Source organism: Haloarcula quadrata (genome assembly GCF_003634715.1).
Lineage (GTDB): Archaea > Halobacteriota > Halobacteria > Halobacteriales > Haloarculaceae > Haloarcula > Haloarcula marismortui.
Genome location: NZ_RBWW01000001.1, coordinates 1 through 52,594, shown reverse-complemented (window position 1 = coordinate 52,594; position 52,594 = coordinate 1). Strand labels below are relative to the sequence as shown.

General features: G+C 62.7%; 65 protein-coding genes (1 of these 65 cut by a window edge). 34 read left to right on the top strand and 31 right to left on the bottom strand.

The genetic code is table 11. The features are described 5' to 3' along the window. A protein-coding gene (locus tag BDK61_RS00320; RefSeq protein ID WP_121301994.1) for a PspA/IM30 family protein crosses the window boundary here: on the bottom strand, positions 1–447 show its 5' portion. 279 nt of this gene lie to the left of the window's left edge; only the first 447 of its 726 coding nucleotides appear in the window; its start codon is at positions 445–447; its stop codon lies beyond the left edge, outside the window. A 216-nt stretch (positions 448–663) separates the two neighbouring features. Here BDK61_RS00320 and BDK61_RS00315 point away from each other — a divergent pair, with 216 nt between their 5' ends. The 5 genes from BDK61_RS00315 (at position 664) to BDK61_RS00295 (ending at position 3,758) form a co-directional block, all read left to right on the top strand. Further along, positions 664–918, top strand: coding sequence for a hypothetical protein (locus BDK61_RS00315; RefSeq protein WP_011224615.1), 255 nt, complete (start codon positions 664–666; stop codon positions 916–918). A 1-nt stretch (position 919) separates the two neighbouring features. Continuing rightward, positions 920–1,477 carry a hypothetical protein gene (locus tag BDK61_RS00310; RefSeq protein WP_167467348.1) on the top strand — a complete coding sequence of 186 codons (558 nt, stop codon included), beginning with the start codon at positions 920–922 and terminating at the stop codon, positions 1,475–1,477. A gap of 75 nt (positions 1,478–1,552) precedes the next feature. Then, positions 1,553–3,073, top strand: a complete 1,521-nt coding sequence (locus tag BDK61_RS00305) for a single-stranded-DNA-specific exonuclease RecJ (protein WP_121301993.1) — start codon at positions 1,553–1,555, stop codon at positions 3,071–3,073. A 91-nt stretch (positions 3,074–3,164) separates the two neighbouring features. After that, positions 3,165–3,398, top strand: coding sequence for a hypothetical protein (locus BDK61_RS00300; protein ID WP_004964704.1), 234 nt, complete (start codon positions 3,165–3,167; stop codon positions 3,396–3,398). A 42-nt stretch (positions 3,399–3,440) separates the two neighbouring features. Further along, positions 3,441–3,758 carry a DUF5783 family protein gene (locus BDK61_RS00295; RefSeq protein WP_004964702.1) on the top strand — a complete coding sequence of 106 codons (318 nt, stop codon included), beginning with the start codon at positions 3,441–3,443 and terminating at the stop codon, positions 3,756–3,758. A gap of 78 nt (positions 3,759–3,836) precedes the next feature. Here the strand turns inward: BDK61_RS00295 and BDK61_RS00290 are convergent, their stop codons facing one another. Both BDK61_RS00290 and BDK61_RS00285 read right to left on the bottom strand, forming a co-directional pair. Further along, a complete protein-coding gene (locus BDK61_RS00290; RefSeq protein WP_121301992.1) occupies positions 3,837–4,910 on the bottom strand; it encodes a DUF4350 domain-containing protein in 1,074 nt (357 codons plus the stop codon). Between the two features lies 1 nt (position 4,911). After that, positions 4,912–5,838: a S49 family peptidase gene (locus BDK61_RS00285; protein WP_121301991.1), complete on the bottom strand. Its 927-nt coding sequence runs from the start codon at positions 5,836–5,838 to the stop codon at positions 4,912–4,914. 123 nt (positions 5,839–5,961) lie between these two features. On the opposite strand from BDK61_RS00285, the gene BDK61_RS00280 reads away from it, so the two are divergent. Beyond that, entirely contained in the window at positions 5,962–7,971 is a 2,010-nt protein-coding gene (locus tag BDK61_RS00280; RefSeq protein WP_121301990.1) for a heme-binding protein, read from the top strand. A gap of 30 nt (positions 7,972–8,001) precedes the next feature. Here the strand turns inward: BDK61_RS00280 and BDK61_RS00275 are convergent, their stop codons facing one another. After that, positions 8,002–8,760, bottom strand: coding sequence for a class I SAM-dependent methyltransferase (locus BDK61_RS00275; protein ID WP_121301989.1), 759 nt, complete (start codon positions 8,758–8,760; stop codon positions 8,002–8,004). Positions 8,761–8,816: 56 nt separating this feature from the next. Next, positions 8,817–9,245, bottom strand: coding sequence for a Fe-S cluster assembly sulfur transfer protein SufU (gene sufU / locus BDK61_RS00270; protein WP_004964685.1), 429 nt, complete (start codon positions 9,243–9,245; stop codon positions 8,817–8,819). A 162-nt stretch (positions 9,246–9,407) separates the two neighbouring features. On the opposite strand from sufU, the gene BDK61_RS00265 reads away from it, so the two are divergent. Further along, the gene (locus BDK61_RS00265; protein ID WP_049939084.1) at positions 9,408–9,887 is read left to right on the top strand and encodes a protein-tyrosine phosphatase family protein; all 480 of its coding nucleotides are present in this window, start codon (positions 9,408–9,410) and stop codon (positions 9,885–9,887) included. Positions 9,888–9,903: 16 nt separating this feature from the next. Here the strand turns inward: BDK61_RS00265 and BDK61_RS00260 are convergent, their stop codons facing one another. The 5 genes from BDK61_RS00260 to BDK61_RS00240 form a co-directional block, all read right to left on the bottom strand. Next, a complete protein-coding gene (locus BDK61_RS00260; protein WP_121301988.1) occupies positions 9,904–10,443 on the bottom strand; it encodes a cupin domain-containing protein in 540 nt (179 codons plus the stop codon). A 111-nt stretch (positions 10,444–10,554) separates the two neighbouring features. After that, entirely contained in the window at positions 10,555–11,802 is a 1,248-nt protein-coding gene (locus BDK61_RS00255) for an aminotransferase class V-fold PLP-dependent enzyme (RefSeq protein WP_121301987.1), read from the bottom strand. Between the two features lie 83 nt (positions 11,803–11,885). Beyond that, on the bottom strand, positions 11,886–12,350 hold the full coding sequence (locus BDK61_RS00250; protein ID WP_004964673.1) for a hypothetical protein: 465 nt from the start codon (positions 12,348–12,350) through the stop codon (positions 11,886–11,888). 62 nt (positions 12,351–12,412) lie between these two features. Further along, positions 12,413–12,703: a DUF424 domain-containing protein gene (locus BDK61_RS00245; RefSeq protein WP_004594041.1), complete on the bottom strand. Its 291-nt coding sequence runs from the start codon at positions 12,701–12,703 to the stop codon at positions 12,413–12,415. After that, the gene (locus BDK61_RS00240) at positions 12,700–13,428 is read right to left on the bottom strand and encodes a tetratricopeptide repeat protein (RefSeq protein WP_004964669.1); all 729 of its coding nucleotides are present in this window, start codon (positions 13,426–13,428) and stop codon (positions 12,700–12,702) included. The genes BDK61_RS00245 and BDK61_RS00240 overlap by 4 nt, the downstream gene beginning before the upstream one ends. A 206-nt stretch (positions 13,429–13,634) precedes the next feature. On the opposite strand from BDK61_RS00240, the gene thpR reads away from it, so the two are divergent. Together thpR and BDK61_RS00230 are read left to right on the top strand one after the other, a co-directional pair. Further along, the gene (thpR, locus tag BDK61_RS00235) at positions 13,635–14,198 is read left to right on the top strand and encodes an RNA 2',3'-cyclic phosphodiesterase (RefSeq protein WP_121301986.1); all 564 of its coding nucleotides are present in this window, start codon (positions 13,635–13,637) and stop codon (positions 14,196–14,198) included. A gap of 244 nt (positions 14,199–14,442) precedes the next feature. After that, positions 14,443–15,255, top strand: coding sequence for a ZIP family metal transporter (locus tag BDK61_RS00230; protein ID WP_121301985.1), 813 nt, complete (start codon positions 14,443–14,445; stop codon positions 15,253–15,255). Here BDK61_RS00230 and BDK61_RS00225 read toward each other — a convergent pair. Continuing rightward, entirely contained in the window at positions 15,252–15,704 is a 453-nt protein-coding gene (locus BDK61_RS00225; RefSeq protein WP_121303869.1) for a hypothetical protein, read from the bottom strand. The genes BDK61_RS00230 and BDK61_RS00225 overlap by 4 nt on opposite strands. 186 nt (positions 15,705–15,890) lie before the next feature. Here BDK61_RS00225 and BDK61_RS00220 point away from each other — a divergent pair, with 186 nt between their 5' ends. From BDK61_RS00220 to BDK61_RS00210, 3 genes are read left to right on the top strand one after another with little or no spacing between them, the layout of a single operon-like run. Further along, on the top strand, positions 15,891–16,043 hold the full coding sequence (locus BDK61_RS00220; protein ID WP_004518346.1) for a 50S ribosomal protein L39e: 153 nt from the start codon (positions 15,891–15,893) through the stop codon (positions 16,041–16,043). Then, positions 16,043–16,321 carry a 50S ribosomal protein L31e gene (locus BDK61_RS00215; protein WP_004964660.1) on the top strand — a complete coding sequence of 93 codons (279 nt, stop codon included), beginning with the start codon at positions 16,043–16,045 and terminating at the stop codon, positions 16,319–16,321. The genes BDK61_RS00220 and BDK61_RS00215 overlap by 1 nt, the downstream gene beginning before the upstream one ends. A 2-nt stretch (positions 16,322–16,323) precedes the next feature. Further along, positions 16,324–16,989, top strand: a complete 666-nt coding sequence (locus BDK61_RS00210) for a translation initiation factor IF-6 (RefSeq protein WP_121301984.1) — start codon at positions 16,324–16,326, stop codon at positions 16,987–16,989. A 20-nt stretch (positions 16,990–17,009) separates the two neighbouring features. On the opposite strand, the gene BDK61_RS23175 is transcribed toward BDK61_RS00210, so the two are convergent. Beyond that, positions 17,010–17,174 (bottom strand): hypothetical protein, encoded by a 165-nt coding sequence (locus BDK61_RS23175; RefSeq protein ID WP_004964653.1) that lies wholly within the window; start codon positions 17,172–17,174, stop codon positions 17,010–17,012. Between the two features lie 96 nt (positions 17,175–17,270). Between BDK61_RS23175 and BDK61_RS23170 the strand changes: the two genes are divergently transcribed. From BDK61_RS23170 to BDK61_RS00185, 5 genes are all read left to right on the top strand, one after another. Beyond that, entirely contained in the window at positions 17,271–17,408 is a 138-nt protein-coding gene (locus BDK61_RS23170; RefSeq protein WP_167467347.1) for a hypothetical protein, read from the top strand. Between the two features lie 149 nt (positions 17,409–17,557). Then, on the top strand, positions 17,558–17,731 hold the full coding sequence (gene rpl18a / locus BDK61_RS00205) for a 50S ribosomal protein L18Ae (protein WP_004964648.1): 174 nt from the start codon (positions 17,558–17,560) through the stop codon (positions 17,729–17,731). Next, on the top strand, positions 17,731–18,192 hold the full coding sequence (pfdA, locus tag BDK61_RS00200; RefSeq protein WP_007189625.1) for a prefoldin subunit alpha: 462 nt from the start codon (positions 17,731–17,733) through the stop codon (positions 18,190–18,192). The genes rpl18a and pfdA overlap by 1 nt, the downstream gene beginning before the upstream one ends. A gap of 6 nt (positions 18,193–18,198) precedes the next feature. Next, entirely contained in the window at positions 18,199–19,488 is a 1,290-nt protein-coding gene (ftsY, locus tag BDK61_RS00195) for a signal recognition particle-docking protein FtsY (protein ID WP_121301983.1), read from the top strand. Positions 19,489–20,368: 880 nt separating this feature from the next. Further along, positions 20,369–20,908 carry a cell wall anchor protein gene (locus BDK61_RS00185; RefSeq protein WP_121301982.1) on the top strand — a complete coding sequence of 180 codons (540 nt, stop codon included), beginning with the start codon at positions 20,369–20,371 and terminating at the stop codon, positions 20,906–20,908. A gap of 51 nt (positions 20,909–20,959) precedes the next feature. Here the strand turns inward: BDK61_RS00185 and BDK61_RS00180 are convergent, their stop codons facing one another. From BDK61_RS00180 to BDK61_RS00170, 3 genes are read right to left on the bottom strand one after another with little or no spacing between them, the layout of a single operon-like run. Continuing rightward, entirely contained in the window at positions 20,960–21,610 is a 651-nt protein-coding gene (locus BDK61_RS00180; RefSeq protein WP_004964639.1) for a bifunctional 4-hydroxy-2-oxoglutarate aldolase/2-dehydro-3-deoxy-phosphogluconate aldolase, read from the bottom strand. Between the two features lie 55 nt (positions 21,611–21,665). Then, positions 21,666–22,040 (bottom strand): cupin domain-containing protein, encoded by a 375-nt coding sequence (locus tag BDK61_RS00175; RefSeq protein ID WP_121301981.1) that lies wholly within the window; start codon positions 22,038–22,040, stop codon positions 21,666–21,668. Positions 22,041–22,088: 48 nt separating this feature from the next. After that, positions 22,089–22,997, bottom strand: a complete 909-nt coding sequence (locus BDK61_RS00170) for an AEC family transporter (RefSeq protein WP_004964633.1) — start codon at positions 22,995–22,997, stop codon at positions 22,089–22,091. Positions 22,998–23,175: 178 nt separating this feature from the next. Between BDK61_RS00170 and BDK61_RS00165 the strand changes: the two genes are divergently transcribed. The 3 genes from BDK61_RS00165 to BDK61_RS00155 all read left to right on the top strand — a co-directional run bounded on the left by BDK61_RS00165 (position 23,176) and on the right by BDK61_RS00155 (position 25,714). Next, positions 23,176–23,688 carry a hypothetical protein gene (locus tag BDK61_RS00165; protein WP_121301980.1) on the top strand — a complete coding sequence of 171 codons (513 nt, stop codon included), beginning with the start codon at positions 23,176–23,178 and terminating at the stop codon, positions 23,686–23,688. Between the two features lie 108 nt (positions 23,689–23,796). Beyond that, a complete protein-coding gene (locus BDK61_RS00160) occupies positions 23,797–25,206 on the top strand; it encodes a signal recognition particle protein Srp54 (RefSeq protein WP_004964625.1) in 1,410 nt (469 codons plus the stop codon). A gap of 109 nt (positions 25,207–25,315) precedes the next feature. Further along, a complete protein-coding gene (locus BDK61_RS00155) occupies positions 25,316–25,714 on the top strand; it encodes a universal stress protein (RefSeq protein ID WP_004964622.1) in 399 nt (132 codons plus the stop codon). An 8-nt stretch (positions 25,715–25,722) separates the two neighbouring features. On the opposite strand, the gene BDK61_RS00150 is transcribed toward BDK61_RS00155, so the two are convergent. The 6 genes from BDK61_RS00150 to BDK61_RS00125 all read right to left on the bottom strand — a co-directional run bounded on the left by BDK61_RS00150 (position 25,723) and on the right by BDK61_RS00125 (position 31,452). After that, positions 25,723–26,406 carry a thioredoxin family protein gene (locus BDK61_RS00150; RefSeq protein WP_121301979.1) on the bottom strand — a complete coding sequence of 228 codons (684 nt, stop codon included), beginning with the start codon at positions 26,404–26,406 and terminating at the stop codon, positions 25,723–25,725. Next, complete coding sequence (locus tag BDK61_RS00145) at positions 26,407–27,150, bottom strand: ABC transporter ATP-binding protein (protein ID WP_004964617.1); 744 nt, start codon at positions 27,148–27,150, stop codon at positions 26,407–26,409. It lies immediately after the preceding gene. After that, positions 27,147–27,905 carry an ABC transporter ATP-binding protein gene (locus tag BDK61_RS00140; protein WP_004964614.1) on the bottom strand — a complete coding sequence of 253 codons (759 nt, stop codon included), beginning with the start codon at positions 27,903–27,905 and terminating at the stop codon, positions 27,147–27,149. Before BDK61_RS00140 ends, BDK61_RS00145 begins: the two co-directional genes overlap by 4 nt. Then, a complete protein-coding gene (locus tag BDK61_RS00135; protein WP_121301978.1) occupies positions 27,902–28,993 on the bottom strand; it encodes a branched-chain amino acid ABC transporter permease in 1,092 nt (363 codons plus the stop codon). The genes BDK61_RS00140 and BDK61_RS00135 overlap by 4 nt, the downstream gene beginning before the upstream one ends. Then, a complete protein-coding gene (locus BDK61_RS00130; protein WP_007189237.1) occupies positions 28,990–29,928 on the bottom strand; it encodes a branched-chain amino acid ABC transporter permease in 939 nt (312 codons plus the stop codon). Before BDK61_RS00130 ends, BDK61_RS00135 begins: the two co-directional genes overlap by 4 nt. A gap of 132 nt (positions 29,929–30,060) precedes the next feature. Then, positions 30,061–31,452 (bottom strand): substrate-binding protein, encoded by a 1,392-nt coding sequence (locus BDK61_RS00125; RefSeq protein WP_079891000.1) that lies wholly within the window; start codon positions 31,450–31,452, stop codon positions 30,061–30,063. Positions 31,453–31,583: 131 nt separating this feature from the next. Here BDK61_RS00125 and BDK61_RS00120 point away from each other — a divergent pair, with 131 nt between their 5' ends. The 4 genes from BDK61_RS00120 (at position 31,584) to BDK61_RS00105 (ending at position 34,797) form a co-directional block, all read left to right on the top strand. Beyond that, on the top strand, positions 31,584–32,426 hold the full coding sequence (locus BDK61_RS00120; protein ID WP_121301977.1) for a hypothetical protein: 843 nt from the start codon (positions 31,584–31,586) through the stop codon (positions 32,424–32,426). 55 nt (positions 32,427–32,481) lie between these two features. Next, a complete protein-coding gene (locus tag BDK61_RS00115) occupies positions 32,482–33,060 on the top strand; it encodes a magnesium transporter (RefSeq protein ID WP_121301976.1) in 579 nt (192 codons plus the stop codon). After that, entirely contained in the window at positions 33,061–33,627 is a 567-nt protein-coding gene (locus BDK61_RS00110) for a magnesium transporter (RefSeq protein WP_004964594.1), read from the top strand. Between the two features lie 123 nt (positions 33,628–33,750). Beyond that, positions 33,751–34,797: a nucleoside recognition protein gene (locus BDK61_RS00105; RefSeq protein WP_121301975.1), complete on the top strand. Its 1,047-nt coding sequence runs from the start codon at positions 33,751–33,753 to the stop codon at positions 34,795–34,797. A 19-nt stretch (positions 34,798–34,816) separates the two neighbouring features. Here the strand turns inward: BDK61_RS00105 and BDK61_RS00100 are convergent, their stop codons facing one another. Then, positions 34,817–35,551, bottom strand: coding sequence for a GNAT family N-acetyltransferase (locus BDK61_RS00100; protein WP_004964588.1), 735 nt, complete (start codon positions 35,549–35,551; stop codon positions 34,817–34,819). 123 nt (positions 35,552–35,674) lie between these two features. After that, the gene (locus tag BDK61_RS00095) at positions 35,675–36,568 is read right to left on the bottom strand and encodes a CBS domain-containing protein (protein ID WP_121301974.1); all 894 of its coding nucleotides are present in this window, start codon (positions 36,566–36,568) and stop codon (positions 35,675–35,677) included. Between the two features lie 87 nt (positions 36,569–36,655). Here BDK61_RS00095 and BDK61_RS00090 point away from each other — a divergent pair, with 87 nt between their 5' ends. From BDK61_RS00090 to BDK61_RS00080, 3 genes are all read left to right on the top strand, one after another. Next, complete coding sequence (locus BDK61_RS00090) at positions 36,656–37,612, top strand: lamin tail domain-containing protein (protein WP_121301973.1); 957 nt, start codon at positions 36,656–36,658, stop codon at positions 37,610–37,612. Positions 37,613–37,663: 51 nt separating this feature from the next. Next, complete coding sequence (locus BDK61_RS00085; protein ID WP_121301972.1) at positions 37,664–38,719, top strand: molybdopterin-dependent oxidoreductase; 1,056 nt, start codon at positions 37,664–37,666, stop codon at positions 38,717–38,719. Positions 38,720–38,961: 242 nt separating this feature from the next. Next, positions 38,962–39,306 carry a hypothetical protein gene (locus BDK61_RS00080; RefSeq protein WP_121301971.1) on the top strand — a complete coding sequence of 115 codons (345 nt, stop codon included), beginning with the start codon at positions 38,962–38,964 and terminating at the stop codon, positions 39,304–39,306. 58 nt (positions 39,307–39,364) lie between these two features. Here BDK61_RS00080 and BDK61_RS00075 read toward each other — a convergent pair whose 3' ends face one another. The 6 genes from BDK61_RS00075 to BDK61_RS00050 form a co-directional block, all read right to left on the bottom strand. Continuing rightward, entirely contained in the window at positions 39,365–39,988 is a 624-nt protein-coding gene (locus BDK61_RS00075; RefSeq protein ID WP_004964572.1) for an HAD family hydrolase, read from the bottom strand. Then, positions 39,985–40,407: an RNA-binding domain-containing protein gene (locus BDK61_RS00070; protein ID WP_007189229.1), complete on the bottom strand. Its 423-nt coding sequence runs from the start codon at positions 40,405–40,407 to the stop codon at positions 39,985–39,987. Before BDK61_RS00070 ends, BDK61_RS00075 begins: the two co-directional genes overlap by 4 nt. After that, entirely contained in the window at positions 40,404–40,967 is a 564-nt protein-coding gene (locus tag BDK61_RS00065; RefSeq protein ID WP_121301970.1) for an AAA family ATPase, read from the bottom strand. The genes BDK61_RS00070 and BDK61_RS00065 overlap by 4 nt, the downstream gene beginning before the upstream one ends. 51 nt (positions 40,968–41,018) lie before the next feature. After that, entirely contained in the window at positions 41,019–41,861 is an 843-nt protein-coding gene (locus BDK61_RS00060) for a polyprenyl synthetase family protein (RefSeq protein WP_004964564.1), read from the bottom strand. A 61-nt stretch (positions 41,862–41,922) separates the two neighbouring features. Next, complete coding sequence (locus BDK61_RS00055; RefSeq protein ID WP_121301969.1) at positions 41,923–42,873, bottom strand: electron transfer flavoprotein subunit alpha/FixB family protein; 951 nt, start codon at positions 42,871–42,873, stop codon at positions 41,923–41,925. Further along, entirely contained in the window at positions 42,873–43,664 is a 792-nt protein-coding gene (locus tag BDK61_RS00050; RefSeq protein ID WP_011224639.1) for an electron transfer flavoprotein subunit beta/FixA family protein, read from the bottom strand. The genes BDK61_RS00055 and BDK61_RS00050 overlap by 1 nt, the downstream gene beginning before the upstream one ends. A 119-nt stretch (positions 43,665–43,783) precedes the next feature. On the opposite strand from BDK61_RS00050, the gene BDK61_RS00045 reads away from it, so the two are divergent. Beyond that, positions 43,784–44,635, top strand: a complete 852-nt coding sequence (locus tag BDK61_RS00045) for an IS5-like element ISHma10 family transposase (protein ID WP_121301968.1) — start codon at positions 43,784–43,786, stop codon at positions 44,633–44,635. Positions 44,636–44,688: 53 nt separating this feature from the next. Here the strand turns inward: BDK61_RS00045 and BDK61_RS00040 are convergent, their stop codons facing one another. Beyond that, on the bottom strand, positions 44,689–45,783 hold the full coding sequence (locus BDK61_RS00040; RefSeq protein ID WP_121301967.1) for a helix-turn-helix transcriptional regulator: 1,095 nt from the start codon (positions 45,781–45,783) through the stop codon (positions 44,689–44,691). A 154-nt stretch (positions 45,784–45,937) separates the two neighbouring features. Between BDK61_RS00040 and BDK61_RS00035 the strand changes: the two genes are divergently transcribed. Continuing rightward, complete coding sequence (locus BDK61_RS00035; RefSeq protein WP_121301966.1) at positions 45,938–47,170, top strand: DUF7096 domain-containing protein; 1,233 nt, start codon at positions 45,938–45,940, stop codon at positions 47,168–47,170. Positions 47,171–47,352: 182 nt separating this feature from the next. Here BDK61_RS00035 and BDK61_RS00030 read toward each other — a convergent pair whose 3' ends face one another. Next, positions 47,353–47,973, bottom strand: a complete 621-nt coding sequence (locus BDK61_RS00030; RefSeq protein ID WP_121301965.1) for a methyltransferase domain-containing protein — start codon at positions 47,971–47,973, stop codon at positions 47,353–47,355. Between the two features lie 115 nt (positions 47,974–48,088). Here BDK61_RS00030 and ahaH point away from each other — a divergent pair, with 115 nt between their 5' ends. The 5 genes from ahaH to ahaC form a co-directional block, all read left to right on the top strand. Beyond that, complete coding sequence (gene ahaH, locus BDK61_RS00025) at positions 48,089–48,421, top strand: ATP synthase archaeal subunit H (RefSeq protein WP_004964552.1); 333 nt, start codon at positions 48,089–48,091, stop codon at positions 48,419–48,421. Next, positions 48,408–50,636, top strand: coding sequence for a V-type ATP synthase subunit I (locus BDK61_RS00020; protein ID WP_121301964.1), 2,229 nt, complete (start codon positions 48,408–48,410; stop codon positions 50,634–50,636). Before ahaH ends, BDK61_RS00020 begins: the two co-directional genes overlap by 14 nt. A gap of 218 nt (positions 50,637–50,854) precedes the next feature. Beyond that, on the top strand, positions 50,855–51,115 hold the full coding sequence (locus BDK61_RS00015) for a F0F1 ATP synthase subunit C (protein WP_004518385.1): 261 nt from the start codon (positions 50,855–50,857) through the stop codon (positions 51,113–51,115). A gap of 22 nt (positions 51,116–51,137) precedes the next feature. After that, positions 51,138–51,722: a V-type ATP synthase subunit E gene (locus tag BDK61_RS00010; protein WP_121301963.1), complete on the top strand. Its 585-nt coding sequence runs from the start codon at positions 51,138–51,140 to the stop codon at positions 51,720–51,722. Continuing rightward, on the top strand, positions 51,719–52,594 hold an 876-nt coding region (gene ahaC / locus BDK61_RS00005; RefSeq protein ID WP_121301962.1), incomplete at its 3' end, for an ATP synthase A1 subunit C. The genes BDK61_RS00010 and ahaC, both read left to right, overlap by 4 nt.

Below are 52,594 nucleotides of genomic sequence, written 5' to 3'. Positions count from 1 at the left end.
CGACGCTTCGGCGGCCTGATAGCGGGCTTTCATCGTCTCTTTTTTCGTCCGGAACTGCTCTATCTGGCTGCTCAGTTCGGCCCGCTTGCCGACCAGTCGGTCCTGTGTCTCCTGTAAATCGTCTATCTGACCCGTCAGCTCCGTTATCTGGCTGACGTTCACCTGCTTTTTTTCCAGTGCCCGGCGCGCGAGGTCGTCACGACCCTCCTGCAGGGCGGCCCGGGCCTGTGTGTCGTGTTTCTCGACGTTCGACCGCAACCGGGTTCGGTGTATCTCCAGCCGTTTCTTCTGAGTCGTCACGTCGGCGATACCGCGAGTCACGTCCTGCAGTTCGTCCCGCATCTGTTCGTAGGAGTAATCTAGCTCCGCCGCCGGGTCCGATGTCCGATTGAGCAGCGCGTTGAGTTTGGCGCGGATCGCGAACGCGAACCGCCGGAGGAGGCTCATCGGGACCGCTCCGTTAGGCAGATAACTCGATTCGGCTCCGACTGTGGCTTGGTCGTAACAGCATTCATGTCACAGAGTAGGACTGATGCGGTTATAATAACAGGGTTTCACTCGGTTTAGGACGAGTTTAATCGGCTAAAACGACTGAAATCAGTGACTATTCGACCTTACTGTCTGGCTACTTGATGGGGTGCCGGGAGCAACGAACACGTGACGATGACACGAACCCTACTGCGCACGGTCGGGACGCTGGCGCTCGCACTGACACTCCTCACTGGTGCGGCCGCGGCCGTACCGGCTGCCGACGGGGACGACACGACGAACGCCGTCGGCCCGCCCGGCGGCCTTCCGGATCAGGTCCCTGACTTCGTGACGGCGATCGTCGAAGCGGTTCAGGAGTTCCTCGCCAGCGGGAGCGACGCCAGCCCCGGACCGGCCATGAGTGACGTGGCAGGCGAGGTCGGTGGCTAACATGAACGGGAAGCTACTTGCTATGGGTGGCGTCATCGCGCTCTTGCTAGCGGGTGTCGGCGGGGCGTTCGTCGCCGGTATCGGCCCGTTTCAGGCGGAAAGCAGCGGCGAGGACATCTCGGAGTTCCCGACGGAAACAGCTGAAGCCACCGAGAGCGACACTACAACCACCGATACTGGCGATACCAGGGATTCTGACGGCGGCGCGGCAAGCACCCCGCCGTTCGCGTTCACCGTCGATTCCATCGAAGAGTGCGGGCAGACCTGTCGTGACGTGACCTCCACGCTGACTAATCAGCAGAACAGTACGGCGGATGACATCACCGTCTACACACGGATTTACGCCGGGAATTCCACTGGTGGCGACGTGGTCTGGGAGGGCTCCGAGGACGTCGGGACACTCGAAGCAGACGGATCCTACACCACGACCCGGCGCGTCGACCTGTCGTTCGGTGACGCCTACGCTATCGAACAGGCGGACGGCTGGATAACCATCCGGACAACTGTTGAGACAGCCGACCAGACTGTCACACTCAGCGACCAGCGGAAGGTCGCCTGACCGGGCAGGCCGCTCTACTACAAATGCCCGCGCGTCTGAACGTTTTTATGCCGGAGCGCACCTATCCCCGGTACGATGACTACGACCGGCCCCGTTCCAGCGCTCGCCGACCGCGCGGCCGCCTGCGCTGACCGACTCCGAGCGGCCGACCGCGTGTTGCTGGCCTCCCACATTGACGCCGACGGGCTGACCAGCGCCGCCATCGCCACCGCGGCGCTGTCACGGGCCGGCATCCCTGTCGAGACCGTCTTCAAGAAGCAACTCGACGCCGCCGAAATCGAGAGCATCGCAGCCCGCGAGTACGACACTGTCTTGTTCACCGACTTCGGCTCGGGCCAGCTAGACGTGATCTCCGAGCACGTCGCCGCGGGCGATTTCGAGGCAATCATCGCCGACCATCACCAGCCGTCAGACCCGGATGATTGCCACCCCGACGCGGTCGTCGCCACCGACGGCTACGCCGACTTCGAGACGCATCTCAATCCGCTGCTGGAAGGCATCAATGGCGCGTCGGAGCTTTCGGGTGCAGGCGCGGCGTACGTCCTCGCCCGCGCACTCTCGACTGGAGAAACGGACAACCGCGACCTCGCCGCGCTGGCGGTTGTCGGCGCAGTCGGGGACATGCAGGCCGTCGGCGGCGAACTCGTTGGAGCCAACGCTGGTCTCGTCGAAGAGGGGATTGCTGCCGATGTGCTGGAGAAGGGCACCGACCTCTCGCTGTACGGCAAACAGACCCGACCGCTGCCGAAACTGCTCGAATACGCCACTGAAGTCCCGATTCCGGGCATCTCGAACGACCAGGCCGGTGCGACGCGGTTCCTTGAAGGCCTCGGGCTGGAGTTGAAAGCCGACGGCGGCCGGTCGAGCGATGAGGGACCGGCTTCGGGAGGCGCGCGGAGCGCGTCTGCCGGCAACTGGCGCACTTGGGCGGACCTCTCCGATGACGAGCGCCAGACCGTCGCCAGTGGGCTGGTCCAGCGTGCTGTCGAGCGGGGCGTCCCGGCGGACAAGATAGAGACGCTCATCGGCACGACTTACACGCTGACTGCGGAACCGCGCGGGACGGAACTCCGGGACGCAAGCGAGTTCTCGACGCTTTTGAACGCCACCGCCCGCTACGAGCGAGCGGACGTGGGGCTGGCAGTGTGTCTCGGCGAGCGTGACGCGCCGCTTGAGCGGGCGCGGACGCTACTGTCGAACCACCGCCGGAACCTCTCGGAGGGCCTCACGCTGGTCAAGGAGCGCGGCGTCACGCCGGCGGGGACCGTCCAGTGGTTCGACGCCGGTGACGCCATCCGCGAGACTATCGTCGGCATCGTCGCCGGGATGGCGCTGGGGACCGATGGTGTCGATTCGGACAAGCCCATCATCGCGTTCGCTAGCACCGACGAAGACGAGACGAAGGTGTCCTCTCGGGCGACCGGCCCGCTGGTCGGCCGGGGCGTCGACCTGTCGGTCGTGATGCGCGACGCCGCTCAGTCCGTCGGCGGCGACGGCGGCGGGCACGACATCGCGGCGGGTGCGACTATCCCTGCCGGGGAGGAGTCGGCGTTCATCGAGGCGGCCGACGAGATTATCAGCGACCAACTGTCGTAGCGGAGACATCCCGCGCGACGGCGCAACGTCCGACTCCCACCGCCAGTATCAGCAATAAAAGCTATACGTCCGCTTCTCCGAACACCCCACGATGGACTCTCGGGGCCTGTTCGATATCGCACTTGTCGTCGTTGCTGGCCTGCTAGCCTACACTGAGACGTTCGGCTTTGCGAACCCGCGGACGACGCTACAGGAGATTCTCACAGCTATCGCCGGGCTGGATATCCGTGTCTTTCTCGTTCTGGGTGGCATCTTCGGCATCTGTTTCGTCGCGTACCTCACGATGTATCTCCCGCAGAAGGACGCACGCACGATACAACGCTGAACATCGGGCCATCTTTATCCCCAGCCCTGTACCGTTCTGGCAATGACAACGTTCGATCCCGAGAAGTTCGAGGACAAGTACGCGAACTACTTCCCAGAACTGCAGAAGGCCTACAAGAACGCCTTCGAGCGGATGAACGACACGTACGACTCCGAACTCGTCCACGCGATCGACCAGCAGATCCTCAACGAGTCAGAGCCGTTCTACGATGACGGCGAATTCAGTGTCGAACTCCCCGAGAACCCGACAGAGCGGCTCTCGGCGGTCATCGTCGACGACGAGAAACTCGACGCCGTGCTCTCGGAATACGTCGACGAGATCGAGCGCGAACTGCGCCGCGTGTTCGACATCGACGACTGACTGCACTCGCCGCGGTTCGGCAATTGCTTCGTTATTCCTGTTCTGCCGGTGTCCCCGACGAAAGCGGGCGGTGATGCCCTACTCGTCGGGCATCATCGTCTCATTCGGTTCGGGAGCCGGAGTCGAATCCGGTTCCGACGGCACCGTGCCGCCACCCATTCCCGTTCCGGGGAGCGACCCGCCAGGTCCGGACTCGCCGGACTCTGCGGTCTGTGGTGCGTCTGCGGGTGATTTCTCGCCTGTGACGAGGAAATCAAGCAGATTCCCGACCAGTTGCTCGTTGTCGGCTCGGTAGAGGAACTCCTGCGTGAACACGTTCGTGTCACCGACAGTGACGACGTTCCCCGAGCGGGCAACGACGCCGTACGTGTCCTGTCGCCGGGTCTTCGAGAGCGTTGTCTGTTCCGTCGTCGTGAGCGCGGTGTCACCGCCCTGAACGGGGATCGCGGCGTAGAAGACCGCTCGGTCGACGCCCGATGTGAGTTCCGTATCGCCCGTCGGCGTCGCGTAGACGTTCTGGTAGTTCGTGTCGTACTCGTGCATGTTGTACAGGTAGCCGTTCCCGTACGAGAGGCCGTACTGGCTCGCCAGTGGGGCCATCGGCTTGGTTACGCTATCCGACCGAATCGGGCCGAACAGTCCCAAGCCGGCGGGACTCGCCTGTGACGGCTCGTTCAGCAAGAGTACGCGACCGCCTGCGTCGCTAAACGCGGAGAGGCCGTTCAGTTCGCTCTCGGTGTAGCGCTGTTCTGCGCCGAGAACGACGAGGGCGTCAGCCGAACGGAGTGACTCGTTGAACGGGCTCCCGCTCTGTCGCTCACCGACGTGGTAGCGGACTGTCGCCCCGTTCTCGGTCAGGGTCGAGACAAGCGGCGTGAGCGCTTCGCGGTCGATATCGCCGGCGTGAGCAACGTCGATAACGACGACTTTCTCGGACGCGTCGGCCGACATCGAGAGGTCACCGCTCTCGTCCGCCGGAGTCGCAACGGATTCGCCGCTGTTGAACGACGGGGCATTCACCTGACTTACATCGGGGGCCGATTGCGCACCGCCACCAATCGCGACGGTGCCGACAATCACCGAGAGGACGAGTATCCCGATGAAAAATCCTGCTCGAATGACCGGACTCGAACGTGAGCTATCGGCTGCCATTTCAGGCACCTCCCTGTGCGGTGCTGTTGTAGACGACCTGTTGATTCTCCGGCGTGCCGTATATCATGAGGAAGTGGACTGTGTCGACGCCCTGGAACGTGTACGGTGCGCCTTTGGCGGCGACGGTAGCGTTCCCGCCGGCCTCACTCCCGCCAGTGAGGAAGAGCAGCCCTCGCGGGTCCGCGGGGTTGTGGTACACGACTTGATACTCCGAGATATCAGCGGCTCCGGCCGCGCCGGCTATCGCGGCTTCGAGTCCACCGACCTCATCCGCATAGCCGGTCTGGACCGCGCGACCGCCCTGATAGGCCGACGCTTCAGCGACCGTCTCGCGGGAGACATTGAGCCTGTCACCGCGTTCGGTCATGACTGCTCCGACGAAGGCTCGCTTCATCGATTCGAGGCTCGCGTAGTACTGGTCGCGCGTCATCCCTCGATGGGCCTTGTCGGGGCCAGTGGTGGCGGCGGGGCTCAGACCGTCGCTCGGCGCGGTTCCGATGACACCCACGTGGCCAACGAGACTGGCCGGCGTCACGTAGATGCGGTCGCTCGGGACCGCGGTGTAGTACGCGCCGGAGGCGGCGTACTGGTCGACGCTTGTGTACACCGGTTTCTCCGCCGAAAGCCGCTTGACGGCTAGATACATCGACTCACTGGAGGCGGCGCTTCCCCCGGGACTCGATATCCGGAGGACGACCGCTTCGACTGACTCGTTGCTGCGGAGTTCGCGGAGCTTCTGTACCGTGTCCTGCGAGCTAGAACTGGAAATCGTTTCGTCGATATTCACTACAGCGACGTACTGTTCGTCACCCTCGGCGACCGACGCCGCATACGGTACGACGGCGGCACCAATGAGAATGGCAATAACCGCAAGCACCGTATACGACTGGAGGGCAGTTGCGACCCGTCTATCGATTGGGTTGTTCATGCGACAACATTGATTCGCTGTCACGTTGGGCTAATAAAAGGATAGCCTGAATTGCTGGCTCAGAAGTCGCCGTCCCGGAACGACATGGGAAGTTTCCTTACTGTCGACCTGCAATCGACACCTATGGACCAACGCAAGCCGCCAGCCACGGAGGAAGGCTGGTATGCGCTGCACGATTGCCGGAGTATCGACTGGGATGCTTGGCGCGAGGCTCCCCAGCGAGTCCGCGACCGTGCGCTCTCTGAGGGGATCGGCTTCCTCGACGCGTACGAAGCTGTCGAAGACGCCGACGAGGGCCAGACGGCGGTGTACACCGTCATGGGCCACAAGGCCGACATCATGATTCTCCACCTGCGGCCGACGATGGGCGACCTCGATGCGGCCGAGCGCCATTTCGAGCAGACAGAGTTCGCCGCCTTCACCGAACAGGAGTTCTCCTACGTCTCTGTGACGGAGGCGTCGGGCTACACCGAGAAGTCCCGCGAGTACTTCGAGGGCGAAGTGGACGACGACTCCGGGCTGGCCCAGTACATTCAGGCCCGGCTCCACCCCGACGTGCCGGACGAGGAGTTTGTCTGCTTCTACCCGATGAGCAAGCGCCGCCAGCCCGACCAGAACTGGTACGACACGTCCTTCGAGGAGCGGGCGGCCCACATCAAACGGCACGGCGATATCGGCCGTGGCTACGGGAGCGAGGTGAGCCAGATGATTGCCGGCTCCATCGGCTTCGACGACTGGGAGTGGGGCATCACGCTCTGGAGCGACGATATGCGCCACATCAAGGAACTACTGACCGAGATGCGCTTTGACCCTTCGACCTCGCAGTTTGCCGAGTTCGGCCCCTTCTATGTCGGCCGAAAGTTCGACCCGTCCGAGTTACCGGCTGTGCTGGCCGGCCAGCGGGTGCCCACCGACGACGAGTCGGTTCCGGAGACGCCGGCGGACGTTGCGGAACACGAGCACGCGCCGGCCGATGCCGGTGCGAGTCACAGCCACGCCGAAGAGCCAACGGCGAGCGGTGCACAGACAGGAGCACACGCCGGCGGAGACACCGACAGCCACGGCGGCACCCACCCCGGGAGCGCCAGCGAGGGCGACCATCCACATCCCGAGGAGTCGTCCGACGAGGACGACTCGGGGTCGTCGAGTAGCTCAGGCGGCCGGCCGGACGTTTCAGCTGACTTCGAGGAGATAGACGACGCCGCACAGCGACTCGGTCGGCTGGGGCTGCACGAGGGCGACGCGTACGACGCCGGTGACTACGCGCTGGTGTTCCACTCCTCGGCCGACGCGGAGGACATCGTCGACGACGTGTCCGACCTCGAGAGCAACTTCGACCACTACGACCGCCACGTCCAGACGGCCGTGCGCGCCGACAGTGGCCAGACGTACGTCGTCAGCATCTGGACGGCGAAAGACGCCGCCGAGACGGCAGCCGGATTCCTGAAGGATATCGACGGTGTCGACGAACAGCTCGGCGGCTCCCTCGGCGAGGGTGTCGAGGGCAGCGAGACTGCGGATGACAGCGACGCTCAGGCCGCTGAATCGTCCCAGTCCATCCGCGAGACGCTCGAATCGGCGGGCGTCTACGCCGGGCAACCGCACGGCGAGGACGTGTACGCACTGGTCGTGTACTCCGAGGCTGACGCGGAAACGCTTGACGAAGAAGTCACAGACCTCCGGAGCGCGTTCGAGCGCTACGACACGCACGTCCAGACCACGGTGTACGGCGACACCGACGGCGATGTCGCGGCCGTCGCGTCGCTGTGGGACACCGAGGACGCCGCCCAGACCGCCAGCGACTATCTCACTGACCTCCCCGGCGTCGTCGGCCGTCACGGCGAGGGCGACGGGTTCGGGACGATGGGGATGTTCTATACGGTCAAGCCAGAATACCACGAGGACTTCGTCGAGAAGTTCGACACTGTCGGTGGTCTGCTCAAAGAGATGGACGGCCACCGCGAGACCTCGCTGCTGTTCAACCACGACGACGAGAACGACATGTTCATCGCGAGCCAGTGGGACTCACAGGAGGATGCGATGGCCTTCTTCCGCTCCGACGACTTCTCGGAGACGGTTGACTGGGGCCGGGACGTGCTGGCCGACCGACCGCGGCACGTGTTCCTGGCCTGACGAACGGCCACCAGCCAGCCTATTTCTCCGCTATCGACCAGCGATGAGCCGTAGCCGTCGGTAGTCTGCGACCCAGGTGTCACCGTCGAAAAGCGTCGGGCGGAGCCGGTCCTCGACAGCCGACAGCACTGCCGCTTGCTCGCTGTCGTCGACACCGGCGAAGAATTCGTCGCCGAACATCTCAATCCAGTTCCGGAGCCCCTCTTCACCACCGTCGAGCGGCGTCGGTCGGTCGAATAGCCGTGAGAACTGCAGTTCGAGCCCATGCGCTTCGACTCGCGGCGCGTACTCGCCGATACTCGGGAAGTACCACGGATGACTGGCGTCGTAGCCCCGCACATCCAGTTCGGCGATGAGTGCGTCGGTTATGGCCGCCACGTTGCCCTGCCCGCCGAACTCCGCGACGAACCGCCCGCTCTCGGTCAGCGCGTCGGCAACCGTCGACAGGACCGCGTGGTGGTCTTCACCGGGAATCCAGTGTAGCGCTGCGTTCGAAAATACCGCGTCGAACGGCCTGTCGGCGGTGTAGGACCGCACGTCCGCCTGCTCGAACGTGAGGGTCGGATAAGCGTCTCTGGCCTGTGCGACCATCTCCGCCGACGCGTCGATGCCGACCACCTCGGCACCGGTGTCTGCGATTTCTGCCGTCAGGTGGCCGGTGCCACAGCCAACATCCAGTACCTGCTCGCCGGGGTGAGGGTCCAGCAGGTCGACAACCGACTGACCGTGTTCGTGGACGAACCCGTGGCGGTCGTCGTAGTCGTCGGGGTCCCAGTCGTTGCCTGGCATGGCCTGTGCTATCCCGAGATGGAGTCAAAAGAATACCGACGGTGGTTCCGCCCGCGTTAGTCGTCGTCTTCGGTCACCGTTCGGTCGATGTCTTTCTCACCGAAGAAAATGTCTGCCCCGTCTTGGGCCACCTTCTCGGCAAGAACGGCACACTTGACGCGCATCGGCGAGATGTCAACGCCGAGCATCTCTGTGATATCGTCGCGGTCCATCGCTTTCAGGTCTTCGACCGCCATCCCAGCTAGCTCCTGTGAGAGCATCGACGCGGAGGCCTGTGAGATGGCACAGCCGTCGCCTTGGAAGGCGACCTGCTCGATGGTTTCCTCGTCTTCGTCGAGGACGACATCCATCCGTATTTCATCGCCGCACATCGGGTTCTCACCGATGTGGGTAAACGTTGGGTCCTCGATCTCCCCGTAGTTCCGGGGGTTCTTGTAGTGATCGAGGATCTGCTGCCGGTACATATCCGAGCCACCGATACCCATAATTGAACTATGATACGGCTGTCAGTCGGAAAAACGTTCCGAGGTATCGATTCGCATGTCCGATGTCCTGTGATAGGAGCCGCGTTGACGGCCTGTGAGAACCGACAGGCTCCCTTCTGCCAGTAGGTAGTATTTACTAATCTAGCTCCGTTCTGTGAGCCCGTGGGAGAGAACACTGCTCCGTCTCCGACTGACCATGCCGTTCGCCCCGTGGGGTTCGTCAGCGATGAGCCGGTAATTCGCCAGATCGGCGACCGGACGCTGTATCTCGGCAACAAACACGCGGCACGCGGGGTGCACGACCAGTCCTTCGAACACGTGCTTTCGGCGACGAGTGAGTCTTATCCGCTCACGACCGCCCACCACCCGCTTATCGATGGCTCGGGCAACGAATGGGCGGCGTTCGAAGCGGCCGTCGATACTGCCCGGCGCTTCGTCCGAGCGGACGGCCCGGCGCTGATTCACTGCAAAGCCGGCGTCTCCCGGAGTGCGACGCTGATCGCGACAGCTATCGCTGCCGAAGAGACCCGGCCGCTTTCTGACGCACTTGCGGCCGTCCGGGCAGCCCGACCGATTGCGACTCCGAACCCGGCGCTGTATAAGCTAGCCGTCATTTATCTCGCTGCAGATGAGTCCCACTGATCGATGCCCAGTGGATCTACTCCGTGACGGCGTTCTCGTCCTTCTTGACGACCTCGTCACGGATCCGGTCGACCCACAGTGCAATCGGCCAGTCGTCTGTCTGGTACGGTGCAGCCCCGTCGAGCAATTCGAGGCGTCCGACAGAGTCCGGCGGCATTGTGACCAGTCCCTCGTGACCGGTTTCACCCACTGCCTCGATCTTGTGTCGGGCCCCACCGGGTAGATAGACGAACTCGCGTGGTTCAGCCCGGAGCACCTGCTCGCTTCCGTCTTCGCGTTTCAGCGTGTATCTGGCGGCACCATCGAGACACAGACACACCTCGTCGAAACTGGGCGCGTGCGTGTGCCAGTCGATGACCGCGCCAGGGTCCATCTCGAAGTACAGCAGCTTGAATTCGTTCGTGGTACACACCGGGTATGTCCGGATAGCATCCCCGCCCTGCTCGAAGTGGCTGGCGTCGTCGAGCGACACCTTGTACATTTTCTGCTCGGGGAGGTGCGTGTAATCGAGTGATTCCGGCGTCAGTGACGACTCCATCTCATCGGTATCAGTCATCGTCCTGTCAAAAATTATCGGCGGAGTGTCATATAGCTGCCGTGCACACCGGCACTATATTACAACTGAAAATACCACCAGTTACATCCCATATAGGGACTGAGCGCCCGATTACGCGAACAACTGCCGGGCGTCGTCGATAGCCGACACGAGCTTGTCCACTTCCTCACGCGTGTTGTAGATGTAGAACGAGGCTCGCGCAGAGGCGGGGACGCCCATCTTGTCGTGGAGCGGCTGCGTGCAGTGGTCGCCAGCGCGGATGGCGACGGCGGAGTCGTTGAGGATCGAGGAGAGGTCGTGGGCGTGGACCGAATCGAGGTTGAACGAGACGAGGCCACCGCGCTCTGTTCCCACAGACGGACCGTACGTTTCCACGTCACCCTCTTCACGGAGCTGTTCCAGTGTGTACTGGGCGAGTTGTTCCTCGTGGCGCTGGATCCGTTCCATGCCGATGTCGTCGAGGTAGTCACAGGCCTCTGCCAGCGCGATGCCCTGCGCGATGACTGGGGTGCCGGCCTCGAACTTCCACGGAAGGTCGTTCCACGAGGCATCCTCGAAGGTGACTTTCTTGATCATCTCGCCGCCGTAGAGGTACGGCTCCATCTCCTCAAGAATGTGTTTCTTGCCGTAGAGGACGCCGATGCCGGTCGGACCGGCCATCTTGTGCCCGGAAAAGGCCAGGAAGTCGGCGTCGATGGCTTCCACGTCGACTGGGCGGTTCGGGACCGACTGTGCGCCGTCGACGAAGATGTACGAATCGTGGTCGTGGGCGATGTCCGCCAGTTCCGAGACGGGATTGACCGTGCCGAGCGTGTTCGAGACGTGGACGACACTGACCATCGCGGTGTCGTCGGTGATGATCTCGCGGGCGTGGTCCATGTCGAGCGTCCCGTCCTCGTCGACGCGGATATAGCGGCAGGTCGCACCGGTCTTCTTGGCGATTTGCTGCCAGGTGACCAGCGAGGCGTGGTGTTCCATCTCCGTGAGGACGACCTCGTCTTCGGGCCCGAGTTCGTTCAGGCCCCAGGCATATGCGACGAGGTTCTCGCTCTCAGTGGTGTTCTTGGTAAACACGATCTCCTCGCGCTCGCCAGAGGCACCGATGAACTCGGCGACGCGGTCGTGGGCGTCCTCGTAGGCGACGCTAGCCTCCTGACTGAGTTGGTGGAGGCCGCGGTGGACGTTGGCGTTGGTCGTCCGGTAGTAGTCGGCGATGGTCTCGACGACCGGTTCGGGCGTCTGCGTGGTGGCCGCGTTGTCGAGATACACCACTTGCTCGCCGCCGAACTCGCGCTGGAGGATGGGGAAGTCCTCGCGGATACGCTCCACGTCAAGTACTTCAGATTCAGCGTGTCCCATTAGTTCTGTTGAGGGGCTCAACAGGCAACATTCCTTCGGTTCACCTAGAACTCTTCCCGGCCGGTAGCGGCCGTTTCTTTGCCCTATCCGGAGTCAGAGTCGGACTCAGACACGGATTTGGCGGCCATCGCGTGCTGTTCCCGATAGGTCTCAAGCAGGTAGTTGTCCCAGACGAGATCGCCGAGGATGTGGGCGTACAGCACGACGGCAGTAAACAGCGCTAGCGGCTCGGAGACGAGCCAGATACCGAACACGACCACGCCGCCGATGAGGTGATGGCTGAGGAGTCGCTGGAGCGGCCAGAGGTCCTGCGGGCCGAAGATTTCATTTTGGTCGAACATCACGATCTTCGGGTTCCGGAGACAGCGGCGGAGTGCGGCCCAGTCGCCGGTTTCTACTCGGGCAACGGCGAAATGATCGAAGTCGATGGCGACGCCGACAACCACTGCGTAGCCGACAGCGGCCCACCAGGGGAGCGGGATCGGCAAAACGACAACGCCGGCAGCCCCGACGGCTGCAGAGACGATAGCGTGGTCCCGAGAATACATACGCTCCTCTCGGTAGGCGTGCGCAAAGACTGTCGGGGTCGGGCTGCCAGTCGCGACCGAAGTTACATCCAGAGCAGTTGTGCGTGGCGCGTCTCGCCCAGATCGAGGACGTTCTCTTCGTCGACGAAGCCGTGCTCGACGGCAACGTTGACAGCGTCGTCACCGACAATGTTGGCGACCGAACAGCGGGCGAGACTATCGACGATTTCGTCTTCGGTAGCCGTTTCGCCGCCGTAGAACTCCTCGTTGACGGTGAGCGATACGGGGCCGTTTTCGAACGTTTCGCCCATGATGTCGGGGTCACAGACGGAGACGAGCAACCCCTCGTCGGTGTCGCGTTCGTTGAGTATCATTCAAGCAACTGCTGTTCGGCCTCCTCGCGCATCTCGTCGACCTCCTCGGCCAGTTCCTCGGCGCGGTCGAACTCGCCGACCTCTTCGAGGGCGCGGGCCTTTTCTTCGAGCACGTCGGCGTTGCGGAAGCCGAGGCGGACCGCGTTGTCGAACGCGTCGATAGCTTCGTCGGCCAGCCCGCGTTCGAGCAGGAAGAAGCCGCGGTTGTACCAGCCCTCGCCGAACCGGGGGTCGATTTCGACGGCGCGCTCGGCGTGTTCGAGCGCCTGTTCGGAGCGGCCAGATTTCCACAGCGCGTACGCGAGGTTCGTCTCGGCCGTAGCGGCGTGGTCGGACTCCTCGTCGAAGTTGAGGGCTTCCTTGTACGCGCCGATGGCGGCGTCCCACTCTTCAAGTTCCGCGTGGGCCGCGCCCTTGTTCGTCCAGGCTTCCTGCTTGAGTCGGTCGTCGTCCGTGTACTGGGCGACCCGTTCGAAGGTTTCGGCGGCCTGTTCGTGGCGGTTGATGTGCATATACTCCAGACCGACATCGAGCAGTTGCCCGGGGTCAACGGCGTCAGAGGAGATGTTCCGCTGGTCCAGTAGGTCAGTGACAACACGGGAGTCGACGGGGTCGACCTTGTCCGGGTCCACCTCGAACTCTGGCGGTTCGAGATCGAACCCCTCGTAAGGGTCGTCGAATCCCTGCCCTTCGGAGAAGGCGTGATCGTCGTCGTTGTCTGTCATACCTCCTGATTGACGGCCAATCCGGTTAAGGGCTACGTCCACGACTCGTCAGGATTCAGGCGGCAAGCGTCCGGATTCCCGGCCATTCGGGACTCGCTGATTCCGGATGCGCTCATCGTCTTCACAGGGACATCCTTGCGGTCGTTTTCGGGGCCCTGACCGCGGTATCCATTGCTTTCTTGCGGACCGGTCCGCAATCCTCGCATATGTCAAAGCGCCTGTTCGTCAGCGTTGACCTCGACGGGCTGGGCGACGCTGTGGCGGCCGTTCAGGACCGGTTCGACGGCGTGTCGGGCCTTCGACTGACCGACCCCGGGCAGGCCCACGTCACGCTGAAGTTCCTCGGCGACACCGCGCCGGACCGGGTTGCTGATGTTGTCGCCGCCCTCGAAGCCGCGGTCGAAGACAGCGGTGTCGAGCCGTTCGAAGCCGAGATCGGCGGTCTCGGCGTCTTTCCGTCGCTGTCCTACATCAGCGTCGTCTGGGTCGGCGTTCGCGACGGTCAGGGCGGCCCAGAACTGACTGCGCTGCACGAAGCTATCGAAGACAGGACCGTCGCGATGGGGTTCGACTCGGAGGATCACGAGTTCACGCCGCATGCAACCATCGCCAGAATGGACCACGCTGGGGGCAAAGAGACAGTACAGAACATCGTCGAGAACGACGACCCTGACGTGGGATGCCTGCAGGTCACGGAAATCCGACTGAAAGAGAGTGAGCTTGGGCCTGGCGGCCCGACGTACCGGACCGTCGAGTCGGTGTCGCTGTGAGCGTGTGCCTCACAGCTCCCGGTTCGAGTGCGATGTGGACGGTGCCCACGGATAGATAATATCACAGCTCTGTCAACAACTGGGCCGCGGCGTCGACCGTGTCGTATCATTGTCGGTATCCACGTTGAATCGGTCAATTAGGCACCTGAGTCGCTATCCACGGCGTACTGGCTGCCCGTTTAGGTCAGCCAAAACAAATCAGGTTAGTGACAATTTTTATCGGTCCGAGCGGCGTAGGGCCGATATGGTCGCCGTCGAGAACGTTGTCTTCGTGTTCGTCGCGGGGTTGCTTACGGCGCTCGCCACCGGCCTCGGTGCGATCCCGTTTTTCCTGGTGGATGAGTTCTCCGACCGCTGGAACGTCCTGCTGTGGGGGCTGGCGTCGGGGATCATGGTCGCCGCCTCGCTGTTCGGCCTCGTGCGAGAAGGGCTCGCCTACGGATCGCCGGTGCTGCTGGTCCCCGGTGTTCTGGCCGGGGTTGGGCTTGTCGCTGTAGCACACGAACTGCTAGACGATTTCGACCAGTCCCCCAAGCAGTTCGAACAGGCGGATTTCACCAAGCTGCTGCTGATTCTGGGCATTTTGACTGTCCATAGCTTTCCGGAGGGCGTGGCTGTCGGCGTCTCCTTCGCGGAACTCGGGCTGGAGGCGGCTACGCCCGAATCCGCCGTTGGCATCGTCAGCGTCTCCGTCCCGCTGTTGGCGGTGTTTATGACGGTCGCCATTTCTATCCACAATATTCCGGAAGGGACTGCCATCGCCATCCCGCTTCGCTCGCTCGGTGTCAGTGAGTGGAAGATGGTCTGGTGGGCGGTGTTCTCCTCACTCCCACAGCCGGTCGGGGCCGTTATCGCGTATTACTTCGTCACGCTGGCGAAGGCGTTCCTCCCGTTCGGCTTCGGCTTCGCCGCCGGGGCGATGGTGTACCTCGTACTCACAGAGTTCGTCCCCGAGGCGCTGGAGTACGGGGACGGCTTGCCGGGTGGGGGCAAACGCGAGCTACTCACTGGCATCGCTGTCGGTGTGTTGGCGATGGTGCCGCTGGCGTTCGTCTAGAAGGGGAGCTTGTTCCGGATGACCGTGAGATCGACGAAGGCCTTCAGCGGGTCGTCGTAGTCATCAACGCGGGTTTCCATCCGGTAGTTCGAATGGTCGACAGCGAAGAAGTACGGTCCGGGTTCGTCCAGTGACTCCCGCGCGCCGCCGTCGTCTGTTGATGCCTCATAGATATCTGACCCCTCGGGTTGGACCGCTGTCTGGCTAAACTCGGGGTTCCCCGGCGGTGTCTGGTTGGGCTCCCGACCCTTGATATATGTGTCGTACTCCTCAAACTGCTCGCGGTCGGTGAAAAAGTACACGTTGAACGGGATATCAGCCTTGACAATATACTGTAGCTCACCGCCCGGGTCGGACACGTCCGGGATTTCCTCCTTTATCCACGCCTCATGTGGATTGATTCTGACATCCTGTTGCACGCTGACGACGACCTCCCCGCCACCACCCAAGCAACCAGAGCCGACGGCTGTTGCACCGACACCCATTGTCTGGAGGAATTTTCGGCGCTCCATCCTTTGATAATCAGGGCTATGGGTTACTTAGTTCTACGTCCGCAGTTATAGCCGCTGATAACGGGCCATGACCGGCTCGAAAAGGAAGGAATTTAAACCACGGCACGGAACAAGCACCATACCATGGGTAAGAAATCGAAGGCTACGAAGAAGCGACTGGCCAAACTCGACAACCAGAACAGTCGAGTCCCGGCCTGGGTCATGCTCAAGACGGACCGCGAGGTCCAGCGCAACCACAAACGACGCCACTGGCGGCGCAACGACACTGACGAATAATGAGCGCCAGTGACTTCGAGGAGCGTGTCGTCACCATCCCGCTCCGAGACGCGCGAGCTGAACCGAACCACAAGCGCGCAGACAAGGCGATGATCCTCATCCGCGAGCACCTCGCCAAACACTTCTCTGTCGACGAGGACGCCGTCCGCCTCGACCCCTCGATCAACGAGGCGGCCTGGGCCCGCGGTCGCGCCAACACGCCGAGCAAGATCCGTGTTCGCGCCGCCCGCTTCGAGGAAGAGGGCGAAGCCATCGTCGAAGCAGAGACCGCAGAGTAACGTTGCTCCGCGCGGCTTTCTCCGGGTCGTCGTACGTGGGTGTGTTCGCCCGTGCGACCGACGACTGCGTGCTGGTTCGCCCAGACTTAGACGAATCGCTACTCGACGACCTGAGCGACGAACTCGACGTTCCGGCTGTGCCGACCACCGTCGGCCGGTCCGGGACCGTCGGCGCGCTCGCGACCGGCAACGAGAACGGGCTCGTCGTCTCCGAACGCGTCCGCGAGTCCGAAATTGAGCGGATTCAGGACGTCGTCGACGTGCCTGTGACACGACTGCCCGGCCGGATCAACGCCGCCGGCAACGTCGTCTGCTGTAACGACTACGGCGCGTACGTCCACCCCGACCTCTCCAGGGACGCCGTGCAGGCAGTCAAAGACGGGCTTGACGTCCCGGTCGAACGCGGCGTCATCGCCGGTGTCACGACCGTCGGGACCGCCGCTGTCGCCACCAACAAGGGCGTTCTCTGCCACCCGAAGGCCACGGACGGCGAACTTGACGCACTTGAGGACATCCTTGACGTGCCGGCCGACATCGGGACTATCAACTACGGTGGCCCGCTCGTCGGTTCCGGGCTGCTCGCCAACGACCACGGCTACATCTGCGGTTCGGACACCTCCGGACCGGAACTGGGCCGTATCGACCAGGCGCTCGGCTACATCGACTGACGCGACTTCTATTTTACCGCTCAGGACGGATGCTGGTGGCTGAGTTTTTCTGCCACCACGCCCGGAACAGGGACGCCGCAGTCACCACACGTCCATGACCGGTCGGTCCCGCCCCGCTCCAGCGTCAGGTCCTGCTTGAACCGCAGCGTCGCACCGCACTCACACTGGTAGGTCGTTTCGCTCATATCTCGACATACGTGGTGTCCCGGCAAATTCGCCGGGGTCAGTGACCATGACAGGTCGTGTCAAAGAGTAATATAGTATGCTCACGAACACTACATATGGTCCAGCGAACACCGCCCACGGAAGACCAGAACAGCCTCATCTGCCGGAAGTGTGACTACTCGACAGGTGTACTCCGCCCGTCCTGTCCGGAGTGTGGCGGCGATATGGTGTATGCGCCAGAACCCAGCGAATAGGTTCTGAAACATCTGGTTCTGGATAGTCCGGCCCCTGTCGGTCTGGGCCGGACAGCGGTGAGTATGCCTCAGATATGTCGCGGACAGTTGCGTTACTCGAAAAAGGCGGAAGGGGAAGATACTTCCCTACCCTGCCCGCATCTGCGTGTATGAGCACGTACACTGTTCGCGGTAGTTTCCCGGCCCGAGACGGCCCACAACAGTTCGAGAAGGAGGTTGAGGCGCCAAACGAAAACGTCGCTGAAGAGCGCGTTTACAGCGACTTCGGCTCCCAGCACAACCTCAAGCGCACGCAGATCACGATCGAGGAGGTGGCAGCATGATGGGCGGTGGCGGCGGTGGCGGCGGTGGCGGTCAGATGCAGCAGGTCGCACAGGAGATCGAGCAGATGGAGCAGGAAGTCGAGGCTATCGACGAGGAAATCGAGCGCCTCCGCGAGAAGCAGACTGACATCGACGAGGCCATCGAGGCCATCGAGACGCTCGACTCAGGGTCCACGGTGCAGGTCCCGCTCGGCGGCGACGCCTACATCCGCGCAACGATCGAGGACATCGACGAGGTCGTCGTCTCCCTCGGTGGCGGCTACTCCGCAGAGCGCGAGCAGGACGGCGCTGTCAGCACGCTGGAAACCAAGAAGGAGACGCTGGACGACCACATCAGCGACCTGCAGGACGAGAAGGCCGAAGTCGAGACCGAGATGGAGGAACTCGAACAGCAGGCCCAGCAGATGCAACAGCAGCAGATGCAGCAGATGATGCAACAGCAAGAGCAGGAAGACGAGTAAGGCCGCATGTTCGACGGACTGAAGGACAAACTCAGCGGGTTCACGAGTGACGTCGAGGAGGACGTCGACGACGACGCACTCGAAGCGGAGGACGAACCGGACGCCGACGAGGCGGATGGGGAAGCGCCCCCCGATCAGGCGACTGAATCCGATCCCGTGGCGGACGCGCAGGCGTCCGAAGGCGACACGGCGGAACCAACAGCCGAAACCGACCAGCCACAGGCTGATTCTGAACCGCCAGCCGCAGATTCCGAGGCGACAGCTGAGTCAGCCACAGCGTCGGCCACGGCAGTCGAAAACGCGGATGCGGTCCCCGACGAAGAGTCACACCCGGATGACGCCGCGGAGACCGAAGAGGACGCGGCGACCGAAGCCGAGTCGGAGTCTGACGAAGACGACGATGACGGCGGCCGCGGCCTCGCCGCGAAGGCGAAGCTTATGGCGACCGGGAAGACGGTCATCGAGGAGGAAGACCTGCAGAGCCACCTCGACGACCTCGAACTGGCGCTGCTGTCGAGCGACGTGGAGATGAGCGTCGCCAACGAGATTCTCGACGGCGTCAAGGAGAACCTCACGGGCCAGACCCGCCGTCGGCTCTCCAGCACCGGGAACCTCGTTCGAGACGCGCTCCGGGAGTCGCTGTACGATGTCATCAACGTCGGCCAGTTCGACTTCGACGAACGTGTCCAGCAGGCAGACAAGCCTGTCACCATCGTGTTCACCGGCGTCAACGGCGTCGGGAAGACGACCTCGATTGCGAAACTCGCCCAGTACTTCGAGGACCGTGAACTCTCGACGGTGCTCGCCAACGGCGACACCTACCGCGCTGGCGCAAACGAGCAACTGGAGAAACACGCCGAGAACCTCGATAAGAAGATCATCACTCACGAGCAGGGGTCGGACCCGACGGCGGTCGTCTACGACGCCGTCGAGTACGCCAAGGCCAACGACATCGACGTGGTGCTGGGTGATACGGCCGGCCGACTCCACACTTCCGACGACCTGATGGCCCAACTGGAGAAGATCGACCGCAACATCGACCCGGACATGACGCTGTTCGTGGACGAGGCGGTCGCAGGTCAGGACGCCGTCAACCGGGCGCGCGAGTTCAACGATGCGGCCGAAATCGATGGGGCGATTCTGACGAAAGCCGACGCTGATCCGCAGGGTGGCGCGGCTATCTCTGTCGCGCACGTCACCGGGAAGCCGATCCTCTTCCTGGGGACCGGGCAGGACTACGACGACCTCGACCCGTTCGATCCCGAGGAAATCGTCGACAGTCTCATCGGCGAGTAGGCCTCAGACTTCGCGGTTATTGTTGCTGCAATATCTGGGCTATGAGCAGCTATTGTCGACCCTGATTGTGGAGAACTTGGAGCGGCCGCGCGCTCTCGCCGGGAATGCACTGCGTACGATGCAGCAAATATCACCACATCAACGGAGGTGTGGTCGTTTTCGCCGACAGGAGCGCGTTGAAGTCGACCGCTGCTCATCATTAACTCACGCAGTATTGGAGCGTGACACTATGCATACAATCGAACGACGCGACGGGTCTGGCGATGTCGTGAATGGGGAAGACAGCGATGCCTGACGGACGCAACTGTCGGCAAGTCGCGCCGGCTGATGTCGCACCTGAACTCATTGAGCCGTTCCCGGGTGACTGTCGTCCCCCTGTTGACGAGCCACGGCTCGTAACTGACGGGGGTGAGCCGATGCCCGGTGTGCCAGGCGACGGTGACGACACCTGCGGCTGCGGGAGGTCCCGCAGGTATGGGGACTGCTGCAGGTACTGACCCGTTATGTTCACGGGTTATCGTGTCGCTAAACGGCGACCAACCGGGTTTTGACCGCGGAACGGGTGTCTCACTCACAGTGTAGGGCAGGGTAGCACGACCTGAGGACGCAGATACTATGCACTCGATAATCGCTCGGAAACAGTGTGCATAATTATACCCCGAGTATCGAACCACACCGTAGCACGTCGAAGATCGGGTGATCGAAGCGTATAACGGCCCGTGAACCGGTCGAAATACCGGAGTCGGGCTAATCAGGGTCTGAAACAGATTGTTTTGCCAACCGGCACACCTTCGGGTGTGGCTAATTCGTTCTGTCGCTGCTCCGTCAGACGCTTAGCAGGTCATTCATAAACTGCCCGGGTTCTCTCCGGGCAAACGCTATGGGACGACCCACATCTCGACGGAATGTTATCAAAATCGCAGGCGGCGCACTTGTGGCGCTTGCTGGCTGTAGTGACACTGGCGGTAGTACGGAGTCCGACGGCGGCGGTGCCGAAGCGCCGGGTACATCTACGGCAGCAGGGCCTGACGCGATGACGGAAGCCGGTACAGAGTCCGAGACAGACACTGCGGACCAGACCGAGGAAGAAACCGGACTGGATACCGAGACGGAACTGGGCGAGAACGAAACCGATGCTCTCGGAAACGAGACCGAGATGTCGGATACTGAAACAGATCTGCCCGGCAATGAGACCGGAGTACCGGGGAACGAAACTGAAATGCCTGGCAACGGGACCGAGGCTCCAGGCAACCAAACAGGCGTGCCCGGTAACGAAACGGAAATATCAGAGAACGAAACTGGGACGGCCGGAAACGAGACTGCGGTTCCGGGCAACGAAACTGACCTGCCCGGCAATGAGACTGGAACGGCTGGGAACGAGACAGGCAACGAGACGACCGAGAACGACACCGGAACGTAAGCCGCTGCCGCCGTGCCGGGCCTCGTTCTGCTCGGCCGGGTGAGATTGTTGCTACTCTCGGGCGGCCTCTACGGCGTCGACGAACGCCGCGGCCTGTTCGCGGACGCCGTCCATGTCGTCGTTTTCGATGGCCTCGTAATTGACCAGCGCCGAGCCTGCGCCAACGGCGACCGCGCCGGCATCGAAGAACTCGTCGACGTTATCGGTCGAGACACCACCGGTCGGCATAATCGGCACGTCACCGAGTGGGCCCTGCAGCGCGCCGATGTGGGCCGGGCCGACCGTTTTCGCTGGGAACATCTTCAGGATATCCGCGCCCGCTTCCATCGCGTCGGCGGCCTCCGTCGGCGTCATGACGCCCGGGATAGCGAGGACGCCCTCGCGGTTGCACACGTCGATGACGTCCTCGTTGAGGTTTGGCGCGAGGACGAACTCCGCGCCGGCTTCGATGACGTTGCGGGCGGCGGCGGCGTCCATGACCGTGCCGGCCCCGATGATGGCGTCGGTGTCGTCGAGTGCCTTGTCGACGGCGGCGATCATGTCCGAGCAGCGCTTCGCATCCGCCGTCAGCTCCAGTGCTGTGACGCCGCCCTCGTGGACGGCTGTCGCCACGTCGACCATCTTTTCCTCGGGAATCCCGCGCAGGACTGCCGTGACACCACTGTCGACCAGTTCCTGTTGTACCGCCTGTTTGCTCGTCATGGGCGCAACTGTGACGGGGTGGCTGAAAAGCGTGTCTGAACCGCCGGACCGCTCGTTACGCGTCAGGGTCGTACGGGCGCGCGATGTCGGTCGGCGGTGCGCCGACGCCAAGCACAGTAACTGATTCGTCGGCATCGGCGGGGTTGTGCGCGCGGTGCGGGCTGTCCGGTTCGGCGACAAACACCTCGTCGGCCGAGACGACGTACTCCCCGTCGGGCGTTTCGACGTGGAGCGTGCCTTCGAGCACGTAGAACAGTTCCTCGCGCGTCTCGTGGTAGTGGTAGGTCCGCGAGAGGTCTTCGCCGGGTGCCATCTCGTAGGTAGCCGCGTGGAGTGCGTGGAGTTCGGCGGCGTCGGAGATGCCGCGCCGGTCACAGGGGTAGTCCGCAGTTTCCGACAGCGACTCGGGGTCGATCTGGTGATAGCCCATATCGTCGGTGGGGGCGTCGGCGGGCAAAAGCGTGACCACGCTGGGGCATCAGGTGAACAGCCAGACGAGGAGCGAAAGCGTTCCGATGGAGACCACTGTTGATGTGAAGACATTCAGCGAAGCGAACGCCGCGTCGCCGCCGAGTTCCGTCGTATAGACGTACGTCGACACTGCCGTTGGGGTGCCGAGCATCACGACCGCTGCGCCCAGCGCCGTCGTGTCCATCGACAGCGAGGAGTACACCAGCCACGCCAGCGCCGGCATCCACAGCACCTTCAGCCCGACGACGCTGACGGTCTTCTGCAGGTCCGACACCGGGAGGTCCGTGTCGAGCGTCGCACCGATGCACAGCAGGGCGACTGGCAGCGCCAGTTCGGCCGGCGGGCCGAGCGCACTGATGAGTGCCTCCGGAACGGATAGCGACAGGACCGAGGCTGTGATGCCCGCCGCCAGCGCGATGAGTACCGGGTTCGTCACGAGTTTCCTGCACTCGCTCAGCAGCGAGGCGTCGCTCCCGTTGATGCGGACCAGCAGGAATACCGTCACCGGGACGTGGGTCACCGCACCGATCCCGAGGATGACGCTGGCGACGGCCGTCGCTTCGCTGCCCATCGTTGCCGCCACGAGTGGCAGACCGAGAAACCCCATGTTGCTGTGATACGACTGGACGACGGAGACGCTGCGGCGGTCGGCGGACTCCAGCCGACGGTGGACGAGCCAGCCCAGTGTTATCGTCAGCGCGATGATAACCCAGAACCCCCCCAGCAACGCCGGCGAAATGATTTCCTGTAATGGGCGGTCATAGGTGGACCGGAATATGAGTGCCGGCAGCGCGACGGTAAAGACGAGTGTGGTGAGGATATCCGTCCGTCGCTCGGTCAACAGCCCGAAATGGCCGGCGGCGACGCCGCCCGAAAGAAACGCGATCATGAATCCGAGCTGTCCGAGAACGGCCATGTTGTTCCCCAACCGGTTCGTCTTTTTGACCCTTTCGTCACGGGCAGAAACAGTATCAGCGGAGAAGCTGGAGAGAGTTCACAGAGAATTGGAACTGATTCTGAAGGATTTTTGAAAAATCTTCTCAATATTCCTCTCCCTGGTGAACTGTGGAGGCGGAGACAGCCTCCAGAGCACCATGACTGGAAGCGAACAATCGACACGGCGACAGGTTCTCCGGACAACAGCAGCCCTCGGCGTCGCAGGTGTTGGGCTGTCTGTGACTGGAGCAACTGCAGCGAACCCAGGAAAGGGAGATGAGCGCGGTGCGGGGAAAGAGTTTGGTCGTGTCTATGCGAACGACGTACTCTGGCGGACAAACGTTGTGAACGTCCTTGACGAGCGTCCCAACCCGGAAGACAAAATCTACTTCCTGCATGATGGAAGCAGACCGATCGTGGCTAACGAGAAGGTGAGCGCCGACCAACGCTCACCGTTCGTCTCCGAGTCAGCACCCGGTGACCGGGACTGGAACGGTGGGCAATGGACGCACTTCTCGGCAGAGGTGACTGACATTGCGGCGTTCAATGACGACGCACCGCTGGCAACCGATAGCGATATCCTAGACAAAGACTACATCAGCGTCACTCTCGGCCGCCCTGGTTTCGGCCCACCCGACTTCTTTGTCTGCCCACTGAACGGTCGCGCATAGCGACATCCCTACAACCACTTTTCTGATTGCTGTCGGCTCACGGCTCCAGGGGAGTCGGGCGCATGACAACAAGCCTTTACCCGCACCGTCGCGTATCTCGCGCCAACAATGGTACTCGACGATCTTGGGAGTTCACTCCGGGGGACGCTTGACGACCTCCGGGGGAAATCCCGGCTCTCTGAAGAAGACATTGAGGACATCGTCAAGGAGATTCAGCGGTCGCTGTTGCAGGCCGACGTGGATGTCGGGCTCGTACAGGACCTCTCCAACAGTATCGAAACACGCGCGCTGGATGAGGAACCGCCGGCGGGGACGACCCCGCGGGACTGGGTCCTGCGAATCGTCTACGAAGAACTGGTCGACCTCGTCGGCGAGTCGACCGAACTCCCGCTGGAAGAGCAGACGATTATGCTCGCCGGCCTGTACGGGTCGGGGAAGACGACGACGGCCGCGAAGATGGCGTGGTGGTTCTCGACGAAAGGGCTCCGGCCGGCCATTATCCAGACTGACACGGACCGGCCCGGCGCATACGACCAGTCCAAGGAGATGGCCGAGCGCGCTGAGGTGGACTTCTACGGCGACCCCGACGAGGACGACCCGGTGAAGATCGCCCGTGACGGGCTGGAAGCGACGGAAAACGCGGACGTTCGCATCGTGGACACGGCGGGCCGTGACGGCCTGAACGAGGAACTTATCGAACAGATCGAGCGCATCGAGCAGGAGGTCCAGCCCGACCGGGACCTGCTCGTACTGGACGCGGCGATGGGCCAGAGCGCCAAGAGCCAGGCCGCCGACTTCGAGGCGGCCATCGGCATCGACGGCGTCGTCATCACGAAACTCGATGGGACGGCGAAAGGTGGGGGCGCGCTCGCAGCGGTCAACGAGACCGACTCCACCATCGCTTTCCTCGGCTCCGGGGAGACGGTCAAGGACATCGAGCGGTTCGAGCCCTCCGGGTTCATCTCCCGACTGCTCGGGATGGGCGACCTCAAGCAGCTCACCGAGCGCGTCGAGCGCGCGATGGAGGAAACTCAGGAAGGCGACGAGGAGGACTGGGACCCCGAGGACATGCTGGAGGGGCAGTTCACCCTCAAGGACATGCGCAAGCAGATGCAGACGATGAACAACATGGGGCCGCTGGACCAGGTGATGGACATGATCCCCGGTCTGGGCGGCGGGCTGATGGACCAGCTCCCTGACGACGCGATGGACGTGACCCAGGAGCGGATGCAGGACTTCGATGTCATCATGGACTCGATGACGGAGGAGGAACTGGAGAACCCCCGTGTCGTCGGCCAGTCCCGGACCAAGCGCATCTGCCGTGGGTCCGGCAAGCCCGAGGAGCGGGTGCGTGAACTCCTCCAGCAACACAAGCAGATGGAGCAGATGCTCAAGCAGTTCCAGGGTATGGGCGACGGCGACATGGAGCGGATGATGAAACAGATGCAGCAGGGCGGTGGCGGCGGTGGCGGCATGGGCGGTATGGGTGGCGGCGGTATGGGGCCGTTCGGCGACTGACGCCGCTGCGTCGATTCGCGGAACGCGATGCGCGACGTTATTTTTGATGATCTATGTTCGAAATCCGGGCCAGAACTAAGGGTTGGCCCGTTCTACAGATGAAGCGAGCATGTACGAAATTGTCGCTGGGATAGACAAAAGTGAGGCTCGTGGGACCGCCATCGCTGAATCGATAACCGAGATTCCGATGGACGCCAGCCAGGTCCGTGTCACGCTGTTACACGACTTCGAGGAGAACCCTGAAGGCGCGTCCGTCGACCAGGTGGCCTCCGTGCGCCGGGCACGGGAAGTCCTCGAGGATGCTGGCGTCGAGGTGGCTCTGGAAGAGTCAAGCGGCGAACCGGCCGACGCGATCCTCCGGTTGGCCGACGAGCAGGACGTCGACATGATTGTCGTCGCCGGACGCAAGCGGACGCCGACAGGCAAGGTGCTGTTCGGCAGTGTCACACAGAGCGTGATTCTGGGCACGGACCGATCCGTGCTGGTCTGCAGCGGCGAAGAGGAGTAACGCCGCAGTCAGACGCCGTACACTTCTTCGACTCGCTCAACGAGCGGCGACGGGTCTGTCCGGCCAGTGATCCGTTCGACAGGCTCGCCGTCCTCGAACAGCACGACAGCGGGGGCCGCGTTGACCCCGACCGACTGACAGAACTCCGGGGAGCGCTCGCCGGCGATGCCGCCGACCGGGACGCCGTCCGGGAATGCGGCCAAAACGTCGTCTAACTCCGCTTTCATTGCTTCGCAGGGGTCACAGAACAGCTTCCACACAGTCACGACACACCGGTCGTGGGCGTCGACGAACGCCTCGTAGCTGTCGTCGTCGAGGTGTTTGACTCCCTCGGGGACCGGTGTTTCCGGCCCCAGTTCGGTCGCCATCTGTGCCATCGTCGTCAGTTCCACGGTGGTGTAGGAGTCGTCGACGTTCGACCGCAGGGTCAGGAACGTGGCAAACTCCTCGCGTGACACGTCGAGTTCGTCGACCCGCTGGGCCGCTTCAGTGGCCGAATCGAGGCCGAACACGTCGGCGACGGACTCGTGGAACTCCGCGTCGCCCATCGTCACGTAGGTGTCGTAGTACACCTCGCGGTCGGCCTCGAACGCTTCTGTCGTGCTGACCTCGTCTGTTTCCTCGTCGATGACGACGACACCTTCAGATTGCAGTGCGTCGAGCAGCGATTCGGGGGATTGTGTGTCCGACATTCAGACACCTAGGTACTTATCGCGGGTCTCTTGGTCGTTTTGCAGTTCCTCAGCGGGCCCTTCGAAGACCACCTGCCCACGGTCAAGCACGTAACATCGGTCGGCGATTTTCATTGCTGCGACGGCGTTCTGTTCGACCAGCAGTATCGTCGTCCCGTCCTCGCTGATACGTTCGATGGCGTTTTCGACAGACTCGATGATCTGTGGTGCCAGCCCCTCGTATGGCTCGTCGAGCATCAACAGGTCGGTGCTCTGGTGGAGCGCGCGAGCGATGGCGAGCATCTGCTGTTCGCCTCCGGAGAGCGTGCCGGCCTTCTGGGAGCGCCGTTCGTCGAGTCTCGGGAAGTACTCGTAGATCTCCGCCGCCGACATCCCTTCGTCGCGGAAATCGAGCTTCCGCCGCCAGGTGTTGGATTTGTTGCGGACGGTGTCCGCGAGGTGGAGGTTCTCGGCGACGGTCAGGTCAGTGAACACGCGCCGTTCCTCCGGGACCAGCGAGATACCGCGGACGGCGATGTCCTCCGGCGGAGCGTTGGTGATGTCCGTTCCGTCGAACTGGATCGCACCGCTCCGAACGTCAGGCGGCGTCGCCCCGGAGATACACCGGAGCGTCGAGGTCTTTCCCGCGCCGTTACGGCCCAGAAGGGCCGTGATTTCGCCGTCGTCGACGCTCATCGACACATCCTGGATGATGTGGCTCTCGCCGTAGTAGCCGTTGATGTTGTCCACGTCGAGTAGCGTCATTCCTCGACACCTCCCAGATACGCTTCCTGTACTGCAGGGTCGTTCTGTACCTCCGTCGGCGTCCCCTCCGCGATGACCGACCCACGGTTGAGGACGACGATGCGGTCGGAGATGTCGAAGACGATCTCCATGTCGTGCTCGACCAGCAGGAACGTCAGATCGAGTTCATCCTTGACGCGTTTGATGAGGTCGACGGTCGATTTCGTCTCGTCGGGCGACATTCCCGCCGTTGGCTCGTCCATCAGCAGCATATCCGGCTCAGCGGCCAGCGCGATGCCGAGTTCGAGCCGGCGCTTGTTCCCGTAGTCGAGGCTGTCGGCTTGATCCTCCCGCTCGTCGTACAGACCGACTGATTCGAGGACCTCGTTCGCCAGTTCATCGACCGCCGGGTAGCTGTTCTGATTCCGGAAGAAATTGAACCGGAACGAGCCGTGCTCGGCCGCCAGCGCCGCGATGGTTGCGTTCTCCTTGACGGTTAGTTCGGGGAAGATAGAGGCTGTCTGGAAGGACTTGCTCATCCCTCGCTGGACGACCTCGTGCGGGTCCATTCCGATGATGGAATCTCCCTGGAACGCGATCTCGCCGTAGCTCGGTTCGAGCCGTCTGGTGACGAGGTTGATGAACGTCGATTTCCCCGCACCGTTGGGGCCGATGAGGCTCACGCCCTCGCCCTGTTCTATCTCCAGATCTACCTCATCAACGGCCGTGAGGCCGCCGAACTGCTTGGTGAGCTGTTCCGTTTTGAGGACCGTCATTCGTCCTCACCTCCGACGACCATGTCACGAACGTAGTCGATACCGCCCCAGATCCCGTTGGGGAAGAGGATGACAGCGACGACGAACACAACGCCGAGGATGAGGTGCCAGAACGGGCCGAGTGTCTCGAACCCGCTGACGATGTTCTCGATGTACAGGTACAGCCCGGCACCGAACAGCGGCCCGAACAGCGAGCCGACGCCGCCGAGCACAGTCATGATGACGATACGACCGGATTCGGTCCAGTACAGCGACTGCAGGGGCACGTAGTTCCCCTCGATGGTGAACAGGCTCCCGGCGATGCCAGCGAAGGCCGCCGAGATGATAAACGCCATTAGCTTGTACCGCCAGACGTCCAGCCCGACGAACTCTGCCCGCCGCTCGTTCTCGCGAATCGCGCGGAACACGGTCCCGTACGGCGAATGGAGGATGCGGTTCGCCATCGCGACCGACAGCACCGTCATGACGGCCACGAACACGTACAGCATGTTGTCAACCAGCATCGACAGCGGGAACGGCACCCCGCCGTGGATGTCGATGACGCCCAGCAGGCTGCCGATGTCCACGGAGGTGAAGCCGTTCTCACCGTTCGTCAGGAAGGCCAGCGGCGAGGCCGCCAGGTAGAACGACATCTGGCCGAACGTCAGCGTCAGGATGGCGAAGTAAATCCCACCGCGGCGCAGCGACAGGAAGCCGACAATCCACGCCAGCAACACGGCAAACGCCGTGCCGGCGAGCAACACCAGTAGCGGCGAGCTGCTGACGCTCGCGCTGAAGATGCCGGCGGCGTAGGCCGCGCCGCCGAAGAAGACGGCGTGACCGAACGACAGCAGACCGGTGTACCCCAGCAGGATGTCGAACCCGACGGCGAAGATGCCGTAGATGAGCATCAGCGTCGCTAGCTGCGTGTAGCCGTCGAGGAAGTTGTTGAACAGGAACGGGAAGACGGCAACGCCCACGATGGTCAACAAGACCGTCGATATCTCTCGGTCGCGGAAGTCAGCCCATCGGTCCGCGAGGCCACCGGTGACCTCTGCATCCGTGTCGGCCGCCGCCGTGGCAGTCGCGTCGCGCGGTTCGTCACTCATGAGACATCCACCTCCGAGCCCAGCAGCCCCTGCGGACGCACCAGCAGGACCAGTGCTGCGAGCGCGTAGATACCGACCTGGCTCCAGGCGGCGTAGCCGGTCTGGATGAGGAGCACCTGCAGCGTGCCCAGCATCAGCCCAGCGACCACGGCCCCCTCTATTTTCCCGACGCCGCCGATGACGACCGTCAGGAACGCCGGAACTAACTGTTCAGTCCCGATGTTGGGGTTGACGTTAGCGAGCGGGCCGCCGACGACGCCAGCCACGCCGGCGAGTGCGGCACCAATGCCGAAGACGACGAGGTACGGTCGGCTCAGTTTGATCCCAAGCAGGCGGACCATCTCGCCGTCGAGGGTACCGGCCTGAACGATGAGGCCGAAGTCAGTGTACTCAACGAGTGCGTACACGCCAAGGACAAGCACTGCCGTAATCGCGATGACGCCGAGTCGCCAGCGCGGGAAGTTTCCCACCACGGGCAGCGCGATGGGACCGGATGCCCACGAGGGCTGTGGGAACGGCTGGCTGCTCCCGCCAAGCAGCGCCCGAAGCAGTTCCTGGACGATTATCGCGAGCCCGAATGTCACGAGAATCTGGTCAGTGTCGGGTCGGTCGTAAAACGCCTGTGCGATGAACCGCTCCATCAGTAGTCCGATAATGAACACGACAATCGGCACGATGACCAGTGCGGCGACGAATCCCAGTCCGATACCGTATGACTGGATTCCCCATTCCGCTAACTGACCGTTGTTCAACGGAACCTGTCCAGTTATGAACAGCCCCAGATACGCGCCAACGAGGTACAGCGCCCCGTGGGCGAAGTTGACGAATTTCAGCGTCCCGAGGATAATCGACAGTCCAACCGCGAGCAGGACGTAAATCGCACCCTGTTGTAACCCATTCAGCAAGATGGTGAGGATATCCGCGAGTAGCGTCACGTCGGATTCCCCCCACTGCACTCTGCTCGTACTATCTGCGTATTCCTAATCATGCTAGTTTTTGTGTATCAAGTAAGGCAACCTCATGCACTATAAATCATGAGGGGAACGGTCCCCTGTCCGGATTATGACCTATTCGTCGCCGTACTCGCCGAGTTCGCACTCCGCGGCCGGCCCGGAATCGCACGCGTATCCGACATCGTCTCGGGACGTGATCTCGACGATGTCGATGAAGTTCCCGTCAGACTGTTCGCTCGCTGGCAGCCCCTGAGCAACCGGAATGTCCCGCTGGGCCTGGTGGTCGCAGGCACGCATCGTCTCCTGGCCCATGCCGATGTTGCTGTACTCGTAGTCCTCCAGCTGGCGGATGACCTCCGGCGGGTAGAACGTGCCTGCCCGCTCGGCGGCGGCCGCGTACTGGAGCGTCTGCGAGTAGGCGAGCTGGGCCGGCCCGGACGGGACGCGGTCGTACTCGTCCTGGAATGCCTGCGTGAACGCGTTCGACGCCTCGTTGTCGATCTGGGAGTCCCAAGCGATCGTCCCGTAAATGCCTTCGATGGAGCCACCGGCAGCCTGTGCCATCGGGCGGTTGTACAGCGGGACGACCAGTTCCATGTCCTCGTCGATACCGGCATCGACGGCCTGCGAGACGGAGTTCGCGCCGTCCAGCCCGTAGTGGTTCAGGACGAGCACGTCCGCGCCGCTGTTTGCGGCCTCCGAGAGATACGAGGAGAAGTCGCTGGTTCCGAGCGGCGTCGGGACGCTATCGACTTCTTCCCAGCCGATTTCTGAGAGGAACTGGTTCATCGAGTCCTGCTGGGTCTGGCCCCAAGAGTAGTCGGCGTACAGTTGGTAGAAGGAGTTGTCTGAGCCGTACTCGCTTTCAAGCACCGGTGCGAGCGCCTGGCCGGTCATGTACGCGTTGAACATCTCCCGGAACCCGTACCGGGCGCAGTCTTTCCCAGTCGTGTCGTTCGAGTGGGTCAGACAGGCCATGAACATGACGTTCTCCGTCTGACAGAGGCCCTGCACGGCGATGGCCACTGCACTTGAAGAGCCGCCTGAGATCATCACCACGTCGTCTCGGTTAATCATCCGCGAAGCGGCCTGCCGGGCGGTGTCGGCGTCGGTTGCGGTGTCCCCGTTTACTGAGTCGACCGTGTACCCGAGGACGCCGTCGCCGCTGAGAGCCTCGAAGCTGTCCACCCAGCCACCCCCGTTATTGAGGTGTTTCTGGGCGAGTTCGTACGCCCGGAGTTCGTCCTGTCCCTCAGAGGAGTAGGGACCGGACTGTGGAACGTTGAATCCGAACGTGACCGTGTCGCCCTCGACCGGGAAGTTCCCGAGCGACGGGTAGTCGTCGCCGCCGTCGCCACCACCATCGCCACCATCGCCGCCGTCGCCACCACCATCGCCACCGTCGCCACCGGAACAACCGGCCAGTCCCGTCAGCCCTGCCACACCTGCGACGCCCGTACTCTTCAGCAACTGTCGTCGGTTGACCGAACTGCCATTAGTTGGCATGTTCCATACGGTGTCTGTATCTATCATAATAGTTTCGGTAGGTTAATCAACGATTTCACGTCTGTAGACCGACACATCCCGGATAAATGGCGATCCGTAGCGTTATTCCGATCTGAATGGTTTGTTATAGCATGGCGAGGACTATGGGATGGCGGCTACTCGTCCTCATCGTCGTCGTTACCGCCGGCTGTGGCGGGTTCGGGTTCAGCGACGGCGACGACCCGGTGACACCTGCTCCGGTGCCGACCAGTTCTGCGACCACCTACCCGACTGGCGTCGGCCCAACGGGCGTCACCAGCCCATCCCTCCTCGGCTCCGCACACGGGGACCGCCTCAACGGAAGCGGGTACACGGTGACGATGAACCGGACCGTCAGATATGCAAACGGGTCATTGCGGTCCCACCTTCGAGTCCACGTCGCGCTGGACGCGAACCGGACACACCTCGCTAACATATCTGTCCGTGGCCACGCGGCCCCGGTGCTCCTTGGTCGACCGCCGGCGACTGCGTCGTTCTGGTCCGATGGCGATAGGTATCTCCGCCGACTCGCGCGCGACAATCAAACGATCTACAACGAGTACGACCCGCCGGATAGCTACGCCGGAACGTGGCGGTACTGGGTTCATACCGCCGCGCTGAACGGCCGTCCTGCCGCCGACGTGACCCGGACCGTTGCCCCGTTCCACACTCGGACCCGACAGTCCCAGCAGCCAGATGGGACTGTCTATGTCATCAGGGGCGACCGGCTGCGGGAAAACACGACATCGACAGCGTGGACGAGCCGGGAGAACGCAACACTTGTCGCCCACGTCACTCGGTCAGGGCTCGTCCGCGACTACCGGACCGAGTCCACGACGGTCACGGACGGCGGCGACCCGGTCACTGTCACCAGAACTGTTCGGTTTACAGGGGTTGGGAACACGACGGTCGGGCCGCCACCGTGGCGCGACAGGGCCCAGTCGACTCCCGGCTGAGGGGTCGCCAGCGCTATCAGGGGGCTTTTTTTCGCTCGCCGTCCTTCGCCCTGCAATGACTGTCCGCGAGGTGGCACTCGAGGCCTACCGGGAAGCGCTACCGGTGCTGGCGCTCAGTGCGGTCGGCGGCCTCTTCGCGGGCGTTGTCCTTGGCGGCATGGACGCGGAGTTACAGGACGTTGCGGGACTGCTCGTACTCGTGCCGGCGCTGCTTGCCACTCGGGGGAACGTCTACGGCTCGCTCGGCGCACGTCTGGGGTCGGCGCTTCATCAGGGACTTATCAACCCGAGGTTCTCTTTTGACGACGACCGTATCAACGCCGCCGTCGCGGCGGCACTGGCAAACGGTGTCCTCATCAGCGGCGTCGCCGCGGTGATGGCTGTCGCCCTGCTCGCGCTGGTCGAGCGACCGTCGGCCCCCCTCACAACCCTCGTCGCCATTGCGCTCATTGCGGGCTTTGTCTCCGGGCTGTTGTTGACTATTGCCGTCGTCTCGGTCGTGTTCGTCGGCTACCGCCGTGGACTTAATCCGGACACACTGGCCGGCCCGGTCGTGACGACGACGGGCGACGTGGTCGGCATCGCCACGCTGTTGGGCGCGACCCGCCTCGTCCTCGCGCTGGGGGGTGGCTGAATGGCGGAGTTCGCCTCCCAGTGGTCGGTTTCGGGTATCGTCCGGACGATGTTTCCCATTCTGGTGGTGCTCACGGCAATCGAACTCGGGAGCGGTCTCGTCCTCGATACCTTCGAGGGAACACTGCTGCAGTATCCGTCGCTACTCGTGCTCGTTCCGGTGACAATCGGGATGGCGGGCAACCTCGGCAGCATCCTCGCGGCGCGGTTCTCGACGGCGTTTCACCTCGGCCTCCTGTCGTTTGCGGTGACTGACGACCGATTGGCCGGCAATGCGATCGCCACTGTTGCCCTCGCGGTGACGCTGTTCCCGCTCGTCGGCGCTGGCGCGTGGCTCCTCCAGGCCGTCATCGGCGGCACTGCACTCCCGCTCCGGACGGTCGTCCTCGTCGCACTCGTCAGCGGGAGTCTGCTGGCGGTGCTGGCTATCGTCGTCACGACGGTGACGACCTACGCCGCCTACCGATTCGAACTGGACCCAGACGACGTGGTCATTCCCGTCGTCACGAACGTCTGTGACGTGCTGGGCGTGGTGGTGTTGTTCGGCACTGTCCGTGTGCTCGTGTAAGGCGTCAGCGTCGGCGCTTCGGTATCCGCTGTCCAACACAGCCACCGCTGCCCAGCAGCCACCGTCCTGAAATCGACCGACGCTATCGATGGGCATTTGCGGGCCAGGGTCGTACGTTTCAGCGTGCAGTCGCTCGTCGCCGCAGTGCTCGGCCATCCGGCAGTCGCTGTCCTCGGAGATGTCGCTGTCCGGGTCCTCCGTATCACGTTTTTCCTCTCCTTTGGCGTGTTCCTCGCCGAACTGGCGGTCGCGTTCGGGCTGGTCGAGAAGATCGCCGTCGTCTCGCGCTATCTCACGTCGCCGACGAACCTCCCGGACGAGGTCGGGACCGCTATCCTGACGACGACGGCATCGACGACCGCCGGCTACGGCATGCTCGCCGACTTCCGGGAGTCCGGCGCGCTGTCCGACCGCGCGACGATAATCGCCGTCACCATCAACACGTTCTTTGGCTTCGCTCAGCACATTATCACGTTTTACGCGCCGATACTCATCCCGATTCTGGGCTTTCGCGTCGGGGTGCTGTACGTCGCGACGCGGGGACTCATCGCGCTGGCAATTACGCTGACTGGCATCGCCGCCGGCGCGGTCCTGCTGGATGCATCTAACGTCGACCGGCCGACCGCCGGTGCGGGCCCGACCCCGGACGGCGGGACCGCTGGCGATGCAGCCGACGTGTTCGACGACCGTCCGGAGACCCGTCGAGCGGCCGTCAGGGCCGCGTTCGACGCGACCACGGACAAAGTTCGGGACATCCTGCCACGGCTAGCGGCTATCTACGCCGTCGTCTCGCTACTGCTCGCCTACAGCGATGAACTGCTGACACTCATCGGTAGTAACGGGGCGTCTGTGACGACTGCCGCTGACGGGTTCGCCGGGCTCCTTGGCTTGCCCGGCGCGGCCATCCCTGTTATCGCCGCCTACGCGCTCGATACGACCTCGGGGGCGACGGTCATCGCACCGCTCATCCGGAACGGGACCTTCTCCGCCCGGACCGCCGTGGCGACGATGCTCGTCGGCGGCATCATCTCGTTTGCCGTCTCGACGTTCAAGCGCTCGATCCCGTTCCAGTACGGCATCTGGGGTCGGGAGTTCGGCTCGAAAGTCATCGTCGTTAACACGGGGCTGAAAATAGTCTGGATCGCGCTGGCGCTCGTCGTCTTACTGTAGTGCGGAGCCGGTGGCCCCGTCAGTCAAACGTGTAGGCCATCATCACTTCGTCGACCTGTTCGCCGTCGACGGTGTAGTGGTTCCGCCGGATTCCCTCGGTGTGCCAGCCGTGGTCTTCGAGGAACACCATCGCGTTCTCCGTGATCGCCGGCACGCTGTTGTACAGCTTCCGGTAGCCGTTGGCTTTCGCCCAGTCAAGCCCGCGTTGCATGAGCTGGCTGCCGATGCCTTGGCCACGCTGTTCCTCCCTGACACCGACGGTGAGCTGGGCCGTCTCGCGAAGCTTGTCCAGCTGCGGGATGTCGAGGTGACACCAGCCGATGACCGCCTCGTCAACTGTCGCGACGAAGAACACTCTCGATTCGACTGTGTTGTGCCGTGTGACGGCATCCTCGTACAGCAACTGTTCGGCGACGCTCTCGGCGACAACGTACGTCCCGTCGCTTGAGACGTTCCGAATGGTCTGGACGAGCCCTTCGAAATCGTCGTTGTGGGCCGGTCGAATCGTGTACGTCAGCCCGTTCGTGGTGTGTTCCTCGACTGAGCCGACATCGAGCGCCAGCGTCAGTGTCCCACCGTCGTCCTCGATGTACCCCTTCGACAGAAGGTGCGTCAGGGCCTTCTCGAACGCTTCGGGAGAGAGGTCTACCATCTCACGGACTCTATGCCGTGCCGCCGTCCCGTGTCGTTCGACGTACTGGTACACCTCCATCGCCGCGCTCGTTTCGAATGTCGGCCGTTCGACAGCGTCCATACCGGGTGTATCTACTAGCAGATTATTAACAATTGTTATTTGGTAACACGAAACAGGAAACGTGGTGGGAGTTCTCCCGGACTGGTCATAGTCGAATGTGATGGGTTGTGCCTGACTATCGGCTCAGGCCGTGTCCGGAATCGGGTCAGAGATGACAACGGCGTCGCCCTCGATAACGCAGTTCCCCTCTGAATCATCGACGGCTGTGGCCAGGCGGAACCGGTTGTCCTGAATGCGTTCGACGACCTCACAGCGGGCCGTGACCTCCTCGTCGATGTCGACGGGTCCCTGATAGCTCAGTTCTTGCGAGAGGTAAATCGTCAGTCCAGGGAGCCGCGCCAGAGCCGCGCTGATGATGCCGGACACGAGCGTTCCGTGGACAATCCGGCGGCCGAACCGCGTTCCGTCCGCGAACGTCGCGTCAAGGTGGAGTCTGTTCGTGTCGCCACTCGCTTCGGCGAAGGCCTCCACGTCAGCCTTGGATATCGTCTTGCTGAACTCGACGTGGTCACCCACGTCGATACCGTCGGCAGTCCCGTAGCTCTCGAACGTCCAGTCCTCGTTCTCGTACAGCGTGTCCGGCCGGGTGAACCGCTTTTGCTGGGACTGGTCGCTGGACATTCTCACCGCCCGAGAGAGGTGCGGGATGTAGTCCGAGAGGTCGGTCGTCGTGACGATGCCGACGAGTGACCCGTCCTCGACGACGGGCAGCTTCTTGATATTGTTCGTCCGGAGTCGGTCGACGGCCGCTTGCATGTCCGCGTCGGGGGCGACCGTCACCAGTGTCTCGGCCATCACGTCGCCGACTGACAGCGCTCTGGTATCTCCTTCGGCTGCGGTGACGGCGACGATATCGCTCTCCGTAATGATACCGACGCAGCTGCCGTCGTCCTCGACAACGAGCGAGCCGATGTCCTCGTCGCGGAGGCGCTGGGCCGCCTCAATGACCGGAGCGCTGGGACTGATGGTTTTGACAGGTGTCCGCATGATTTCCCTGACTGGCAGCGGGACGAGCATTGTACCGAGACCCAGACATGGCAGACGTATAACAGTCCGCCCGGCGACACCGCCACGCTTGTGTCGCCGGCCGCTAACATCTGTGTGATGCGATGGGGCGTGTTCGGCGTTGTCGTTGTCCTCGTGGTCGCTACTGGCTGTAGCGGGTTCGCCGGCTCGCCGTCGCAGTCGGCAGGGACCGCCGTCGACAGTCAGCCGGCAGTCAACGTTCCGGAGTCTACCGTCACCGTGACGGTCACGGCTGTCGTCGACGGTGACACGATACAGGTCGCCTACGAGAACGGGACCGGTGACACGGTCCGGCTCGTCGGTGTCGATACGCCCGAAGTCCACACGGAAAACGACCCCGCGGAGTTCGAAGGTGTCCCCGAAACTGACGACGGGGCATCCTGCCTCCGCGGGGCCGGCACGAACGCGTCGTCGCTCGCTAAACAGCGGCTCCTTGGCGAGACGGTCGGGCTCGCGTTCGACCCGAACCTGAACCGGCGCGGCTACTACGACCGACTGCTGGCCTACGTTGTCAACGACGAGACGCTGTTCAACTACCGGCTTGTCGAGACCGGTCACGCGCGTGTGTACGACAGCGAATTCGAACGAGCCGAACTATTCTACGCCGCCGAGGAGGCCGCCCGTTCTGACCGGCGCGGGCTCTGGCGCTGTACGGACCCGGGCGAAGTGATTCGAACGGCTATCGCCGATGGCGGGACTGAGAGCGCCAGCGGCGTCGAAATTGCGGAAATCCACGCCGATGCGGCAGGCAACGACAACGAGAACCTGAACGACGAGTACGTCACGCTCACGAACACCGGCGATGCGACCCTCGACCTCTCCGGGTGGACGGTCAGCGACGCTGTGGGCCACCAGTATATGTTCACAAACCTGACCCTCGACTCGAACGGCTTGGTAACTCTCTACACCGGCAGCGGCACCGACACTGAGACAGAGCGGTACTGGGGCCGGAACGGGGCGGTCTGGAACAACGACGGCGACACCGTCATTGTCAAGAACGCCAGCGGCGAGACGGTCTTTCGACAGTCGTACTGACGCTGTCACGCCGCCACGGCAGTATAAATCAATCCAGTGCTAACAGTACCCATGACCATCCGCCGGCTGACGCCAGCGCCACGGGCGGTCGACTGGGGGCTGTTTGCGGCGGTGGCGACGCTGCTTGCCACTGGTGTCGCCACCATCTTCGCAGGCATCCCCAGCAGCGCGTGGATAATCGACCTCCACGCACTCTCTGGCGTGGTCCTGACGCTTCTGTTGCCGGTGAAGCTTCGTCGTGTCTTCCACCGTGTCGCTCCGTCGCGGCTGACCGGTACTCGTGTCCTCTCGGTCGGTCTGGCCGCCGTCACACTGGGCGCGCTCGGCACCGGCGTCTGGTGGATATTCGGCGGCACGCTCGACCTCGGCCCGTGGGGCTTGTTTCACCTCCACGTCGCGCTCGGCCTGCTGGTCCCGCCACTGCTACTGGTGCATCTCCGCGCGCGGTTCTACTCGCCGGCACAGGCCACCCAGGACGGCCGCCGGGACGTTCTCCGGTACGCTGGCTTGGTGACCGCGGGGGCGCTCCTCTGGCGAGTCCAGGGGCCGGTCAACGACGCACTTGACACGGCCGGCGCTGACCGCCGGTACACCGGGTCACGGGAGGAGGGGACCGACGACGGCAACCGATTCCCTGTCACTAGCTGGGTCGCCGACGACCCGGACCCGGTCGACGCGGCCGATTGGTCGCTGTCGGTCGCCGGCCGGGTCGCCCACGAGGCAAGCTACGTCGCTGGCGACCTCTCGCCGGACGCGACCGAATCGGCGGTGCTTGACTGCACGAGCGGCTGGTACTCCGGTCACGAGTGGCAGGGCGTTCGCGTCGGCGACCTGCTCGACGCCGCCGACCCCGACGACGCGGCGGCGTGGGTCCAGTTCCGTTCCGTCACCGGCTATCGCTGGAGCCTCCCGCTGTCGGAGGCCCGCGATGCTGTGCTGGCCACCCACGTCGACGGCGAGCGCCTGGCCCACGGGCACGGCTACCCGCTCCGACTCGTCGCGCCCGGCCGTCGAGGGTTCCAGTGGGTAAAATGGGTCGAGTCAGTGCGAGTCAGCAAGCGCCGCGAACTCGGGGAGTGGCTTGCGATATTCGTGAGCGGACTTTGAGTTCGTCCGAGCCCCTCAGCGGCAGCACGGTCGCCGCTCCTTGTGGCCCTTCCCCTCGGAAGGCGGCGGTTACCTGTAGTACATAGCTGCTTCGGACGGGTTTCACTCCGCTGCACTGTCGGTCCTCGCTGACCCCCGGCCCAGCGCAACACTGCGCTGTCAGCGCTCGAAAGAGCAGCTTACCGCTGTAGCTGTCACTGAAGCTACCACTAACGAAGTACCGCTGCGCAATAGCAGGAGGCATGAACTGGCGGCACCCCGCTCGATTTGCCGGTCCGTCGAACACCGCCGTCGCCCTGTGGGCGGTCGCCGTCGCTTTTTTCGGCGTCGGCGACCTCGTCACGACGCTCATTGGCTACAGCATTACTGGCGTGACCGAACTTAGCCCCGTGGTCAAACTACTGCTGGAGGAGCACGCGGTGCTGGTGCTGACCGGCCTGAAAGCCACCGTGTTCGTGGGCTTTTTCGCCGTCTGGAAGTACGTCTTTCGGCCGTATTCCATCGGCGTCCCACTTGGACTGGCGCTACTGGGCGTTGCGGTGACAGCGTGGAACACCGGCATTATCCTCACGGCTGTACTGGCCTGAGCCCCAGCGGTCGGCCGCTCCCAGTACCCGTGGTGTTCTGTGCCGGCAGTCACGCACGCTATACCAGCGCGTCGATAGAATCCCAGAGGTCTGGCCCGCCGTCATCGCCCGACTCGTAGTGAATCGGCACGAAGCCCGCGTTGCGTGCGCCCTCGACATCGGTTTCGTACTCGTTGCCGACCATCACGTACTCGTCGGCCGGCAGCTCCTCTCGGACCCGGTCAAACGGTGCGCTGTCGGGCTTGTGTGCGCCGACCTCGTAGGAGGCGACAAAGAGGTCGAACAGGTCGGTCAGCCCGTGATGGTCGAGCTTGGCGACCTGCCGCTCCCGGATACCGTTGGTGACAATCGCAAGCTGATTGTCAGCGGCAAGTGCGGTCAGGCTGTCCCGGGCTGCGTCGGGGACGGTCGTCGATGCGAACTCGGTCTCCCTGAGTGTCTCGACCAGCGCGTCGAGGTCTGTGTCGGCCCCGGCCGCCTCCACGACGGCGGCCATCGACTGGCGGTACGGGTCCGGCTCCAGCGCCTCGAAGACCGTGTAGAACGCCTCCTTGCTAACGGCCCGGAGCTCGTCCGTGTACTCGATACCGTGGGCCTCGATTGCTCTTCGGACGATGTTCTTGTACGGCTCCGGATAGTGGACGACCGTGTCATCGAGGTCAAAACAGATGGTCGTCGTCATGTGTCCTCGTCGTAGACCGGCTGGCCGTCCTCAGTTGGCGGCGCGACGTAGTCGATGTACTCCTCGGCCGTCGGTTCGGTGACGGTCACGTTCACGTGGATGTCGCCCAGTTCCGAGGGGTCACCGACCGCGAAGTTGATTCGCCCCTCGAACGCTGCTTGCTTTTTGACATCGAACGCGAAGGTGTCACCCTCTAGGTTGTCGAAGAAGACTGACCGGGCCGTATCTAGGATCTCCCGCCGGTGGAGCAGCTCGGAGAATCCGTCCATCGTGTGCACCTCCGCAACGAGTGCGCCCTGCTGGTGGGTCGGGTCGGCCTCCGGGAAGAGATTTCGAACTGCATCCGCGACCCGGTCGGTTACTTCGGTGTCGTTGACGGGGGCTTCGATTCGGATGTCGACGGAGTAGACGGCGCTCATTGGTTGAGTGCCTCCGGGCCGTCCCGAATCAGTGTGCGAACGGTCCGCTGGAACGCGGCCAGCGTCTCCGTGTTCTCGATAGTCACGTCGGCCAGCTCCATGGCCTCGCCCATCCCGAACCCGAGTTCCCGATCGTCGCGGTCCTCGAGCGACTCGCCACCGTTTTCCGCTGCGGTGTCCCGTCCGCGAAGGTCGAGCCGCTTGGCCCGCAGTTCAAACGGAGCGTCTATCTCGACGAGCAGGAATGCGTCGCCGAACGCCGATTCGAACGCTTCGACCTCTACGTCCGACCGGATACCGTCGACGAGGACGGTGTCGTTCGATTCGAGTTCCGCCTCGATCATCGGTAGCGAGTGCTCGGCGATGGCGGCGGGGCCGTTTTCTTCCCGAAGCGCCTTCGCGACTGTTCCGTGGTCCGTTGCGGGGTCGAGCCCGCGGTCACGGCACTCTTCGCGGATGACGTCGCCCATCGTCACGACCGGTACGTCCATCTCGGCGGCGACGTTCGCTGCCTCGCTTTTCCCGCTGCCCGGCAGCCCGACGATACCGATAACTGTCATTGCCGGGCGTAATCGAGCAGCGGGCAAAAGCCCTCCCGTTCGGATCGGTCTTCACCGTTCGCGGACAACGACGAACTCCGCGAGGTCGCGCAGGTACTCCATCGACTGGGACTCCGGGGCGTCGATGGTCGACAGCGACTCGAGGGCGGCGTCGGACTCGGCCCGCGCTCGCTCGTTTGCCTCCTCGGTCGTCAGCTCCGTCACTTCCACCAGCGACGGTCGCTCCATCTCCGCGTCGGTCCCAGCCGGCTTGCCCAGGGTTTCGGCGTCGGCCGTCGCATCGAGTACGTCGTCGCGCATCTGGAAGGCTACGCCAACCCGTTCAGCGTACTGACCGACCGCCTCAACCGTGTACGGGTCCGAGTCAGCGGCAATCGCCCCCAGCTCTGCCGCAGCGCGGAACAGCGCCCCGGTTTTCCGGCGAGCCAGTTCCATGTACTCCTTCTCGTTGGAGGGCTCTGCGACCAGTTCCATCGCCTCGCCCTCGCCCAGTTCGACCATCGACTCGGAGACGGTCTGCATGGCGCGCTCGTCCGTCGAAAAGAGATTGAACGCTTCGCCGAGTAGGCCATCGGAGGCGATGATGGCCGGGCCGTGGCCGAAGGCCTCCCAAGCGGCCGGGGACCCCCGGCGGAGTTCTGACTCGTCGATGATGTCGTCGATGACCAGCGAGGCGTTGTGGACGAGTTCGATGCCGACTGCGAAATCGACGGCATCGGCCGGCTCCCCACCCAGCGCCTCACACACCAGCACTGTCACCGTCGGCCGCACTCGCTTCCCCCCAGAAAGCGCCACGTGGCGCACTTCGTCTGCGAGTTCCTCCGGCTCCACGCTGTCGAGAACCGCCTCTAAGCGCTCCTCGACCCGGTCGCGCCGGCGCTCGAGATACTCCATTACCGCTCCCTTAGGACTACCATAAAAAGTACCTTGTCACCCACGATTCAGTGTGTAGCGGCTACTGGAACTGCTCGATGAGTGCCGGGACGACCTCGAATAGGTCGTCCTGGATGCCGTAGTCGGCGATATCGAAGATCGGCGCGTTCGGGTCGGTGTTGATGGCGACAATCGTATCCGAGCCCTTCATCCCGGCGACGTGCTGGACGGCCCCGGAGATGCCGATGGCGATGTACACGTCCGGGGTGACGACCTTCCCGCTCTGGCCGACCTGGCGGTCCTTCGCCAGCCAGCCGTTATCGATGAGCGGCCGCGAACCCGACACCGTCGCGTCCAGCGCCTCAGCGAGGTCGTGGATGATATCCAGATTCTCCTCTTCCTCGATCCCGCGGCCGACAGACACCAGTACGTCGGCGTCGGTGATGTCGATATCGCCACCGCCGACCTCCTCAAAGCCCTTTACCGTGGACCTGACGGCGCTCTCGTCGATGGTCGCGTCGAACGCCTCGATTGCGGCGTCGCCGTCCGTTTCAATTGTCGGCCATTCGGCCGGGCGGATGGTCACGGCCGCCTGGTCGGCGTGGACGTCGATCGTCGTCTCGACTTTCGAGCCGTACAGCTCTCTGGTAGCGGTGAGGCCGTCCTCGGCGTCGATGTCGACCACGTCGGTTACGAGCGGCCGGTCCAGTCGGTTGGCGACTACCGGCGCGTAATCGAGGCCGTTGACGCTGTTGGGCATCAGGAGGACGGTCGGGTCCAGCCCCGTGGTCAACTGGGTGACAACCTGCGTGTACACGTCGTGGTTGAACTCCTCGCCGATGTCGACAGTGTGGACGGTGTCGACGCCCTCACGGTTCAACTCCGCCCCGAACGCTTCGACATCGCCGCCGATGACGGCGGTGTGTAGCTCGCCACCGAGTTTGTCGGCGAGATCGCGACCGGCTGCTAACTGTTCCAAGCTCACTGGTCGGAGCTCCCCGCGCCGGTGTTCGGCGATAGCGAGGACTGACATTAGCTGGTCACCCCCTTCTCCGCGAGCAGTTCAGCCAACTCGGTCGCCGTCTCTTCGGGACTCCCCTCGAACACTGTCGCCTCGCCCTCAGTTTCAGGCTCGTACAGCGAGGTCTGTTCGAGCGGGCTTTCGATTTCGGACGCGTCGAGGCCAATATCTGCTAGGCCGTGCTCCGCGAGCTCCTTACTCTGGGCCTGCCGGATGCCCCGAAGACTCGCGTAGCGTGGGTCGTTGATCCCGGTCTGTATCGTCAGTACGGCCGGAATCTCGATGTCGGTGAGTTCCTCGACGCCGCCTTCCAGTTCCCGGTGGACGCTGGCAACACCCGCCTCCAGATCGAGGTCAAGATCGTTGACGACAGCGCCCCACTCCATGTCGAGCTTATCGGCCAGCGTGACACCGGTCGCCCCGAACCCGTCGTCGGCTGACTGGACACCGGTCAGCACCAGATTGGGGTCTTCCTCGGCAGCGACGGCGGCCAGTACTTCGGCCTTCGTCTCGGGGTCCAGCAGGCCGGCGTCGGCGAGTGCGTCGTCCCAGACACGGATCGCACGGTCGGCCCCTTTTGCCAGTGCCTGCCGGATTGTCTCATCCGTCTCGGACGGGCCGACGGTGACAGTGACGACCTCGACATCGTCGTGGGCCTCCTTTATTTGGACGGCCGCTTCGACAGCGTACTCGTCCCACTCGTTGAGGTCGGCTGTGACGTACCGGTCGTCGATAGCGAGTCCGTCGATTTCGAACTCGTCGTCGACGGCCGCCACCTCCTTTACCGTGACAAGGATTTTCATACTCGAACTCCGACCGGACAGCGAATAAACGTTTTCGAACCAGAAACCACGCCCGGCTTGTTTACACGGCTCAATTGAATCCACAGACGGCGCCGGGATAGGTCGTTAGAATCACGGGTATGAAGCGGGAGAGTAATGTTATGCACAACACCCTCTTCCGCTTCGTGAAGCAAGTGGCTTCGCTCGCTCAAAAGCTTACTGACGCTGCGCTGATGGAACTGAGTGATCCAGCCGGCAACGGGTTTGCCGGCTGGAAGCACGCAGTCTTGCTCTATCTGCGCGAACACATGAGCGCGGAGTACGAGGAAATCATCGACTGGGCCGAAGAGATGGAACGTGTTCGAGCGGTATTGAATCTTCAACGCGGGGAGTTTCCCGCGCCTTCGACGCTGTGTAAGGCGTTCAAACGGGCATCGATGACTGTCTGGCGACAGCTGCTCCGCCGGTCGGCGGAGCTGCTGGACCAGAATGGTCACGCCGCAATTGATGCCACCTACTTCGACCGTCAGCAGGCATCGTCTCACTACTTGCGACGGATTGATCGTTCCGTCAAAACGATCCAGACGACGTTTCTCGTAGATACAGCTGAGGGAGCAATTCTTGACTTACACTGCAGCACGAAGTGGCCTGACGAAACCAAGATCGGCCCGAAGGTCGCCCTGCGGAACGCGGGCGACCTTCGAAGCTTGGCCGCTGACAAAGGCTATGATGACATGAGCTTCCGTGAGGAGCTTCGAAACGCCGGGATTCGTCCGCTGATAAAGCACCGTGTTTTCGCTCCTTACGATCACGCACACAACGCCCGAATAGACGACGAGCTCTATGGTCAGCGATCACAGACCGAGTCCGTCAACTCCTCAATCAAGCGCTCGCACGGCTCCGCCGTCCGAGCGCGTGACTGGTTCCGCCAGTTCCGGGAGATAACGCTCATAGCCGGCGTTTACAACGTGGAGCAGGCAATTGAACGCTGAAACGCCGAAATTCGCCGGATTCAATTGAGCCGTTTACACTCACCTGCTCCGGGTTACTCGTCGAAGTCGGTGATGTCCTCATCCGGGAACGAAATGAGGTTCTCCCGACCGATACGGAGCTTGTCGATGCGGCCCTCTTCGTCCATCGATGAGAGTAACTGCGACACCTTCGCGTTCGACCAGCCGGTCTCAGAGACGATACGGGCCTGTTTCATCCGTCCGCCGTTCTCTTCGAGGAGCCGCTCGACGCGTTCCTCGTCGCTCAGGAGTGCGACATCGACATCGTCCGAGGTTCCGGTATCGCTCGCTCGCGCTGCCGTCCCGGTGCTGTCGTCTCCGTCGTCGTTCTCGGCTCCAACCGATGGTAGTGCGTCAGTGTACCCCGTTTTGAACATGTAACCGACGGCCCCGACGAGCAGCACCATCAGTATGACCCCGCCGATCCAGGCCGAACCGATGCCGCTGAAGATCGACTCCGGGGCCTCCGTTGGCGTTCGAGTATCCGGTTGTTCCCCAGTGTACACAACGGACAGGTACCCTGGCTCGAACGTCCGTTGCCCCTCGAAAACTAGCTTTCCGTCGTCGACGGCGCTCGGGGCGCTTTCCACCCCGTATCCGGACGGTGGTGAGATGACGAATCGCTGGTCGGCGGTCAGTGTCCCAAACCACGTGCCGTCCGTGGAATTGAACGCGTTCCCGACGACGATGTTCTCGTCGGTGACGACCGCGAAGTTCGTCCACGTGAATTCGAGAATCAGCTGTCCCTTTCGGTCTGACACCTCGTACCGACGTTCGACATCGGTGATCTCCATCTCGCGACCGGTAACCGTACTGGCCTCGTCTTTAGCCTCCCGGAACGCCGGCAGCCACACTCCCTCGCCGTCCTCCTCCGCGAACTGCTCACCGGTGTCTCTAAACCACTCAGTCTCAGTCTCGTCAAGCGCATAGGTGTCCGTTATCGTCCACTTGGCGTCGCCGTTTGACTGTATCTGGAGGGCGAACGTCGTGTTCTCCGCGACCGGTGCCGGTGTCCCGGTCGTCTGTTGGGCGGGAATATCATCCGTCGCCGCCGCTGTCGCAAGCGGCGGGGTCGCCAACAGGGCAAACAGGACAAGGAGGAGGAGGGCACCTGAAACCCGCGGGGTCATTCTCGTTCACCGATGAACGTTCTGGGGGCAAAACCCTTTCCATCCAAGAATAAAACGTCAGCGGACGCTTTGAAAGGTCTCGTGCCTTCTCAGGCAATTATTGAGATATGGAGAATGGGGAGATTTTTGTACGGTGGGTGAGTATTCATCGCTGATGCGTCCCCTCCCCGCAGTCGGTGTAATCCTCCTCATGGTCGTTTCCGTGGCTGCCCCGGTGACCGGGTTCGCTCCGCCGGCCCAGACCGCTGGGGGCAGCGACCAGTTACCACAGGTCACGCCCGTCGACAACACGACAAACCATCTCGCTATCCCGGCCAGTGACGTCAGGTCAACGACGTACAACCGGTCCTCGATCGATGTCGGCGTCGCGGTTGCGGCCGGGTCCAGTGACCTTCGGAGCGATTACGCGACGACAACCTTTGAACGACAGTTCTTCCAGCAGGACAGCGAGACTGCCCGCGACCGCCTCGTCGACGAGACACTGACCGATATCGAAAGTCAGCGAACGAGTCTGGAACAACGGAACGAGGCCGCTATCCAACAATACGCCAATGGTGTAATCACCGCGACTGAGTTCCTGCGTCAGCTGGCATTGATCGACGCTGAGTCCCGCCAGTTGGCCACCCGACTTGACCGGATCCGGGCGACCGCTGGCACCGCACCGGACTACTCACTCTCACCGGCTCAGCGCTTCCGCCTGGAAAACAACAGGGGCGTGCTCAAGACGTATCGCGGCCCGATAAGCCAGCGTATCAGTGCTGAAACCGCCGGTGAGACTGAGCCGAATGCGGTGTACGTCGAAGCATCACTGGAGGGGTATATGCTGTCGACGGTCTCGGACGGCCAGTACACGCGCGAGACGTATCTCGGTCAGGACCGCGAACAGACGGCAGTCGACCAGTTCGCACAGACTAACGACTCCCTCGGTGCGGTCAACACGCGGGCGGAGAACCTCTATCCGTGGCTCTACAGCGAGCAGTACCCGTCCGTTCAGACGTACGGCCGGAGTGCTATCTACCAGATTCAGGCCGACCATCCGAACGGACGGCTGACCGCGTATCTCGACGGCGGCACGGCAAATGTTTTCTACGAAACCCAGACCCTCGACCTGACGACGGTCGACCGGTCGGAAGTGGCGACAAACGTGAATCAGTCAGTTCGCGTCCGAGTCCAGCAGTCCTTCGAGTCCGGACCATTGCTCGTCACAGTCATTGACAACAGTACGGGCTCTACGGACGATGCGACCGTCAAAATAAACGGTAAACGAATCGGCACGACCGGCACAGACGGCGCCCTCTGGACGGTCGAACCTCGTGGGGAGTACACGGTTACTGCTATCACACAGGACGGCGACCGGGTTCGAGTGCCTGTCAGTGGGTTGGTGTAGCGACGCAGGAACCGTGGGACTCGCTGTTATTCGGGCACTTCTGCAATCGTTGTAATCGCACGCGGACTGCCCGGGCGGGACTGTCAAACCACCTTTTTCCGGCTCGGGTGACCCTTGGTCACCGCTCGCCGAAAAAACGTGGGCGAAAAAGTGGCCACTCGCTTTGCTCGTGCCCGAAGCGATTACTCGGGTACTTCTGCAATCGTTGTGATCGCACGCGGACTGCCCGGGCGGGACTGTTGAATGTGATGTTCGAACTCCTCGTACCCGGCCTCGGTGAACATCCGGTCAGCCTCCTCCTCGTCGTAAAACAGCATGATAGCATCGGCCATCTTCTGGAAGACAGTCGAGTTTGGATAGTCGGGGCCGACGATGAGGACTTTGCCGCCGGGCTTGGTCAGTCGGCGACACTCAGCAAGCGCGTCGACGGGATTGGGCCAGTACTCGATTGACCCCGAGGACCACACCGCGTCGAAACTGTCGTCCTTGAACGGGAGTCGTTCGGCGTCACCGAGGTGGTAGCGTACGTCGCCGAATTTCCCGAACTTCTCGAAAGCCTTCGAGAGCTGGTGGGGGCTCTGGTCGAGCCCGTACACCGTATCGACGCGTTCGAGCAGCCCCTCAGTGGCGAAGCCGGTGCCACAGCCGACATCGAGGACCTTGTCGTCGGGCGAAAGGTCGAGCATTGCGATCGCCTCGTCGCGCATCCGTTCGTCCCAGATGAAGGGGTTGATCTGGTCGTACACCTTCGAGAGATACTTGTAGAACGTCCGCGCGCGGGCTTTGTTCTCGAGGACTCCCATTACTGCCAGCTTAGGACTTGGCGGTCATAATTCCCCGGATTTCGGCCGCTGTATCACACGGGGAAACTTCGCAACTACCAAATAGCCGCTCTGGCAACGCTCACATGATTAGAGAATGCCACGGCCAGAAGTTCTTGACAGGATACAGGAGGCCGAGCAGGAGGCCGACGAGATCGTCGAAGAGGCCGAACAAGACCGCGAAGACCGCATCGCGGAGGCTCGCGAGGAGGCCGACGAGATCCGCGAATCCGCGCGAGAAGAGGCCGAGGCGGCTGCCGAGGACCGTCTTGAATCGGCTCGCGAAGAGATCGAGGCCGAACGCGAGCAAATCATCGAAGACGGTGAGAGCGCTCGCGACGACCTCGAACAGCAGGCAAGTGAACAGATCGACGAGGTAGTCGAATACGTCACAGACCTGTTTGAGGAGGCGGTGCATGCTCAGACCTGAGAAGATGTGCCGCGTCTCGGTGACGGGGTCGAAACGCGCGATGGAGCAGACTATTGAGGCCGTCCACGACCTCGATATGCTCCACGTCACCGAGTATGATGGCTCCTGGGACGGATTCGAACCGGGGAACTCGCTTACCGGAACCAACGAGGTTTCGGACAAGCTTGTCACGGTTCGCTCGCTACAGTCCATTCTGGACGTCAGTGAGGAGGACGCCGGCCCAACCCGAGTTGTCACCGACGAGGCGATCGAGGAGCAACTCGACGAGGTTCGGACAGCGGTCAACGAACTCGACGACCGGCGTGACGATGTCCGGGACGAACTCCGGGCTGTTGAGGACCAGATCAACACGATGGCGCCGTTCGTTGCGCTGGGCATTGATCTCGACCTGCTCCGTGGCTACGACTCGCTGTCAGTCGTCGTCGGTGAGGGTGACAGCGACGAGATCGAGGCCGTCCTCACAGAGAGCGACATCGGCACGTTCGAGTTGTTCACCGAGGACAGCGTCGTCGCCGTGTTCGCACAGGCCGACGAAGACGCCCTGCAGGACGCACTGGTTGGGGCGACGTTTTCCCGGCTCGAAGTGCCAGAGGGCGACGGCAACCCGACATCATATCTCGAAGAGTTGGAACACGAGAAACAACAGCTCGAATCGAAGCTCTCGACAGTTGAGGACGAACTCAACGAACTCCGCCTCGACCACGCCGGGTTCCTGCTCGCCGCCGAGGAGAAACTGGCTATCGAGGCCCAGAAGGGTGAAGCGCCACTCACCTTCGCAACGACGGAAAACGCCTTCATCGCTGAGGGCTGGATTCCGAACGAGCGCTACGAGGCGTTCGAGCGGGCCCTTTCGAGTACTGTCGGCGATGCTGTCGACATCGACCGAATCGAGATTGCCGAGTACAATAGTGAGGGGCACGCGGAGTCTCACGAAGAAGTCGAGCGCGAGGGCGGCAACGGCGGCGAACCCGTCGGCAGTTCCGTCGACGCTCCTGAGCCGGAGAGCGAGAGCCAACCGCAGGAGACCGTCGCTGACGGCGGTGTCATCACGATGGGTGACGACGCGCCGCCGGTTATTCAGGACAATCCGAGCGGTGTCCGGCCCTTCGAAGATCTCGTCGAGGTCGTCAACCGACCGAAGTACGGCGAGTTTGACCCGACAGTCGCCTTCTTCCTGACGTTCCCGGCCTTCTTCGGGTTCATGATCGGTGACCTCGGCTACGGGCTGTTGTATCTGGCGCTGGGCTATGGGCTGTACTCGAAGGTCGACAGTGACGTGTTGAAGAGCCTCGGTGGCGTCGGTATGTGGGCTGGTGGGTTCACCGCGCTGTTCGGTGTGCTGTACGGCGAATTCTTCGGGCTTCACCAGCTTGGGGAAATTGTCTGGGGTGGCAGTCCGCCGATGCACAAGGGCCTCCAGCCGACCTACTCCGGCTACGCGCTGGCCTGGCTGACGATGAGCCTGCTCGCCGGGACGGTTCACCTCGCTGCGGGTTGGATCTTCGACTTCGTCGAGAACCTGAATCACGGCCTCTGGGACGCGATCACCGAGAGCGGGTCCTGGCTGCTGATGCTATTCGGCCTCTGGGCGTGGGTGTTCTCCGGCGCGAACGGCGCAGCACCTGACTTCCTCTACACCGCCGAGGCAGGAGTCTTCGCCGGGAACCCGTACGCGTGGGGCTTCACGGGACTGCCAGCGATAAACCTCTTCACGATTCCGGGACTGGGCGCGCCGTTCTCGGCGTGGCTCATCCTCTTCTTCGCTGGTCTCGTTCTGCTGGCGCTTGCCGACCCAATTGAGGTCGTCGAGTTCCTCAACGTGCTCGTGAACGTTCTGTCGTACACACGACTGGCCGCTGTACTGCTGGCCAAGGCAGGGATGGCTTTCGTGGTCAACCTGCTGTTCTTCGGCGCCTACTCACACCACGGCGAGTTCCACTTCCTCATCGGGCACGGGCCTGAGTGGGCGATCTCCGAATACGGTGCGGAAGCGATTATGTTCCCCGGGCTCATTCACTCCGGGATCGCCGCTGCGCTGGTCGGCGTCCTCATTCTGGTGATCGGTCACCTGCTCGTGCTGGTGCTCGGCATCACCAGCGCCGGACTGCAGGGCGTCCGACTTGAGTACGTGGAGTTCTTCGGCAAGTTCTTCGAAGGCGGCGGGAAGCGGTACAACCCGTTCGGCTACGAACGCAACTACACGACTGAGGACTGATCGCGCGCTTCCTTTCTTGTCGGGCTAATTGTCGCTGTTTACTGCCGGTTTTGCCAATTGCGTCGCGGGTGTCGACTGCTACACGCTCACAACCGACTACAGCTGAGCCCCTAAACCGCCCGAACAGCACGCTGACGAACCGTTTTGGGAAGCTTTATGAACTACGTGGATTCACATACGCCTGTTCGGACACGAGCAATTCCAGAGACTACACATCCATGATCGAAACCATCGCACTCCTTGTCAACGCAGTACTGCAGGAAGGTACCGCCAGTGCTCCAGCTATTCCGGCTTCAGCCGGCGCAGCACTCGCAGTCGGACTCGCCGCGCTCGGTTCGGGGTATGCGGAACGTGGGATCGGGGCCGCCGCCGTCGGCGCAATCGCAGAAGACGAGAGCATGTTCGGCCGCGGGCTCATCCTGACAGTCCTGCCGGAAACGCTCGTCATTCTCGCGCTTGTCGTCGTCTTCGTCGTCTAACAACACTCCGTTTTTTCCAATAATGAGCCTTCAAACAGTCGTAGAGGATATCCGCGACGAGGCCCGCGCGCGTGCTCAGGAGATTAGCGACGCGGCCGACGAACGTGCCGAGGAGATTATCGCCGACGCCGAGGCTGACGCCGACCAGATCCGCGAGGAACGCGAGGCTGAGGTCGAGCGGACCATCGAGCAGGAGCGGGAGCAGCGACTCTCCTCTGCGAAGCTCGAGGCCAAACAGGCTCGACTCAACGCCCGGCGTGACATCCTCGAAGACGTTCACGGCGACGTCGAGGACGCGCTTGCGGCCCTCGAAGGGGACAGACGAGAGGAACTGACACGCGCACTGCTTGACGCCGCTGTCGATGAATTCGACGACAGCGACGAGCTGTCGGTGTATGGCCGTGCGTCGGACCAGTCGCTTCTCGAGGATGTACTCAATGACTACGACGGCGCGACGTACGCCGGTGAGCGGGATTGCCTCGGCGGCGTCGTCGTCGAGAGCAACGAGTCACGAGTCCGTGTGAACAACACGTTCGATTCCATTCTTGAGGACGTCTGGGAGGACAACCTGAAAGCAATCAGCGACCGCCTGTTCGAAGACCAATGAGTTCGCGAACGGGAACGAGCGGCCAGGGAAGCAACTACGAGTACGTCATCGCACGGGTCCGTGCCCGCAGTGCGTCCCTGTTCGACGATGACGACTACCGGAAGCTGGTCCGCATGGGGACGGGCGAGATAGCCCGCTTCATGGAGGAAACGGAGTACGAGACCGAGATGAACGCGCTCGGCTCCCGGTACGACGGCGTCGACCTCGTCGAGTACGCGCTGAACCGCAATCTCGCGAAACATTTCGACGACCTGCTTCGCTGGTCTGAGGGCGCGCTGTACGACTACATTGCCCGTTACCTGCGGAAATTCGACGTGTGGAACGTCAAGACCGTCATTCGCGGGCTCTACTCGGACGCGGAGCGGACCGAGGTCGAAGACGACCTCATCCGGGCCGGCGAGTTCAGTGACCGACGTATCGAGGACCTGCTGAACGCCGGCTCTATCGAGGAGGTCGTCGAGCAACTCGACGACACCATCTTCGGTGACACGCTGGCCGAAGCGTTCGACGTATACGAGGAAAGCGGCGTTCTCGTGCCGCTGGAGAACGCGCTCGACCGCGCGTTCTACGAGACGCTGCTGTCGGGGCTTCCGGATAACCCAGAGATCGACAGCCCGACCGGGCTGTACGTGGAGTTCTTGGAGACGGAAGTCGACTTCCGGAACCTTCGGAACGCGCTCCGGCTGGCCCGAAGTGGCGCGGACATCGACCCCTCGGAGTACTTCATCGAGGGCGGACAGCTGTTCGACGCACAGGAGGTCGCACAGCTGTCGACGAACCTCGACCAGCTGGTCAGCGCCGTCCGCGAGAGTAAGTACGGCGACGACCTCGACCAGGCACTGTCGGCGCTTGAAGAAGCCGACAACCTCATC

What these genes read in the sequence shown, in the direction of transcription:
- BDK61_RS00290 (WP_121301992.1), bottom strand. Translation starts at nt 4,910, where the DNA reads ATGGCAGCCGATAGCTCACGTTCGAGTCCGGTCATTCGAGCAGGATTT.
- BDK61_RS00295 (WP_004964702.1), top strand. Translation starts at nt 3,441, where the DNA reads ATGACAACGTTCGATCCCGAGAAGTTCGAGGACAAGTACGCGAACTAC.
- BDK61_RS00160 (WP_004964625.1), top strand. Translation starts at nt 23,797, where the DNA reads ATGGTACTCGACGATCTTGGGAGTTCACTCCGGGGGACGCTTGACGAC.
- BDK61_RS00260 (WP_121301988.1), bottom strand. Translation starts at nt 10,443, where the DNA reads ATGACTGATACCGATGAGATGGAGTCGTCACTGACGCCGGAATCACTC.
- BDK61_RS00120 (WP_121301977.1), top strand. Translation starts at nt 31,584, where the DNA reads ATGGCGAGGACTATGGGATGGCGGCTACTCGTCCTCATCGTCGTCGTT.
- BDK61_RS00185 (WP_121301982.1), top strand. Translation starts at nt 20,369, where the DNA reads ATGGGACGACCCACATCTCGACGGAATGTTATCAAAATCGCAGGCGGC.
- BDK61_RS00150 (WP_121301979.1), bottom strand. Translation starts at nt 26,406, where the DNA reads ATGTCGGACACACAATCCCCCGAATCGCTGCTCGACGCACTGCAATCT.
- BDK61_RS00165 (WP_121301980.1), top strand. Translation starts at nt 23,176, where the DNA reads ATGACTGGAAGCGAACAATCGACACGGCGACAGGTTCTCCGGACAACA.
- BDK61_RS00045 (WP_121301968.1), top strand. Translation starts at nt 43,784, where the DNA reads ATGAAGCGGGAGAGTAATGTTATGCACAACACCCTCTTCCGCTTCGTG.
- BDK61_RS00055 (WP_121301969.1), bottom strand. Translation starts at nt 42,873, where the DNA reads ATGTCAGTCCTCGCTATCGCCGAACACCGGCGCGGGGAGCTCCGACCA.
- BDK61_RS00110 (WP_004964594.1), top strand. Translation starts at nt 33,061, where the DNA reads ATGGCGGAGTTCGCCTCCCAGTGGTCGGTTTCGGGTATCGTCCGGACG.
- BDK61_RS00220 (WP_004518346.1), top strand. Translation starts at nt 15,891, where the DNA reads ATGGGTAAGAAATCGAAGGCTACGAAGAAGCGACTGGCCAAACTCGAC.
- BDK61_RS00280 (WP_121301990.1), top strand. Translation starts at nt 5,962, where the DNA reads ATGGACCAACGCAAGCCGCCAGCCACGGAGGAAGGCTGGTATGCGCTG.
- BDK61_RS00175 (WP_121301981.1), bottom strand. Translation starts at nt 22,040, where the DNA reads ATGGGCTATCACCAGATCGACCCCGAGTCGCTGTCGGAAACTGCGGAC.
- BDK61_RS00240 (WP_004964669.1), bottom strand. Translation starts at nt 13,428, where the DNA reads ATGACAGACAACGACGACGATCACGCCTTCTCCGAAGGGCAGGGATTC.
- BDK61_RS00060 (WP_004964564.1), bottom strand. Translation starts at nt 41,861, where the DNA reads ATGGAGTATCTCGAGCGCCGGCGCGACCGGGTCGAGGAGCGCTTAGAG.
- BDK61_RS00135 (WP_121301978.1), bottom strand. Translation starts at nt 28,993, where the DNA reads ATGAGTGACGAACCGCGCGACGCGACTGCCACGGCGGCGGCCGACACG.
- BDK61_RS00300 (WP_004964704.1), top strand. Translation starts at nt 3,165, where the DNA reads ATGGACTCTCGGGGCCTGTTCGATATCGCACTTGTCGTCGTTGCTGGC.
- BDK61_RS23175 (WP_004964653.1), bottom strand. Translation starts at nt 17,174, where the DNA reads ATGAGCGAAACGACCTACCAGTGTGAGTGCGGTGCGACGCTGCGGTTC.
- BDK61_RS00155 (WP_004964622.1), top strand. Translation starts at nt 25,316, where the DNA reads ATGTACGAAATTGTCGCTGGGATAGACAAAAGTGAGGCTCGTGGGACC.
- BDK61_RS00180 (WP_004964639.1), bottom strand. Translation starts at nt 21,610, where the DNA reads ATGACGAGCAAACAGGCGGTACAACAGGAACTGGTCGACAGTGGTGTC.
- BDK61_RS00250 (WP_004964673.1), bottom strand. Translation starts at nt 12,350, where the DNA reads ATGTATTCTCGGGACCACGCTATCGTCTCTGCAGCCGTCGGGGCTGCC.
- BDK61_RS00115 (WP_121301976.1), top strand. Translation starts at nt 32,482, where the DNA reads ATGACTGTCCGCGAGGTGGCACTCGAGGCCTACCGGGAAGCGCTACCG.
- BDK61_RS00040 (WP_121301967.1), bottom strand. Translation starts at nt 45,783, where the DNA reads ATGACCCCGCGGGTTTCAGGTGCCCTCCTCCTCCTTGTCCTGTTTGCC.
- thpR (WP_121301986.1), top strand. Translation starts at nt 13,635, where the DNA reads ATGTCAAAGCGCCTGTTCGTCAGCGTTGACCTCGACGGGCTGGGCGAC.
- BDK61_RS00070 (WP_007189229.1), bottom strand. Translation starts at nt 40,407, where the DNA reads ATGAGCGCCGTCTACTCCGTCGACATCCGAATCGAAGCCCCCGTCAAC.
- BDK61_RS00245 (WP_004594041.1), bottom strand. Translation starts at nt 12,703, where the DNA reads ATGATACTCAACGAACGCGACACCGACGAGGGGTTGCTCGTCTCCGTC.
- BDK61_RS00310 (WP_167467348.1), top strand. Translation starts at nt 920, where the DNA reads ATGAACGGGAAGCTACTTGCTATGGGTGGCGTCATCGCGCTCTTGCTA.
- BDK61_RS00050 (WP_011224639.1), bottom strand. Translation starts at nt 43,664, where the DNA reads ATGAAAATCCTTGTCACGGTAAAGGAGGTGGCGGCCGTCGACGACGAG.
- BDK61_RS00215 (WP_004964660.1), top strand. Translation starts at nt 16,043, where the DNA reads ATGAGCGCCAGTGACTTCGAGGAGCGTGTCGTCACCATCCCGCTCCGA.
- BDK61_RS00035 (WP_121301966.1), top strand. Translation starts at nt 45,938, where the DNA reads ATGCGTCCCCTCCCCGCAGTCGGTGTAATCCTCCTCATGGTCGTTTCC.
- BDK61_RS00315 (WP_011224615.1), top strand. Translation starts at nt 664, where the DNA reads ATGACACGAACCCTACTGCGCACGGTCGGGACGCTGGCGCTCGCACTG.
- BDK61_RS00010 (WP_121301963.1), top strand. Translation starts at nt 51,138, where the DNA reads ATGAGCCTTCAAACAGTCGTAGAGGATATCCGCGACGAGGCCCGCGCG.
- BDK61_RS00030 (WP_121301965.1), bottom strand. Translation starts at nt 47,973, where the DNA reads ATGGGAGTCCTCGAGAACAAAGCCCGCGCGCGGACGTTCTACAAGTAT.
- pfdA (WP_007189625.1), top strand. Translation starts at nt 17,731, where the DNA reads ATGGGCGGTGGCGGCGGTGGCGGCGGTGGCGGTCAGATGCAGCAGGTC.
- BDK61_RS00285 (WP_121301991.1), bottom strand. Translation starts at nt 5,838, where the DNA reads ATGAACAACCCAATCGATAGACGGGTCGCAACTGCCCTCCAGTCGTAT.
- BDK61_RS00145 (WP_004964617.1), bottom strand. Translation starts at nt 27,150, where the DNA reads ATGACGCTACTCGACGTGGACAACATCAACGGCTACTACGGCGAGAGC.
- rpl18a (WP_004964648.1), top strand. Translation starts at nt 17,558, where the DNA reads ATGAGCACGTACACTGTTCGCGGTAGTTTCCCGGCCCGAGACGGCCCA.
- BDK61_RS00230 (WP_121301985.1), top strand. Translation starts at nt 14,443, where the DNA reads ATGGTCGCCGTCGAGAACGTTGTCTTCGTGTTCGTCGCGGGGTTGCTT.
- BDK61_RS00305 (WP_121301993.1), top strand. Translation starts at nt 1,553, where the DNA reads ATGACTACGACCGGCCCCGTTCCAGCGCTCGCCGACCGCGCGGCCGCC.
- BDK61_RS00275 (WP_121301989.1), bottom strand. Translation starts at nt 8,760, where the DNA reads ATGCCAGGCAACGACTGGGACCCCGACGACTACGACGACCGCCACGGG.
- BDK61_RS00095 (WP_121301974.1), bottom strand. Translation starts at nt 36,568, where the DNA reads ATGCTCGTCCCGCTGCCAGTCAGGGAAATCATGCGGACACCTGTCAAA.
- BDK61_RS23170 (WP_167467347.1), top strand. Translation starts at nt 17,271, where the DNA reads ATGGTCCAGCGAACACCGCCCACGGAAGACCAGAACAGCCTCATCTGC.
- BDK61_RS00255 (WP_121301987.1), bottom strand. Translation starts at nt 11,802, where the DNA reads ATGGGACACGCTGAATCTGAAGTACTTGACGTGGAGCGTATCCGCGAG.
- BDK61_RS00075 (WP_004964572.1), bottom strand. Translation starts at nt 39,988, where the DNA reads ATGACGACGACCATCTGTTTTGACCTCGATGACACGGTCGTCCACTAT.
- ftsY (WP_121301983.1), top strand. Translation starts at nt 18,199, where the DNA reads ATGTTCGACGGACTGAAGGACAAACTCAGCGGGTTCACGAGTGACGTC.
- BDK61_RS00090 (WP_121301973.1), top strand. Translation starts at nt 36,656, where the DNA reads ATGCGATGGGGCGTGTTCGGCGTTGTCGTTGTCCTCGTGGTCGCTACT.
- BDK61_RS00100 (WP_004964588.1), bottom strand. Translation starts at nt 35,551, where the DNA reads ATGGACGCTGTCGAACGGCCGACATTCGAAACGAGCGCGGCGATGGAG.
- BDK61_RS00020 (WP_121301964.1), top strand. Translation starts at nt 48,408, where the DNA reads ATGCTCAGACCTGAGAAGATGTGCCGCGTCTCGGTGACGGGGTCGAAA.
- BDK61_RS00085 (WP_121301972.1), top strand. Translation starts at nt 37,664, where the DNA reads ATGACCATCCGCCGGCTGACGCCAGCGCCACGGGCGGTCGACTGGGGG.
- BDK61_RS00065 (WP_121301970.1), bottom strand. Translation starts at nt 40,967, where the DNA reads ATGACAGTTATCGGTATCGTCGGGCTGCCGGGCAGCGGGAAAAGCGAG.
- BDK61_RS00080 (WP_121301971.1), top strand. Translation starts at nt 38,962, where the DNA reads ATGAACTGGCGGCACCCCGCTCGATTTGCCGGTCCGTCGAACACCGCC.
- BDK61_RS00125 (WP_079891000.1), bottom strand. Translation starts at nt 31,452, where the DNA reads ATGCCAACTAATGGCAGTTCGGTCAACCGACGACAGTTGCTGAAGAGT.
- ahaH (WP_004964552.1), top strand. Translation starts at nt 48,089, where the DNA reads ATGCCACGGCCAGAAGTTCTTGACAGGATACAGGAGGCCGAGCAGGAG.
- BDK61_RS00170 (WP_004964633.1), bottom strand. Translation starts at nt 22,997, where the DNA reads ATGGCCGTTCTCGGACAGCTCGGATTCATGATCGCGTTTCTTTCGGGC.
- BDK61_RS00140 (WP_004964614.1), bottom strand. Translation starts at nt 27,905, where the DNA reads ATGACGGTCCTCAAAACGGAACAGCTCACCAAGCAGTTCGGCGGCCTC.
- sufU (WP_004964685.1), bottom strand. Translation starts at nt 9,245, where the DNA reads ATGGGTATCGGTGGCTCGGATATGTACCGGCAGCAGATCCTCGATCAC.
- BDK61_RS00015 (WP_004518385.1), top strand. Translation starts at nt 50,855, where the DNA reads ATGATCGAAACCATCGCACTCCTTGTCAACGCAGTACTGCAGGAAGGT.